The sequence below is a fragment of the Inquilinus sp. Marseille-Q2685 genome, assembly GCF_916619195.1.
Taxonomy (GTDB): Bacteria; Pseudomonadota; Alphaproteobacteria; order DSM-16000; family Inquilinaceae; genus Inquilinus.
Genome location: NZ_CAKAKL010000014.1, coordinates 1 through 55,300, shown reverse-complemented (window position 1 = coordinate 55,300; position 55,300 = coordinate 1). Strand labels below are relative to the sequence as shown.

55 protein-coding genes (1 of these 55 cut by a window edge) are annotated in these 55,300 nt (G+C 70.4%); 31 read left to right on the top strand and 24 right to left on the bottom strand.

What is annotated here, in order from left to right:
- The 6 genes from nagZ to tatC form a co-directional block, all read left to right on the top strand.
- A protein-coding gene (gene nagZ, locus LG391_RS33460; RefSeq protein ID WP_225773326.1) for a beta-N-acetylhexosaminidase crosses the window boundary here: on the top strand, positions 1-705 show its 3' portion. The gene continues 330 nt to the left of window position 1, outside the view; the window shows 705 of its 1,035 coding nt (coding positions 331-1,035); its start codon lies off the left edge, out of view; the stop codon is at positions 703-705.
- 41 nt (positions 706-746) lie between these two features.
- Positions 747-1,550 (top strand): ScpA family protein, encoded by an 804-nt coding sequence (locus LG391_RS33455; RefSeq protein ID WP_225773323.1) that lies wholly within the window; start codon positions 747-749, stop codon positions 1,548-1,550.
- Positions 1,551-1,817: 267 nt separating this feature from the next.
- Entirely contained in the window at positions 1,818-2,423 is a 606-nt protein-coding gene (locus LG391_RS33450) for an SMC-Scp complex subunit ScpB (protein WP_225773321.1), read from the top strand.
- Positions 2,424-2,507: 84 nt separating this feature from the next.
- Complete coding sequence (gene tatA, locus LG391_RS33445) at positions 2,508-2,792, top strand: twin-arginine translocase TatA/TatE family subunit (protein ID WP_374200833.1); 285 nt, start codon at positions 2,508-2,510, stop codon at positions 2,790-2,792.
- A 61-nt stretch (positions 2,793-2,853) separates the two neighbouring features.
- The gene (tatB, locus tag LG391_RS33440) at positions 2,854-3,393 is read left to right on the top strand and encodes a Sec-independent protein translocase protein TatB (RefSeq protein ID WP_225773319.1); all 540 of its coding nucleotides are present in this window, start codon (positions 2,854-2,856) and stop codon (positions 3,391-3,393) included.
- A gap of 3 nt (positions 3,394-3,396) precedes the next feature.
- The gene (gene tatC / locus LG391_RS33435) at positions 3,397-4,224 is read left to right on the top strand and encodes a twin-arginine translocase subunit TatC (RefSeq protein ID WP_225773317.1); all 828 of its coding nucleotides are present in this window, start codon (positions 3,397-3,399) and stop codon (positions 4,222-4,224) included.
- 203 nt (positions 4,225-4,427) lie between these two features.
- Here tatC and LG391_RS33430 read toward each other — a convergent pair whose 3' ends face one another.
- From LG391_RS33430 to LG391_RS33420, 3 genes are all read right to left on the bottom strand, one after another.
- Complete coding sequence (locus LG391_RS33430) at positions 4,428-4,880, bottom strand: GFA family protein (RefSeq protein ID WP_225773315.1); 453 nt, start codon at positions 4,878-4,880, stop codon at positions 4,428-4,430.
- Between the two features lie 131 nt (positions 4,881-5,011).
- Positions 5,012-5,497 (bottom strand): SRPBCC family protein, encoded by a 486-nt coding sequence (locus tag LG391_RS33425; RefSeq protein WP_225773313.1) that lies wholly within the window; start codon positions 5,495-5,497, stop codon positions 5,012-5,014.
- Positions 5,498-5,598: 101 nt separating this feature from the next.
- Positions 5,599-6,069 carry a VOC family protein gene (locus LG391_RS33420; RefSeq protein WP_225773311.1) on the bottom strand — a complete coding sequence of 157 codons (471 nt, stop codon included), beginning with the start codon at positions 6,067-6,069 and terminating at the stop codon, positions 5,599-5,601.
- Between the two features lie 177 nt (positions 6,070-6,246).
- Here LG391_RS33420 and LG391_RS33415 point away from each other — a divergent pair, with 177 nt between their 5' ends.
- Both LG391_RS33415 and LG391_RS33410 read left to right on the top strand, forming a co-directional pair.
- Positions 6,247-6,621 (top strand): hypothetical protein, encoded by a 375-nt coding sequence (locus LG391_RS33415; RefSeq protein WP_225773309.1) that lies wholly within the window; start codon positions 6,247-6,249, stop codon positions 6,619-6,621.
- 177 nt (positions 6,622-6,798) lie between these two features.
- Positions 6,799-7,020, top strand: a complete 222-nt coding sequence (locus LG391_RS33410) for a hypothetical protein (RefSeq protein WP_225773307.1) — start codon at positions 6,799-6,801, stop codon at positions 7,018-7,020.
- Between the two features lie 6 nt (positions 7,021-7,026).
- On the opposite strand, the gene LG391_RS33405 is transcribed toward LG391_RS33410, so the two are convergent.
- Together LG391_RS33405 and LG391_RS33400 are read right to left on the bottom strand one after the other, a co-directional pair.
- Entirely contained in the window at positions 7,027-7,239 is a 213-nt protein-coding gene (locus tag LG391_RS33405; RefSeq protein WP_225773305.1) for a DUF1127 domain-containing protein, read from the bottom strand.
- 478 nt (positions 7,240-7,717) lie between these two features.
- On the bottom strand, positions 7,718-9,391 hold the full coding sequence (locus LG391_RS33400) for an AarF/ABC1/UbiB kinase family protein (protein ID WP_225773303.1): 1,674 nt from the start codon (positions 9,389-9,391) through the stop codon (positions 7,718-7,720).
- Positions 9,392-9,527: 136 nt separating this feature from the next.
- On the opposite strand from LG391_RS33400, the gene LG391_RS33395 reads away from it, so the two are divergent.
- From LG391_RS33395 to LG391_RS33375, 5 genes are all read left to right on the top strand, one after another.
- On the top strand, positions 9,528-10,157 hold the full coding sequence (locus LG391_RS33395; protein ID WP_225773301.1) for a hypothetical protein: 630 nt from the start codon (positions 9,528-9,530) through the stop codon (positions 10,155-10,157).
- 377 nt (positions 10,158-10,534) lie between these two features.
- A complete protein-coding gene (serS, locus tag LG391_RS33390; protein WP_225773299.1) occupies positions 10,535-11,809 on the top strand; it encodes a serine--tRNA ligase in 1,275 nt (424 codons plus the stop codon).
- 2 nt (positions 11,810-11,811) lie between these two features.
- The gene (surE, locus tag LG391_RS33385) at positions 11,812-12,570 is read left to right on the top strand and encodes a 5'/3'-nucleotidase SurE (RefSeq protein WP_225773297.1); all 759 of its coding nucleotides are present in this window, start codon (positions 11,812-11,814) and stop codon (positions 12,568-12,570) included.
- Positions 12,571-12,792: 222 nt separating this feature from the next.
- Entirely contained in the window at positions 12,793-13,458 is a 666-nt protein-coding gene (locus LG391_RS33380) for a protein-L-isoaspartate(D-aspartate) O-methyltransferase (protein ID WP_225773295.1), read from the top strand.
- A gap of 56 nt (positions 13,459-13,514) precedes the next feature.
- Positions 13,515-14,408 carry a M23 family metallopeptidase gene (locus LG391_RS33375; protein ID WP_225773293.1) on the top strand — a complete coding sequence of 298 codons (894 nt, stop codon included), beginning with the start codon at positions 13,515-13,517 and terminating at the stop codon, positions 14,406-14,408.
- A gap of 184 nt (positions 14,409-14,592) precedes the next feature.
- Here LG391_RS33375 and LG391_RS33370 read toward each other — a convergent pair whose 3' ends face one another.
- Positions 14,593-15,495, bottom strand: coding sequence for a LysR family transcriptional regulator (locus LG391_RS33370; protein ID WP_225773291.1), 903 nt, complete (start codon positions 15,493-15,495; stop codon positions 14,593-14,595).
- A gap of 115 nt (positions 15,496-15,610) precedes the next feature.
- On the opposite strand from LG391_RS33370, the gene LG391_RS33365 reads away from it, so the two are divergent.
- Positions 15,611-16,768: a M20 family metallopeptidase gene (locus LG391_RS33365; protein WP_225773289.1), complete on the top strand. Its 1,158-nt coding sequence runs from the start codon at positions 15,611-15,613 to the stop codon at positions 16,766-16,768.
- Between the two features lie 2 nt (positions 16,769-16,770).
- Entirely contained in the window at positions 16,771-18,294 is a 1,524-nt protein-coding gene (locus LG391_RS33360; protein WP_225773287.1) for an AbgT family transporter, read from the top strand.
- Positions 18,295-18,321: 27 nt separating this feature from the next.
- Here the strand turns inward: LG391_RS33360 and LG391_RS33355 are convergent, their stop codons facing one another.
- A complete protein-coding gene (locus tag LG391_RS33355) occupies positions 18,322-19,194 on the bottom strand; it encodes an ATP-binding protein (RefSeq protein ID WP_225773285.1) in 873 nt (290 codons plus the stop codon).
- A 168-nt stretch (positions 19,195-19,362) separates the two neighbouring features.
- On the opposite strand from LG391_RS33355, the gene yajC reads away from it, so the two are divergent.
- Genes yajC through LG391_RS33340 form a run of 3 tightly spaced genes read left to right on the top strand, consistent with a single transcriptional unit; the run spans position 19,363 to position 20,716 of the window.
- Positions 19,363-19,806 (top strand): preprotein translocase subunit YajC, encoded by a 444-nt coding sequence (gene yajC / locus LG391_RS33350; protein WP_225773283.1) that lies wholly within the window; start codon positions 19,363-19,365, stop codon positions 19,804-19,806.
- Positions 19,807-19,833: 27 nt separating this feature from the next.
- The gene (locus tag LG391_RS33345; RefSeq protein ID WP_225773281.1) at positions 19,834-20,208 is read left to right on the top strand and encodes an Mth938-like domain-containing protein; all 375 of its coding nucleotides are present in this window, start codon (positions 19,834-19,836) and stop codon (positions 20,206-20,208) included.
- Positions 20,209-20,266: 58 nt separating this feature from the next.
- The gene (locus LG391_RS33340; protein WP_225773279.1) at positions 20,267-20,716 is read left to right on the top strand and encodes a cupin domain-containing protein; all 450 of its coding nucleotides are present in this window, start codon (positions 20,267-20,269) and stop codon (positions 20,714-20,716) included.
- Here the strand turns inward: LG391_RS33340 and LG391_RS33335 are convergent, their stop codons facing one another.
- Positions 20,717-21,958, bottom strand: coding sequence for a flavin-dependent oxidoreductase (locus LG391_RS33335; RefSeq protein ID WP_225773277.1), 1,242 nt, complete (start codon positions 21,956-21,958; stop codon positions 20,717-20,719).
- Between the two features lie 103 nt (positions 21,959-22,061).
- Between LG391_RS33335 and LG391_RS33330 the strand changes: the two genes are divergently transcribed.
- The 4 genes from LG391_RS33330 (at position 22,062) to LG391_RS33315 (ending at position 29,489) form a co-directional block, all read left to right on the top strand.
- Positions 22,062-22,910 (top strand): phytoene/squalene synthase family protein, encoded by an 849-nt coding sequence (locus LG391_RS33330; RefSeq protein WP_225773275.1) that lies wholly within the window; start codon positions 22,062-22,064, stop codon positions 22,908-22,910.
- Positions 22,911-23,139: 229 nt separating this feature from the next.
- Entirely contained in the window at positions 23,140-23,922 is a 783-nt protein-coding gene (locus LG391_RS33325) for an IclR family transcriptional regulator (protein ID WP_225773273.1), read from the top strand.
- Between the two features lie 14 nt (positions 23,923-23,936).
- Positions 23,937-27,728, top strand: coding sequence for a hydantoinase B/oxoprolinase family protein (locus LG391_RS33320; protein ID WP_225773271.1), 3,792 nt, complete (start codon positions 23,937-23,939; stop codon positions 27,726-27,728).
- A 111-nt stretch (positions 27,729-27,839) separates the two neighbouring features.
- The gene (locus LG391_RS33315) at positions 27,840-29,489 is read left to right on the top strand and encodes an OPT/YSL family transporter (protein WP_225773269.1); all 1,650 of its coding nucleotides are present in this window, start codon (positions 27,840-27,842) and stop codon (positions 29,487-29,489) included.
- Here LG391_RS33315 and LG391_RS33310 read toward each other — a convergent pair.
- Positions 29,473-30,387, bottom strand: a complete 915-nt coding sequence (locus LG391_RS33310) for a LysR family transcriptional regulator (protein ID WP_225773267.1) — start codon at positions 30,385-30,387, stop codon at positions 29,473-29,475. The two genes, LG391_RS33315 and LG391_RS33310, sit on opposite strands and share 17 nt — an antisense overlap.
- A 95-nt stretch (positions 30,388-30,482) precedes the next feature.
- Between LG391_RS33310 and LG391_RS33305 the strand changes: the two genes are divergently transcribed.
- Positions 30,483-31,556: an aldo/keto reductase gene (locus LG391_RS33305; protein ID WP_225773265.1), complete on the top strand. Its 1,074-nt coding sequence runs from the start codon at positions 30,483-30,485 to the stop codon at positions 31,554-31,556.
- A gap of 13 nt (positions 31,557-31,569) precedes the next feature.
- Here LG391_RS33305 and LG391_RS33300 read toward each other — a convergent pair whose 3' ends face one another.
- From LG391_RS33300 to trmFO, 5 genes are all read right to left on the bottom strand, one after another.
- Entirely contained in the window at positions 31,570-31,785 is a 216-nt protein-coding gene (locus LG391_RS33300; RefSeq protein ID WP_225773263.1) for a hypothetical protein, read from the bottom strand.
- A gap of 35 nt (positions 31,786-31,820) precedes the next feature.
- Positions 31,821-32,600 carry a MipA/OmpV family protein gene (locus LG391_RS33295; RefSeq protein ID WP_225773439.1) on the bottom strand — a complete coding sequence of 260 codons (780 nt, stop codon included), beginning with the start codon at positions 32,598-32,600 and terminating at the stop codon, positions 31,821-31,823.
- Positions 32,601-32,747: 147 nt separating this feature from the next.
- Entirely contained in the window at positions 32,748-34,103 is a 1,356-nt protein-coding gene (locus LG391_RS33290; RefSeq protein WP_225773261.1) for an ATP-binding protein, read from the bottom strand.
- Positions 34,103-34,834, bottom strand: coding sequence for a response regulator (locus tag LG391_RS33285; RefSeq protein WP_225773260.1), 732 nt, complete (start codon positions 34,832-34,834; stop codon positions 34,103-34,105). The genes LG391_RS33290 and LG391_RS33285 overlap by 1 nt, the downstream gene beginning before the upstream one ends.
- Before the next feature lie 115 nt (positions 34,835-34,949).
- A complete protein-coding gene (gene trmFO, locus LG391_RS33280) occupies positions 34,950-36,323 on the bottom strand; it encodes a methylenetetrahydrofolate--tRNA-(uracil(54)-C(5))-methyltransferase (FADH(2)-oxidizing) TrmFO (protein ID WP_225773258.1) in 1,374 nt (457 codons plus the stop codon).
- A gap of 146 nt (positions 36,324-36,469) precedes the next feature.
- On the opposite strand from trmFO, the gene LG391_RS33275 reads away from it, so the two are divergent.
- Positions 36,470-37,366, top strand: a complete 897-nt coding sequence (locus LG391_RS33275) for a hypothetical protein (protein ID WP_225773256.1) — start codon at positions 36,470-36,472, stop codon at positions 37,364-37,366.
- 4 nt (positions 37,367-37,370) lie between these two features.
- On the opposite strand, the gene LG391_RS33270 is transcribed toward LG391_RS33275, so the two are convergent.
- Positions 37,371-37,655, bottom strand: a complete 285-nt coding sequence (locus LG391_RS33270; RefSeq protein WP_225773254.1) for a DUF2218 domain-containing protein — start codon at positions 37,653-37,655, stop codon at positions 37,371-37,373.
- A gap of 136 nt (positions 37,656-37,791) precedes the next feature.
- On the opposite strand from LG391_RS33270, the gene LG391_RS33265 reads away from it, so the two are divergent.
- Positions 37,792-38,565: a cyclase family protein gene (locus LG391_RS33265; protein ID WP_225773252.1), complete on the top strand. Its 774-nt coding sequence runs from the start codon at positions 37,792-37,794 to the stop codon at positions 38,563-38,565.
- 19 nt (positions 38,566-38,584) lie between these two features.
- Here the strand turns inward: LG391_RS33265 and LG391_RS33260 are convergent, their stop codons facing one another.
- The gene (locus LG391_RS33260) at positions 38,585-39,490 is read right to left on the bottom strand and encodes a LysR family transcriptional regulator (protein ID WP_225773250.1); all 906 of its coding nucleotides are present in this window, start codon (positions 39,488-39,490) and stop codon (positions 38,585-38,587) included.
- Positions 39,491-39,599: 109 nt separating this feature from the next.
- Here LG391_RS33260 and LG391_RS33255 point away from each other — a divergent pair, with 109 nt between their 5' ends.
- From LG391_RS33255 to LG391_RS34820, 3 genes are read left to right on the top strand one after another with little or no spacing between them, the layout of a single operon-like run.
- Positions 39,600-40,070: an ester cyclase gene (locus tag LG391_RS33255; protein ID WP_225773248.1), complete on the top strand. Its 471-nt coding sequence runs from the start codon at positions 39,600-39,602 to the stop codon at positions 40,068-40,070.
- Positions 40,067-40,789: an NADP-dependent oxidoreductase gene (locus LG391_RS33250; protein WP_255647001.1), complete on the top strand. Its 723-nt coding sequence runs from the start codon at positions 40,067-40,069 to the stop codon at positions 40,787-40,789. Before LG391_RS33255 ends, LG391_RS33250 begins: the two co-directional genes overlap by 4 nt.
- Complete coding sequence (locus LG391_RS34820; RefSeq protein ID WP_255647000.1) at positions 40,773-40,997, top strand: zinc-binding dehydrogenase; 225 nt, start codon at positions 40,773-40,775, stop codon at positions 40,995-40,997. Before LG391_RS33250 ends, LG391_RS34820 begins: the two co-directional genes overlap by 17 nt.
- Positions 40,998-41,015: 18 nt before the next feature.
- Here the strand turns inward: LG391_RS34820 and LG391_RS33245 are convergent, their stop codons facing one another.
- Genes LG391_RS33245 through hutU form a run of 5 tightly spaced genes read right to left on the bottom strand, consistent with a single transcriptional unit; the run spans position 41,016 to position 46,514 of the window.
- Complete coding sequence (locus tag LG391_RS33245) at positions 41,016-41,861, bottom strand: aminoglycoside phosphotransferase family protein (RefSeq protein WP_225773246.1); 846 nt, start codon at positions 41,859-41,861, stop codon at positions 41,016-41,018.
- A complete protein-coding gene (gene hutG, locus LG391_RS33240) occupies positions 41,861-42,652 on the bottom strand; it encodes an N-formylglutamate deformylase (protein ID WP_225773245.1) in 792 nt (263 codons plus the stop codon). The genes LG391_RS33245 and hutG overlap by 1 nt, the downstream gene beginning before the upstream one ends.
- Positions 42,652-44,193, bottom strand: a complete 1,542-nt coding sequence (gene hutH / locus LG391_RS33235) for a histidine ammonia-lyase (protein ID WP_225773243.1) — start codon at positions 44,191-44,193, stop codon at positions 42,652-42,654. The genes hutG and hutH overlap by 1 nt, the downstream gene beginning before the upstream one ends.
- A gap of 1 nt (position 44,194) precedes the next feature.
- Positions 44,195-44,830: a pyridoxamine 5'-phosphate oxidase family protein gene (locus LG391_RS33230; protein ID WP_225773241.1), complete on the bottom strand. Its 636-nt coding sequence runs from the start codon at positions 44,828-44,830 to the stop codon at positions 44,195-44,197.
- Entirely contained in the window at positions 44,823-46,514 is a 1,692-nt protein-coding gene (hutU, locus tag LG391_RS33225) for a urocanate hydratase (RefSeq protein ID WP_225773239.1), read from the bottom strand. The genes LG391_RS33230 and hutU overlap by 8 nt, the downstream gene beginning before the upstream one ends.
- 106 nt (positions 46,515-46,620) lie before the next feature.
- Here hutU and hutC point away from each other — a divergent pair, with 106 nt between their 5' ends.
- Positions 46,621-47,379, top strand: coding sequence for a histidine utilization repressor (gene hutC / locus LG391_RS33220; RefSeq protein ID WP_225773237.1), 759 nt, complete (start codon positions 46,621-46,623; stop codon positions 47,377-47,379).
- On the opposite strand, the gene LG391_RS33215 is transcribed toward hutC, so the two are convergent.
- Both LG391_RS33215 and LG391_RS34815 read right to left on the bottom strand, forming a co-directional pair.
- A complete protein-coding gene (locus LG391_RS33215) occupies positions 47,345-48,868 on the bottom strand; it encodes an aromatic amino acid lyase (protein WP_225773235.1) in 1,524 nt (507 codons plus the stop codon). The genes hutC and LG391_RS33215 overlap by 35 nt on opposite strands.
- A gap of 98 nt (positions 48,869-48,966) precedes the next feature.
- On the bottom strand, positions 48,967-49,368 hold the full coding sequence (locus tag LG391_RS34815) for a cupin domain-containing protein (protein WP_255646998.1): 402 nt from the start codon (positions 49,366-49,368) through the stop codon (positions 48,967-48,969).
- Here LG391_RS34815 and LG391_RS33205 point away from each other — a divergent pair.
- Positions 49,339-50,367, top strand: coding sequence for an MBL fold metallo-hydrolase (locus LG391_RS33205; protein ID WP_225773231.1), 1,029 nt, complete (start codon positions 49,339-49,341; stop codon positions 50,365-50,367). The genes LG391_RS34815 and LG391_RS33205 overlap by 30 nt on opposite strands.
- Before the next feature lie 17 nt (positions 50,368-50,384).
- On the opposite strand, the gene LG391_RS33200 is transcribed toward LG391_RS33205, so the two are convergent.
- Positions 50,385-53,414 carry a calcium-binding protein gene (locus LG391_RS33200; protein ID WP_225773229.1) on the bottom strand — a complete coding sequence of 1,010 codons (3,030 nt, stop codon included), beginning with the start codon at positions 53,412-53,414 and terminating at the stop codon, positions 50,385-50,387.
- A 348-nt stretch (positions 53,415-53,762) separates the two neighbouring features.
- Between LG391_RS33200 and LG391_RS33195 the strand changes: the two genes are divergently transcribed.
- The gene (locus LG391_RS33195) at positions 53,763-55,274 is read left to right on the top strand and encodes a PLP-dependent aminotransferase family protein (RefSeq protein WP_225773227.1); all 1,512 of its coding nucleotides are present in this window, start codon (positions 53,763-53,765) and stop codon (positions 55,272-55,274) included.
- Positions 55,275-55,300: the final 26 nt, after the last annotated feature.

The following is a 55,300-nucleotide window of genomic DNA, read 5'->3' as shown; positions in this document are numbered from 1 at the left end:
ACCGCCATCGCGCTGACCGTCGGCGCCGCCGGCATCGACGTGGTCGCGGCGCCGGTGCTCGACCTCGACCTGCCCGGCGCCGACCGCACCGTGGTCGGCGACCGCGCCTTCTCCGGCGACCCGGCGGTGGTCGCCCGGCTTGGCCGCGCCGTGGCCGAAGGGCTGCTCGACGGCGGCGCGCTGCCGGTGATCAAGCATCTGCCCGGCCATGGCCGGTCGCGGGTCGACAGCCACTTTGCGCTGCCTTTGGTCGAGGCCGACCTCGACGCGCTGGAGCGCACCGATTTCGCGCCGTTCCGCGACCTTGCCGGCCTGCCCTGGGGCATGACCGGCCATCTCGTCTTCACCGCGCTCGACCCCGATCACCCGGTCACCCAGTCGCCGACCGCGATCCGCGACGCGGTGCGCGGCCGCATCGGCTTCGACGGCGTCCTGTGCAGCGACGACCTGTCGATGGGCGCCCTCTCCGGGTCCCTGCCGGACCGGGCGTCGCGGGCCCTGGCCGCCGGCTGCGACCTGGCCCTGCACTGCAACGGCGACCTCAGGGAGATGCAGGCGATCGCGGCGGCGGTGCCGGCGATCGGCCCGGAGACGGCGGCCCGGCTGGCCCGCGGCGAGGCTTGGCGCCGCCCGGCGAGCGAGCGGCCGGTCGAGAGCTATCTCGAGCGGGTGAGGGAGCTGCTCGCCCGCCTGCCCTCCGTGTGATCGAGGTTGCTTCGCCGCGCTCGGGCGGCGAAACTCCGCGCATGCTGGAAGACTGGTCGAAGGTCGATGCACCGCCGGTGACGAGCCGGGAGGACGCCGCCTTCATTCTGAAATTCGAATCCTATGAAGGGCCGATCGACCTGCTGCTCGAACAGGCGCGCGAGCAGAAGGTCGACCTGACCCAGATCTCCATCCTGGCGCTGGCCGACCAGTACCTCGCCTTCGTCGAGCGGGCGCGGCGCCTGTCGCTGGAGCTGGCGGCGCACTACCTGGTGATGGCGGCCTGGCTGGCCTATCTCAAGTCGCGCCTGCTGCTGCCCGCCCCGCCGGGCGACGACGAGCCGAGCGGCGCCGAGCTGGCCGAGGCCCTGGCCTTCCAGCTGCGCCGGCTGAACGCGATGCGCGAGGCCGGGCAGGCGCTGATGGCGCGGCCGCAGCTCGGCCACGACCTGTTCGCCCGCGGCGCCGCGGAGGAGGACGAGGCGGCCCCGACCTCGGTCTGGGCCGTGTCGCTCTACGACCTGCTCAAGGCGTATGCCGAGCACTGGCGCGCCAAGGCCGCGGCCGAGGGCGGCCTGCGCATCGAGGCCTCGGTGCTGTTCTCGCCGGAGCAGGCGCTGGAGCGGATGGAGGCCATGCTCGGCCGGTTCCCGAGCTGGACCACGCTCGCCGCCTTCCTGCCGCCGATGACCGGCAGTCCGCTGGTGCGGCGCTCGGCGCTCGCCGCCACCTTCGTCGCCACGCTCGAGCTGGCCAAGGCCGGCCGGCTCGCGATCCGCCAGGACGGACCCTTCGGCCCGATCTGGCTCAAGGCCCAGGCTTCCCAGAGCACCACCGAAGAATGACCGAACAAAGCCTGCATATCCCACCCTCACTGCGTCCTGCGCCGGTTCAACATGCCGACAGGGCAGGAGGACGGCGCAGCGCGATGTGGTGCATCGCGCAAGCCGTTCGACGCACCATGTCGGCATGTTCAACCGGCCCGGAGGGTCGCCTTGCGGCGGCCGCCTGCGGGCGCGGGCCGCTCGATCGTATGGCCCGATACGCTCTTCGCGGCCCGAGCCCTCATTCGACTCACCGCAAGGCGACGCAGGATGCAGTGAGGGTGGGATATGCAGGCTGATCAAGCCCTGCGCCTGGTCGAAGCCATGCTGTTCGCCTCGCCGACGCCGCTGACCGAGGCGGCGATCGCCGAGCGCCTGCCCGACGGCGCCGACGTGCCGGAGCTGATCGACACGCTGGTCGAGCAGTACCGCAACCGCGGCGTCACCCTGATGCCGGTCGCCGGCGGCTGGGCCTTCCGCACCGCGCTCGACCTGGCGCCGCTATTGCGCGACGCCGGCCATGTCGTCCGCCGCCTGACCCGGGCGGCCCTGGAGACGCTGGCGATCATCGCCTATCACCAGCCGGTGACGCGGCCGGAGATCGAGGCGGTGCGCGGCGTCGCCGTGGCCAAGGGCACGCTCGACACGCTGCTGGAGGCCGGCTGGATCGCCCCGGGCCGCCGCCGGCAGCAGCCCGGCCGGCCGCTGACCTGGATCACCACCCCGGCCTTCCTCGACCATTTCGGCCTCGGCGGGCTTGAGGACCTGCCGAGCGTCGACGAGCTCAAGGCCTCGGGCCTGCTCGACACCCGCCCGGCCATGGCCGTGCTGCCCGGCGGCACATTGTCCGGCGAGGACGGGCCGGAGCCGCCGGAGGACGAGGACCGCGACTAGCGGAACGGGCCGCGCCGGGCGGTTTTCGCCGCCGCCGAAACCCCAGGATTTCTGCGCTGATTCGCGCCGTCCGCCGGCATTGCGGTGGCGTGGGGTTTCTGCGATGATCCGGCCGCCTTGGGGCTGGAGGATGAGTTTATGGGTGGTTTGAGTATTTGGCACTGGTTGATCGTCCTGGTCGTCGTGCTCCTGATCTTCGGGAACCGGCTGCCGCGGGCGATGGGCGACCTGGCCAAGGGGATCAAGAACTTCAAGACCGGGCTGTCGGACGATCCCAAGAGCGACGGGTCGGATGATCGTCCGGCCGTGCCGCCGCCCGCGGGCACCGAAGCCGGCAGTCCGAACCGGACGACCGTCGACCGCCAATAGTCCCCTCGGGGAACCGGAACCGCGCCCCGTCTCCGGAGGCGGGGCGTGATGGACGAATGTGATGTTCGGTTTCGACTGGTCGGAGTTGATGATCATCGTGGTCGTGGCACTCATCGTGCTCGGCCCGAAGGATCTGCCGCGCGCCCTCTATCAGCTCGGCAAATGGACGCGGCACGCCCGCCGCATCACCAGCGAGTTCCAGCGCCATGTCGACGACATCGTGCGCCAGGCCGAGCTGGAGGAGGTGCGCAAGACCGTCCAGGACGCAGCCAAGACGATGGATGTCCGCGGCCAGGTGGCCGAGCACGTCAACACCGTGCTCGACCCGGTCCGCGACATCAAGCAGGCCTTCGACAAGGCGGCGCCCGGCGCCACGCCGCGGGCGGAGCCCGACAGGGCCGCGCCCAACGGGGCGGCGGCGCCCCCCGCGGCGGAGCCGCGAAGGGTTGAGGGCCCGCAGCCGGTCGAGGGTCCGAAGCCCGCCGAGCCGGAGGCTCCGGCCGAACCCGCGCCGGCCGCCGTTCCCGCGTCGCCGGCCGCCGTTCCTGTTGCCGCGCCGGCCCCGGCCGCCGCCCCGACCCCGACCGACCGCGCGAGCTGATCCATGGCGCCCTCCGACAAGGAGATCGACGACAAGCAGATGCCGCTGATGGACCATCTGCTGGAGCTGCGCACCCGGCTGATCTATTCCGTGGTCGCGATCCTGGTCGGGTTCTTCATCTGCTACCACTTCGCGGAAGCGATCTACCTGTTCCTGACCCAGCCGCTGGCGGATGCGCTGCCGCCGGGCCAGCCCCGGTCGATGATCTACACGGCGCTGACCGAGGTGTTCTTCACCTACATCAAGATCGGTTTCTGGGGCGGCTTCTGCCTGGCCTTCCCGGTGGTGGCCAGCCAGATCTGGATGTTCGTGGCGCCCGGCCTGTACCGCAACGAGCGCAACGCCTTCCTGCCGTTCCTGCTGTTCAGCCCGGTGATGTTCATCATCGGCGCGGCCTTCGTGTACTACTTCGTGTTCCCGCTGGCCTGGAAGTTCTTCCTGTCCTTCCAGGTGCTGGGCCCGGATGTCGGCAGCGGCCTCGAGATCAAGCTCGACGCCAAGGTGTCGGACTATCTCGACCTGGTGATGCGCCTGCTGCTGGCCTTCGGCATCGCCTTCCAGCTGCCGGTGCTGCTGACGCTTCTGGTCCGCGTCGGCATCCTCAGCGTCGCCACGCTGAAGAGCAAGCGCCGCTACGCCATCGTCATCGTCTTCGTCGTCGCCGCCGTGCTGACCCCGCCGGACGCGATCAGCCAGATCGCGCTCGCCGTGCCGATGCTGCTGCTCTACGAGATCGCGATCTTCATCGGCGGCCTGATCGAGCGCGACCGCGCCAAGCGCGAGGCGGAGGCCGAGGCGGAAGACGCCCGCCCCGACGACGGCCCGGCCTGACCTTCACTCTTCACTGTCATGCCCGGGCTTGACCCACGGCTGTCCGGTTGAGGGTTTTCGGGGTGCGGACGAGGAGTAGGGCTCGATTTATATTGTCATCGCCGGGCTTGACCCGGCGATCCAGGGGCCGCCCAGAGCGGCATCGACATTCCTGGATGCCCGGGTCAAGCCCGGCAATGACAGAAAACTGAGACTTCCATGCCTCACGGCCGCGCCGCGTACTCCTCGACCAGCGGACCGTAGGCCTCCACCGGCGGATAGGCTTCGTAGCTGTGCACCGCCGGCGTGGTTGCCCAGGCGAGTTTCTCCGCGGTGCAGGTTTCGATGAACGGCACCGACCAGGCCGGGTCGTCCAGCATGGTCGACCGGACGTTGACGAACTGGTCCAGCCCCTCCGGCCGGGTGAACAGCCAGCTCAGGCAGTGCGGGCAGAAATAATGCCGCGACGGGCCGTGCAGCCCGCCGATCACCGGCTCGCCCTGGATCACGGCGAAGCCCTCGCTCGGGATCGCCGCGGACAGGGAGAAGGCGCTGCCGGTCATCCGCTGGCAGCCGGTGCAGTGGCAGGCGATGGTGACCAGCGGCCGGGCGGTGATGCGGAAGCGCACCTGGCCGCACCGGCAGTGGCCTTCCTGCGGCACGCTCAACCGGGTCATGGCGTCCTCCTGACGGTTGTCCTGTTCTGAGGCCTGTTGAGATCCATCTGGAGTTTATGACAGCAGCGGCGAGAAGGATGCCAGCTCTGAAGGAGAGGTCGGTTTGGCGGCCGACCGCGAGATCGGCGACGTCACGACCGTCCCACGCTCGCGCCCAGGGTGACGAGAAGCTCGTCCAGTTGCTCGAACTGCTCGGGCATTCCACCCTCCGTCCCGGCGATGGCATCGTCGAGGGCTTCCTTCGAGGGATAGAGTTCGTGCAGGACCAGCAGCGTCTTGCCTCCCTTTTCCTCGAAGGTCACCGTGGTCACGGCACCGTTATCGCTTTCGTCATTGGTCCAGACGAGGCGGGCGTGCGGCGTCACTTCGAGGTACCTGCCGAAGAACGCCACGGTCTTTGAGGCATCGTGGCCGAATTCCAGACGGTACCCGCCCCCGACACGGACATCCATCTCGCAGGAAAGCAGGGGTACGTCCATCGACTTCGGGACCCACCACCGCTCGAACAGCTCGGGCTTGGTCCACGCCTCGAACACGATGCGGGCCGGGCCGTCGAAGGTTCGCGCAACGACCAGCTCACGCTCGGACTTCCGTTCCACCGCCGTGCGGTTCTTCATGGGTCTGGGCTCACTCTCTCGTCCTTCGTCCATCGACCTTCTCCTTCTGTTTCAGTTCCTCTCGACACGGCCTGGAGCGACGGAGGGCGCCGGACCAGGGCTCAGCCCTTCGCCGCCGCCTCCAGCCCGGCGACGTCGATCTTCACCATCTGCAGCATCGCCTCGGTGACCCGCTTGACCTTGGCCGGGTCGGGGTCGGTCATCAGCTCGCCCAGCCGCTTCGGCAGGATCTGCCAGGACAGGCCCCAGCGGTCGCGCAGCCAGCCGCATTGCTCGACCGTGCCGCCTTCCTTCAGCGCGTCCCACAGCCGGTCGACCTCGGCCTGGGTGTCGCACTCCACCATGATCGAGAAGGCGTGGTTGAACGGGTTCAGCGGCCCGGCCTCGATCGCCTGATAGCGCTGATCGCCCAGGGTGAAGCCGGCGAGCCGCACGCTGCCGGCCGGGCCGCTCGGGGTGTCGGCGGGCAGGGGCGTGACCCAGTGGACCGCCGAGCCGGGGATCAGCGCGGTGTAGAAGCCGATCGCGGCCTCCATGTCGCGCTCGAACCAGAGATGCTGGGTGACCTTCATCGCGACGTTCCTTCCTTCCATCGGACGGGCGGAGCCGGCGGCCCGGGCCGCTCCTGGTCCAAGGACGGAGAAGAAGGTCCGTCCCCGACAGCACGGCAAATTTTTTTCCGAGTGTGCGGAGGATTCCGGTGGCGCATTCTTGGTCTGACCGCAATCGGCAGGGAGGGCGGGGTGGGAGTGGTCCTGATCGACAACGGCGATGCCGATCACGACTTCTCCATCAACTGGTGGCACTGGAGGGCCATCGTCGAAGCGGTGCGCCGGACAAAGGTGCTGCCCTCCGGCCGTGTGGACGGTCTCCACCAGGCCTGCGTCGGCGAACTGGACGCAGCGGAGGCCTGCGCTGTCGGCCATGCCATTCGGACCCTGCTGTGTCCGACGCTGGGTGAGGGCGAACGGCTGCTGCTCGACGGCGCGGTCTCCATCGTTCCGCCAGATGGGGTGTTTCATCGGGAGCCCGGGGAGATGCACAAGAACTACGGCACCGACCGCGCGACGCTGGAGGCTTTCGCCGCCTTCTGCGAACGCTGCGCAGGTTTTCGCGTGCTTTAGCCCTGCGGCCGCACGGGGCTTTGCCCGCTAATCCCTTGATTGCCCCACAAGGCGATGCCCGGCGGGGCATCCGGTCCCGACATCGCCGTGGAAATTTGAGGGCTGAGACGATCGTCCGTGGTCTCCGGCCCGGCAGGGGCCTAGGATGCCGCGTGCGGGCGGTGTCGGGAGGCGGCGATGGCCGGGCATGTCGGGAAGGCGGATGTCGCCGTTCTGGAGCGGTTCCTCGCCGAGTCCGCGACCGCCGCGCCCTCGCAATACGCCTTCGTCCGCCGCGGCAAGGTGATGTGCTTCTACGCCGATGCCGGCGTGGCGCTCGAGGTCGGGGCCCGCTGCTTCCCCGACCGCGAGTTCTCCGTCATCGACGTCCACGCCCGGAAGGTGGTGCTGGCGCACTGATCGGCATCAGTCGCGCCAGAACGGCTTGCGACTCTCCCCGTCGACATCGCATCGGCTCAGGCCGCAATCGGCCAGGAAGGAATCCGGCAGGCTTGCCAGGCAGCGGCGCTGCTGCACGCGTTCATGCCAGGTCAGCAGCAGGTCCACCAGGGATGTGATCGACTCTCTGCGAACCGCGGCGCGCCGGGCGGCGGTGGACGGACGTTCACTGGTCGACACGGGACAACTCTCCTTGCGCCGCGACAGGCGCCTCGCCGGGAAAAGCCGAGTTTCCCGCGGATGCCGCGCAGCGGTTTTGCTTCGATGTCGGAGAAGATGGCTATCGACAGCAAATATGATTGTACGAAAGTGCTTTTTTGAGAAGTTTGATTTTTCTTAATCAAGAATTAATTGAACAAATGAAGTTTTGTTTGATCGGTATTAACAAATCGTAATGATGTCTGGAGTATTTTCCGATCTGGTTGTCCCTGGTCCGGGCTTGCCGTGAATGTTCCGGGCCGGTACGGCGCCGCCGGGCTTTCCGGAGGCGAAGCGAGACGGGACTTCCCGTTCCTGAGAGACCGTTTGGAAATGCGCTGGCGTGAGTCGGCTGGCGGTGGTTTCGAGAACCGGAGCGCAGCGCACGTTTGGTGCGTGAGCACCGGAAGCGGAGAAACCGCCGTCAGACGGCCGCGCCAGTAGCATTTCCAAACGGTCTCTAATCCCTGCCTCTGCCCGGCAGCAGCAGCCAGGCGATGCCGGCCAGGGCGGCGAGGCAGCCGAGCAGGGCGAAGGCGGGGATGCCGAACAGCCGCGGCCCGGTCTCGGCCAGGATCGGCGCCAGCCCGACCACGAATGCGGCGGTGACGATGGCGACGGCGATGCGCGCGGCGCCGCGCTCGATCGAGCCGCCGAACCTGTCCATCCGGCCGATCTCGACCTCCAGCTTCACCCGGCCCTTCTCCAGCCGCCGCAGCACCCGGCGCAGGATGCCGGGCGCGTCCCCGGCCAGGGCCTGCAGCTCCAGCAGGGCCGATCCGGCCCGGCTCAACATCGCCTCGGGGGCATAGCGCGCGGTCAAAGCGCGGCGCACCACCGGTTCCACCTCGCGCACCACGTCCAGCTCCGGGTCCAGGCGGCGGACCACGCCTTCGGAGGTCATCAGCGCCTTCAGCACCAGCGCCAGGTCGGGCGGCAGGGCCAGGTCGTGGTCGCGCATCAGGGCGACGAAATCGGCCAGCGCCTGGCCCAGCTTCAGCCGGCCCAGCGCGCCGCGGGTGTGGCGGGCCAGGAAGGCCTCCGCCGCCTCCTCCAGCGGGCGGGCGTCGATGTCGGGCTGGCCGGCCCAGTCCAGCAGCACCTCGCGCACCCCGGCGGCGCTGCCGCCCGTGATCGCCGCCATCAACGTCACCAGCTGGTCGCGCCGCCGCGCCGACAGCCGGCCGATCGTGCCGAAATCGAGATAGGCGATGCGGTCGCCCGGCAGGCACAGCATGTTGCCGGGATGCGGGTCGGCATGGAACACGCCGTCGATCAGCATCATCTGCAGGAAGGCGTTGGAGCTGCGCGCCGCCAGCACCCGCCGGTCCAGCCCGGCCTTTTCCAGCGCCGCCTCGTCGCTGGGCCGGACGCCCGCGACGAAGTCCTGCACCAGCACCTCCTCGCTGGTCCAGGCCCAGTGGATGCCCGGCACGACGACCTCCGGCCGGCCCTCGAACTGGGCGGCGATCAGCTCGGCGTTGCGGCCTTCATTGGCCAGGTCCAGCTCCTCGCCGATCGCGGCCGCCAAGTTGCGGGTGATCGCCTCGGGATGATAGCGGCGCAGCTCCGGCAGCTCGGTCTCGGCGAGCTTGGCGGCATGGGCCAGCAGGCGCAGGTCGGCCTCGACCAGCGGCCGCAGCCCGGGCCGGCGGATCTTCACCACCACCTCGGTGCCGTCCGCCAGCGCCGCGCGATGCACCTGGGCGATCGAGGCCGAGGCCAGCGGCTCGCGGTCGAAGCGGGCGAAGATGGCGTCAGGCGGGCTGCCCAGCGCCGCCTCGACCACCGGCGCCAGCGCCTCATAGGGCAGGGGCGGAACGCGGTCGTGCAGCTTCTCCAGCTCGGCGATCCACTCCGCCGGCAGCAGGTCGCTGCGGGTCGCCAGGATCTGGCCCAGCTTCACGAAGGTCGGCCCCAGCGCCTCGATCGCCAGCCGCAGCCGGGCCGGCATGTCCTGGCCGGGCGCGGCCGTCCCGGTGTCGCCGGGGGCCAGCCCGGCCTGCTTCAGCAGCCGGTGCAGCCCCAGCCGGCGCACCAGGTCGCCGAAGCCGAAGCGCAGCAGCACGGTGACGATCTGCTGCAGCCGTTTCAGGTCGCGGGCGACGACGAAAGCGGTGGGAAGGACCTGCATGCTGGACCTGGGCAAGGGACGGCGGGACCGGACTGCAACGTCGGTGCCGCCGCGGGGTTCCGCCAGCGGGCGAATGGCCGCGGCGGGGATGCGATCGCAGTGGTATTACCGGCCGCTCTCGTTCATGGTATGTTCCATGGACGAGATGCGCCCCGATTGCGAGATGGAGGACCGGCCGGTCGACAGGGACCTGGCCTGGACGCAATGGGCGCTGGGCTCGCTGGCCGAGCTGGTCGACATTCATCTCCGCACGGCGCGGATGATGGCGACGGAGCAGTTGGCGACGCCGATCCTGCAGGCCAGGCCGGATTTCGCGCTGGCGCAGGTGCGCCTGGCCCGCTCGGTGCGGCTGTCGATCGCGATGAGCCAGCGGATCCGCGAGGGCTATCAGGAGCGCAAGGCCGGGACGCCGGAGCGCACGCCGGCGGAGGAGGCGGCCGAGGCCGCCCCGGCCGAGGCCGCGCCGGCCGCCGGGCCGAAGGACGGCGAGCCCCGGGCGGAACCGCGCGAGTCGCTGGTCGAGAGCGAATGCCTGGAGGACGAGCTCGAACCGGACGAGGCGGCGGAGGAGCGGCGCGACCTGGACGCGGCCCTGCTGTCGCGAGACCGGGACGGCGCCGCCGCGGTCGAGATCCCCGATCGCCTGCCTGACCGCCCTGCCGACGCCGTCCCCGTGGCCGCTCGGCCTGAGCCCAACTGGCCTCCTTTGGACGAGCCCGACACGGGCCGGCCCGTGCCGGCTCTGCCGAAGCCGGACAGCAGCTGAGCGCCGGCGTCGCATCCCCGCACCGTCATTGCGAGGAGGCGAAGCCGACGAATCCATCCAGGGCCCGTTCGCACGGCCCTGGATCGCTTCGCTGCGCTCGCGATGACGCTGTGGGGCGGAGAGTCAGTGTCCAGAGCCGATGGTTTTGCCTCTCCCGTTTACGGGAGAGGTCGGAGGCGCTTGCGCCTCCGGGTGAGGGAAGGGCGTCGAGGCTTGAACCCGTCCCCACCCGGTCTCGCTGCGCGGGCCCGGGCCTCTCCCACCGGGCGGAAAAGGCGGCACAAACACCGCCCCGAACCCGCCGGCCCGTTTGCGTCCGGCCGGCCCACCTCCTATAACCACCGCACGATTCCCCGATCCGGCAGAGTTCGAGCGCGATGCACGACATCCGATTCATCCGAGAGCATCCCGAGGCCTTCGACAAGGGGATGGCTCGGCGGGGTCTGTCGCCCGTCGCCGCCGACCTGCTGGCGCTGGACGAGCGCCGGCGCCAGATCACCACCGAGCTGCAGGGGCTGCAGACCCGCCGCAACGCCGCCTCCAAGGAGATCGGCGCCGTCAAGTCCAAGGGCGGCGACGCCCAGGCGCTGATGGACGAGGTCGCCTCGATCAAGGCGAAGATGGGCGAACTGGAGCAGGCCGACCGCGACGCCGAGGCGGCGCTGGCGGCCCGGCTGGCCGAGCTGCCGAACCTGCCCGACGAGGACGTGCCCGACGGGCCGGACGAGAGCGCCAATGTCGAGGTCCGGCGCACCGGCGAGCCGCGGCGGCTGAACTCGGCCCGCGACCATGTCGATCTCGGCGAGGGCCTCGGGCTGATGGACTTCGCCGCGGCCTCCAAGCTGTCCGGCGCAAGGTTCGTTGTCTTGCGCGGCGCGCTGGCCCGGCTGGAACGAGCCATCGGCCAGTTCATGATCGACCTGCATGTCGACGAGCACGGCTACACCGAGATCGCGCCGCCCTTCATGGTGCGCGACGAGGCCGTGTTCGGCACCGGGCAGCTGCCGAAATTCGCCGAGGACCTGTTCCGCACCAACACCGGCCACTGGCTGATCCCGACCGCCGAGGTGCCGCTGACCAACCTCGCCGCCGGCGAGATCCTGGAGCAGGAGAGGCTGCCGCTGCGCTTCACCGCGCTGACGCCGAGCTTCCGTTCCGAGGCCGGCTCGGCCGGGCGCGATACCCGCGGCATGATCCGCCAGCACCAGTTCAGCAAGGTCGAGCTGGTCAGCATCACCACGCCGGAGCAGTCGGCCGCCGAGCACGAGCGGATGACGGAATGCGCCGAGACCGTGCTGAAGCGGCTGGGCCTGGCCTTCCGCACCATCGTGCTGTGCACCGGCGACATGGGCTTCTCCGCCCGCAAGACCTACGACATCGAGGTCTGGCTGCCGGGGCAGGGGCGGTATCGCGAGATCTCCTCCTGCTCCAACTGCGGCGACTTCCAGGCCCGGCGGATGCAGGGCCGGTTCCGGCCGGCGGGCGAGAAGGGCACCCGCTTCCTGCACACTCTCAACGGCTCCGGCGTCGCCGTCGGCCGCGCCCTGATCGCGGTCATGGAGACCTATCAGCGGCAGGACGGCGCGATCGAGGTGCCGGAGGTGCTGCGGCCCTATATGGGCGGGCTCGAGATCCTGGAAGCGAAGGGCTGACGATGCGCATCCTCCTGGCCAATGACGACGGCATTAACTCGACCGGATTCTCGGTGCTCGAGCGCATCGCCCGCGAGCTTTCGGACGACGTCTGGGTCTGCGCGCCCGAGAGCGAGCAGTCGGCCGCCAGCCATTCCCTGACCATCCACCGCCCGCTGCGCCTGCGGAAGATCGAGGAGAAGCGCTTCGCCGTCGACGGCACGCCGACCGACTGCGTGTTGCTGGCGATCAACCACGTGATGAAGGACCGGCGGCCGGATCTCGTCCTGTCAGGGGTCAATCACGGCCGCAACATCGCCGAGGACGTGACCTATTCCGGCACCATCGCCGCGGCGATGGAAGCGACGCTGCTCGGCATCCGCGCCATCGCCTTCAGCCAGCAATTCGCCGACGGAAGGCGGCCGGACTGGGAGACGGCAGGGCGCTGGGGCGCCGAGGTCGCGCGCAAGGCGATCGCCACGGACTGGCCGGACCAGGTGCTGGTCAACGTCAACTTCCCGGCGGTGGATCCGGACGCGGTGACGGGCATCGCCGTGGTGCCGCACGGCCTGCGCAAGATCGGCGACGTGCTGGAGGAGCGCCTCGATCCGCGCGGCCGCACCTATTTCTGGATCGGCACCAGCCGGACCGAGGAGGCGCTGCAGGGCGAGGAGACCGATGTGTCCGCCCTCCGGGATGGCCGGATCACGGTGACGCCGCTGCATCTCGACCTGAACCACGCCGCCGCGATCCAGTCCCTGCGGCGGACCTTCGCCGAGTAGGAGTGCAGGGGTGGGGAGCCGCGGACCGAGTGCAATGGGCGGGGCCGGAGCCACCCCCTCACCCGGAATCGCTCCGCGATTCCGACCTCTCCCCAGGGAGAGGTGGTGGATTGCGCTCCGTTCCCCTCTCCTAGGGGAGAGGGAGGGGCCCGCCGCTTGCGGCGGGAGGGGGAGGGGGATCGCTCCGCCCTCGCCCCCGCGCCTGACGACCGGACCCCGCCCATGATCGCCGAGCCGCGGCTGATCCGCCTCCTGATGCATCTCCGCCGGTCGGGGATCACGGATCATCGCGTCCTCGGCGCGATCGAGCGGGTGCCGCGCGAGGCCTTCGTGCCCGACGCCTTCCTCGACCAGGCCTATGAGGACATCGCGCTGCCGATCGGCCACGGCCAGACCATCAGCCAGCCGATGGTGGTCGGGCTGATGACCCAGGCGCTGGAGGTCGGCGACCGCCACAAGGTGCTGGAGATCGGCACCGGCTCCGGCTACCAGGCGGCCGTGCTCGCGAAGATCTGCCGCCGGCTCTACACGGTCGAGCGGCACAAGCCGCTGCTCGACCTGGCGCTGGGCCGGATCGAGGGGCTGCGCATCAGCAACATCACCGCGCGCTGGGGCGACGGCATGAAGGGCTGGCCGGAGCAGGCGCCGTTCGAGCGCATCATCGTCACCGCCGCCCATCGCGGCGACCTGCCGCCCCTCGCGCTGACGGACCAGCTTGCGATCGGTGGTATAATCGTGATTCCCATGGGGGACGAGAAGCGGAACCAGCGCGTGGTCCGCTTCACGCGCACCGAGACCGGATTGGAGCGGGAGGATCTGTGGCCAGTTCGCTTCGTGCCCTTGCTGCCGGACCTTCCCGACGGGGAGGATGGCGGTCCATCCTACTGACGACCCTCGCCGCCGCGGGCCTCGCGGCCTGCAACGTCCCTCCGGGCGCCGACGAGATGGCGCAGCGGCCAGCGACCGTCCAGGTCCAGCCCGGCGACGACGTGCTCGCCATCGTCCGCCGCTACGACGTGTCGATGCCGTCGCTGATCGCGCTGAACGGGCTGCAGCCGCCCTATGCGCTGCAGCCCGGCCAGACCCTGCGCCTGCCGGGCGCGCCGGGATCGGCGCCGGGGCCGGCGCCGACCATCACGCTGCCGGGGGCCGTGGCGACGGCGCCGGGCGCGACCGCGCCGATGGGCGGCACGCCGCTCAACACCGTGCCGTCGACCGGCGGCGGCCTCTCGGTCCAGCGCCTGCCGCCGCCCGGCGGCGCCGCCGGGCCCGTGGCGCCCGGCACCGTGCCTCCGGCCGTGCCCGGCGCGGTCCCGCCCGCGGGCGCCGCGACCGGCCAGACCCCGGTGGCGCCGACCACCGGCGCCCCGACCTCGATCGTGCCGAAGCCCCCGCCCGCCACGGTGCCGCCGGTCGCCAGCGCCACGGTGCCGCCGCCGGCTGCGACCCAGGCTCCCCGCGCCTCCAGCCGCTTCGCCTGGCCGGTGACCGGCTCGGTGATCGCCGGCTTCAACGCGCCGCTCGGCGGCAAGCCGAACCAGGGCATCAACATCTCCGCCCCGGCCGGCACGCCGATCAAGGCGGCCGGCCCCGGCACCGTCGCCTATGCCGGCAACGAGCTGCGCGGCTACGGCAACCTGGTGCTGATCCAGCACGGCGACGGGCTGGTCACCGCCTATGCCCATGCCGCGTCGCTGTCGGTGAAGAAGGGCGACCAGGTCACCGCCGGCCAGAGCATCGGCACGGTCGGCCAGACCGGCGCCGTCGACGCGCCGCAGCTGCATTTCGAGGTGCGCAAGAACAGCGCCCCGGTGGACCCGAAGCAGTACCTGCCGTGAGGTGGCCTGCAGGGAAGAATTCGTCGAGGGGTTAGTGCTCTAGACAGGGATGCTTTCTCTATTTTGTCATTGCCGGGCTTGACCCGGCAATCCAGGGGCCACCCAGAGCGGCATCGACATTCCCTGGATGCCCGTGTCAAGCCCGGGCATGACAGTTTTGGGGTTAGTTCTTTCTTCCGGTAGCCTATGACCTTTCCACCGGCGCCAGCTCGGCCAGCAGCGCGTCGCGGAAGGCGCGCACCGCGGCCGGCAGGGTGCGGCCGGCCATGGTCAGGATGTGCAGCGTGCTGTCGGTCATGCTCTCGTCGGCGACTGGCACGGCGACGAACTCGCCCAGCTCCACCCGTCCGGGGTCGCGGATGGCGCTGGTGAAGTGGATGCAGCCTTCGATGTCGCTGAAGCGGCGCAGCGCGGCCATCGAGTTGGTCGACAGCACCGGCTCCAGCGCCAGCCCCTGCAGGTTGCAGCAGGCGTCGATCAGCTGCCGCTGGGTCCGGTCAGGGTCCGGCAGGGCGACGGGATAGGGCTGGATCTCGGCCAGGGTCAGGCCCTCCCGCCCGGCCAGCGGATGGTGCCGCGGCATCAGCGCGTGCATCGGCCGGCGGATCATCCGCTCCACCGCCGTGCCGTGCGGCGGCGCCAGGTTGAAGGTGACGCCGATGTCGGTCTCGCCGTCCCGCACCCGCTCGGCGATCTCGATCGAGGTGCCGATCCAGAGATGGAAGGTCACGCCCGGATGATCGCGCCGGAACGCCGCCACCACCCCAGTCAGGACGTCCAGGCCGAAGCCCTCGAAGCTGGCCAGCCGGACATGGCCGCGATGCGGGCCCTGCAGCTCGCGGATCTCCGCCGCCGCGCGCTCGCCGTCCAGCATCGACCGGCGGGCATGGGCGGCCAGGATCTCGCCGGCGGCGCTCGGCACCATGCCGCGGGGGCGGCGCTCGAACAGCTCCGCCCCCAGCTCGCGCTCCAGCTTGGCGATCTGGCGGCTGATGGCCGAGGTGGCGACGTTCAGCCGCTTCGATGCATCCGCGATCGAGCCGGACCGGGCGACTTCCAGGAAGTACCGGAGGGCGGTGCTCTGCATGACGCTTCTTTCGTCCGTTGCCGCAGCGGCAACGCGTTGTGCGAATTATAGCGCTTGTGGCATGCGGGGGGCCTTCCTACCAGGGGTGACGAACGAAACCTGGACAGGGATGGCGATGGACAGCTTTTCGCCCGAGGCGATCGCGGAGGCCGTGGAGACCCGCCGGCATCTGCACGCGAACCCCGAGCTGAAATATGAGGAGCGCGGCACCGCCGACTTGGTGGCCTCGCGGCTGCGCAGCCTCGGCTACGCGGTCGAGACCGGGCTGGCCGAAACCGGCGTGGTCGGGCTGCTCGACACCGGCCGGCCGGGGCCGACCATCGCCTTCCGCGCCGACATGGACGCCCTGCCGATCCTGGAGGATACGGGCCTGCCTTATGCCTCGAAGACCCCGGGCAAGATGCACGCCTGCGGCCATGACGGGCACACCGCCTCGCTGCTGCTGGCCGCCCGCGGCCTCGCCGGCATGACCGATCGCCTGTCCGGCCGGATCAAGCTCCTGTTCCAGCCGGCGGAGGAGGGCGGGCTGGGCGCCGCCCGGATGATCAAGGCCGGCGCGCTGGACGGCGTCGAGAGGGTCTACGGCTATCACAACCGCCCGGCCTATCCGCTCGGCCGGGTCTTCGCCAAGGCCGGTCCGACCATGGGCGGCAGCTCGCTCTATGAGGTCACGATCTCCGGCAAGGGCGGCCACGCCTCCCGGCCGGACCTCGCGGTGGACCCGATCTTCGTCGGCACCGCCGTGGTGCAGGGGCTGCAGAGCGTGGTGTCGCGCCGCCTGTCGCCGCTGGAATCCGGGGTGGTCACCGTCACCCAGTTCCATGGTGGCAACAGCCACAACATCATCCCGATGGCGGCGACGCTGTCGATCAACACCCGCGACGGGTCGCCCGCCGCCTACGAGCGGATCGACCAGGAACTGCGCTGGGTCATCGCCCAGATCTGCGAGGCGCACGGCGCCACCGCGGCGGTCGAGCAGACCATGCGCATCCCCTCCGTCGTGAACGACGCCGCCGAGACCGACTTCGTGCTGGCGACCGCGCTCGACATGGTCGGCCCCGACCGCTCGGGCCGGATGGATGCGCTGCCGACAATGGGGGCGGAGGACTTCGCCTTCTATCTGGAGAAGGTGCCGGGCTGCTTCTTCTTCGTCGGCAACGGCGAGGACAGCGCCTATTTGCATCATCCCCGGTACGACTACCGCGACGAGATCCTGCCGGTCGCCGCCGGGATGTTCCTGGCCATCGCAGAACGCCGCCTGGGGGTGGGCTGACCATGACCGCCTCGACCGTCGAAAGCCGCTCCGCGATGCAGCGCTTCCTCGCCCTGATCGAACGCGCCGGCAACCGCCTGCCGCACCCGTTCCTCTTGTTCCTCATCCTCTGCGGCGTCGTCGCCGTGCTGTCCTGGCTGATGGCGATGGGCGGCGCCTCCGGCATCAACCCGAAGACCGGCAAGGAGATCGCGGTCCAGAGCCTGATCTCCGGCGACGGGCTGGTCTTCGCCCTGACCTCGATCGCCAAGAACTACGTCACCTTCCCGCCGCTCGGCGTGATCCTGGTGATCATGCTGGCGATCGGGGTGGCCGATAAGGTCGGGATGATCGCCAGCCTGATGCAGGTCAGCGTGATCAAGGCGCCGCGGGTTCTGACCACCTTCGTCATCTTCCTGGTCGGCATGTGCAGCCATCTGGCCTCCGACGCCGCCTATATCGTGCTGATCCCGCTCTCGGCCATGATCTTCCAGGCGGTCGGGCGCAACCCGCTGGTCGGCGCCGTCACCGGCTATGTCGCGGTCGGCGCCGGCTACGACGCCAGCCTGTTCATCACCCCGGTCGACATCATCCTGTCCGGCATCACCACCGGCGCCGCGCATGCGATCGACCCGAACGCCTATGTCTCGCCGCTCGACAATTACTACTTCATCGCCTGCTCGGCGGTGCTGCTGTCGCTGGTCGGCACGCTGGTGATCGAACGGATCGTCGAACCGCTGGCCGGGAAGTACACCGGCGACGTGGTGCTGAAGCTGGAGCCGATCGGTGCGGCCGAGGCCCGGGCGCTGAAGCGGGTCGGCTGGGTGGCGCTGGCCTTCCTCGCCGTGGTGCTGGCCGCGGTGCTGCCGGCCGGGTCGCCGCTGCGCAACGAGCAGGGCGGGCTGGTGCCGTCGCCCTTCCTCGAAGGCATCGTCGCGATCCTGGCGGTGTTCTTCCTGCTGCTCGGCTGGGTCTATGGCGCTGCGGTCGGCAAGGTGAAGAGCGCCCGCGACGTCGCCGGCTTCATGGCCGAGGCGGTGAAGGAGCTGGCGCCGACCCTGGTGCTGTTCTTCGCCATCTCGCAGTTCCTGGCCTGGTTCCGCTGGACCAATCTCGGCGAGTGGATCGCGATCCACGGCTCGCATCTGCTCGACACCGGCGGGCTGGGCGGCACGCCGCTGGTGCTGGCCTTCGTGCTGCTGGCGATGGTGATGAGCGTCTTCATCACCTCCGGCTCGGCGCAATGGTCGCTGATGGCGCCGGTCTTCGTGCCGATGATGATGCTGGTGGGGCTGGAGCCGGCGCTGGTCCAGGCCGCCTTCCGCATCTCGGACTCGGTCACCAACGTGATCTCGCCGATGAGCCCGTATTTCGCCGTCTGCCTGGCCTTCCTGCAGCGTTACCAGAAGGATGCCGGCATCGGCACGCTGGCGGCGATGACGCTGCCGATCTCGATCGGCTTCCTGGTCGCCTGGACCGCCTTCCTGGTGCTGTGGATCGAGATCGGCCTGCCGCTGGCCCCCGGCGTCGGGCTGTTCCTGAACTGACGGGGAGGTGCGGCGCAGGCCGCCCCTTTACGTCGCGGCCTCCAGCCGCTTGCCCAGGCGGCCGGCCAGGTCCTGGATGTACTGCCAGGCGACGCGGCCGGAGCGGGAGCCGCGGGTGATGGTCCATTCCAGCGCCTCGGCCCGCAGCGTCTCGGGCGCGATCTCGAGGCCGAAGGCCTTGGCGTAGCCTTCCACCATCTCCAGATAGGTGTCCTGGTTGCAGCCATGGAAGCCGAGCCACAGGCCGAAGCGGTCGGACAGCGACACCTTCTCCTCCACCGCCTCGCCGGCGATGATCGCGGTCGACCGCTCGTTCTCGATCATCTCGCGCGCCAGGATGTGGCGGCGATTCGAGGTGGCGTAGAACACCACGTTCTCCGGCCGGCCCTCGATGCCGCCCTCCAGGATCGCCTTCAGCGACTTGTAGCTGGCGTCCTGGCCGTCGAAGGACAGGTCGTCGCAGAACAGGATGAAGCGGCGGTCCGAGGCGCGCAGCAGATGCAGCAGCCGGGGCAGGGAGGAGATGTCCTCGCGATGGATCTCGACCAGCGCCAGGATGCCGTCGGCCTCGCCGTTCACCGCCGCATGCACCGACTTGACCAGCGAGCTCTTGCCCATGCCGCGCGAGCCCCACAGCAGGGCGTTGTTGGCCGGCAGGCCCCGGGCGAAGCGGCGGGTGTTCTCCAGCAACAGGTCGCGCTGCAACTGGATGCCCTGCAGCAGGTCGAGATCGACCTTGCTGACCGCCGGGACGGGTTGCAGCCGGCAGTGCTCGGCGTCCCAGGTGAAGGCGTCGGCGCTGGCCAGATCCGTCGGCGCCGGCGGTGGCGGGGCCAGCCGTTCCAGCGCATCGGCGATGCGGGTCAGCAGTTGCAATTGTGTCAGGTCCAGGTCGGCCACCGGACGGTCTCCTTCGCTTTCGGCCCGCCGACGCTAATGATCGTGCCGCATGGGTGTCGAGATCAACCGCCGCAAGCCTCCCCTGCGCCATTGCAGGCGGACCGGATTCCGTTGCAACCGCGGCCCCGGCCGCTATAGTCGCGCGCGACTGCAAAGGTGGAGCGAAGAATGCTGATTTCCGAGGCTTATGCCCAGACGGCTGATGCCGGTGCGGCCGGCGGTGCTGGCCTGCTGATGCAATTCGCGCCGCTGATCCTGATCTTCGTGGTGTTCTACTTCCTGCTCATCCGGCCGCAGCAGAAGCGAGCGAAGGAGCATCGCGACATGCTGGGCGCGCTGCGCCGCGGCGACCGCATCGTCACCGGCGGCGGCATCGTCGGCACCGTGCAGAAGGTGGCCGATGACGAGCTGACGGTGGAAATCGCCGAGAACGTCCGGGTCAAGGTGATCCGCAGCACCGTCACCACCGTCCTGGCCCGCACCGAGCCGGCCAAGAACGGCGGATCGGGCAATGGCGACAAGGACGAGGAGGCCGTGCCGCCGGCCGCCGCCAACGCGCCGGCCGAGGCCGAGAAGCCGAAGGGGCTGGGCCGCTTCCTATCGCGGAAGTGATCTGAACGGGGCGGAGCGGGATCGGGCATGGAAATCTCCTCCGTCATCCCGCCCGGCCGGCGGATGATCGACGGCTATCCGCCGGGCGGGTTCCGCGTCGCCGGCGCCCTGTACCAGGGACCGATGCTGATCTGGCCGGAAGGCGAGGCGCCCTGGTCGCTGGATCGGATCGAGGATCTCGCCTTGGCTCACCTCGACCCGGTGCGACGGATCGACCCGCCGGTCGAGGTGCTGCTGATCGGCTGCGGCCCGCGCATGGTGCTGCTGCCCTCGGCGCTGCGGCGGCAGATCCGCGAGGCCGGCATCGGCATGGACGCGATGGACACCGGCGCCGCCTGCCGCACCTACAACGTCCTGATCTCGGAAGGCCGGCGCGCCGCCGCGGCGCTGATTCCGGTCTGACATCGCTTTAACCCGGCCGCTTGTCTAAACTCAAGGCGAGCAGCAGGGGAGGCGCGACATGAAGCCGATGACGGCGGGCATCACCGGGGCCGCGGAGGGGATCGACAACATCGCCTGGTCGATCCTGGGCCAGACCTATGTGCCGAAGCAGATCTCGGCGGACAGCTTCGCCTGGCACGCCACCTTCGGCATCGGCACCTTCGTGCCGCCTCACATCCACCCGCTGCAGGACGAGTTCCTCTATATCCTCGAGGGCCAGCTCGACTTCCTGCTCGACGGGAAGAACGCCTCGGCCTCGGTCGGCGATCTCGTGCGCCTGCCCAAGGGCATCCCGCACGGCATCTTCAACAACAGCGGCGCGATCGCGAAGTCGCTGTTCTGGGTGGCGCCGACCGGCCGGCTGGTCGAGCTGTTCCAGGCCCTGCACGACCTGCCGGAGCAGACGCCGGAGGCGGTGGTGGCGCTGGCGGCGAAGCACGACGTCGACTTCCTGCCGCCGCCCGCCTAATCAGCCCGGCCGGCGCAGCTGGGCCGGGGTGAAGCCGGCGACCGTCGCATAGCCGCGGACGATCGCCTGCCTCTCCGCATGCGACAGGACGGCCTCGATGTCCTCGAAGCCGTCCGGCGCCAGCTGCTCGATCACGTCGATCACGCCCTCCGGCCCGCCGCTCCGGTTCAGCTTGACGATCTCAGCGGTCTTCGGCCGCCGGTCCGCCTCGTAGCGTTCCAGCGCCGCGACGGCGTCCGGCGCGTCCGCCAGGGCATCGGCCAAGGCCCGGGCGTCGAGGATCGCCTGGGACGCGCCGTTCGACCCCACCGGGTACATCGGATGCGCCGCGTCGCCCAGCAGCGTCACCCGGCCGTGCCGCCAGCGCGGCAGCGGATCGCGGTCGCACATCGGGTATTCCCAGAACTCCGGCGTCGCCTGGACGATCTCGCCGATGTCGGCCTCGGGCAGCGCGAAACGGCGGGCGTGCGGCAATACCTCGTCCATCCGTCCGGGCCGCGACCAGTCCTCGCGCCGGGGTGGGGGCGTGCTGCCGTCGCCGATGCGGGCGCAAACCGCCCAGTTGGTCAGCCGCCGGTCCGGCGCAGTGCCCGGCGCGATCGGGTACAGCACGACCTTCGCCTGCATGCCGCCGGCCACGATCATCGTCCGCCCGTCCATATAGGCGGGCCAATCGATCGCGCCGCGCCAGATCATCACGCCGTTCCAGGAGGGCGGCCCCTGGTTGGGGTACAGCGTGTCCCGCACGATCGAATGGATGCCGTCCGCGGCGATGAGAACATCACCCCGCGCGGTGCCGGCCGGCGCGCCGTGGCGGTCGACGAAATGGGCGATGACCTCGGTCTCGGTCTGCTCGAAGCCGGCCAGGCGCCGACCGTGGTGGATCTCGCCGCCCAGGCGCTCCCGCGCCGCCTTGTGCAGCACGCCGTGCAGCCGGCCGCGATGGATCGAGAACTGCGGCACCGGGAAGCCGGCATCCAGGCCGCGCGGCTCGCGCCACACGATCTGGCCGAAGCGGTTGGTGTACAGCAGCTCCCGGGTGCGGATGGCGACGGCGTCGAGCCGGTCGAGCAGGCCGAGCCCGGCGAGCTCCTGGATTGCATGCGGCAGGGTGTTGATGCCGACGCCGACCTCCCGCGGCTCGGTCGCCTGCTCGAACACGGCGCAGCCGATGCCGCGCGCCTGCAGCATCGGCGCCGCGGTCAGCCCGCCGATGCCGCCACCGACGATGATCGCCTTCATCGGTCGCCTCCCCTGATGTTTTCGGACCCAAGTCTTCAGCCTGAAGCCGCCGCTGGCAAGCTCCGGTGGCGATCGGGGCCGCGAGCGGGCATATAGGGGCGCCATGCCGACCATCGATCCCTTGGGCCCGAACGGCGATCAGGTTCGCCGCCTCGACCACGACCGCTACCTGACCTGCCTATTCGCCCCGGCGCCGCGCCGGCCGGCGCTGTTCGCGCTTTACGCCTTCAACATCGAGGTGGCGAAGACGCGCGAGATGGTCAGCCAGCCGCTGCTCGGCCAGATCCGGCTGCAATGGTGGCGCGACGCGATCGGCGAGATCTATGACGGCCGGCCGCGGCGGCACGAGGTGCTGGACGCGCTGGCTCCTGCGGTCTGGGCGCATGACCTGAGCCGCGCCCATTTCGACACCGTCATCGACACCCGCGAGCGCGACCTGGAGGACGAGCCGCCGGCGACCCTCGCCGATCTCGAGCGCTACGCCGCCGACACCGCCGGGCCGCTGTTGCGCCTGCATCTCGAGGTGCTGGGCGTGCGCGACGACGCGGCGCATCGGGCGGCGACGGCGGTCGGGACCGCCTGGGCGCTGGTCGGGCTGATGCGCGCCGTGCCGTTCCACGCCCGGCAGAAGCGCCTGTACCTACCCCAGGAGCTCCTCGCGACCGAAGCCGCCGACCGCGGCCTGCTGTTCGAGATGAAGCCACATGAGGGGCTGCGCCGGGCGGTGGCGCGCGTCGCGACTGTCGCCGCCGAGCGGCTGGCCGAGGCACGGCGGCTGCGCCGTGACGTGCCACGATCGGCCGTGCCGGCCCTGCTCTCCGCGCGACTGGCCGACGGCTACCTGCGCCGGCTGAGCCGGGCGGGGCATGACGTCTTTTCCGCCTTGGTCCAGGAGCCGCCGCCGCTGCGCCAAGCCGATCTGGTGCTGGGGGCCATGCTCGGGCGGTTCTGATCGGCCACAGCAGTATCCAAGCCTGACGGTTCTGCGATGAACACCTTGTTCATTGCGATCACTGCTAAATGATGTTCATGATATGTTCCGTCGCTCCGCCAGAGTGACTGACAGGAAGGATGCTTCCGGCATCTCGACCGCAGGCGAGGCTTGCCGAGATCCTGCGGTCGTTGCTAGGGTTCCAATAGTTAGAAATCAAGTTCCATAAAATGGAACTCTGGATGGCTTCATGACCACGCTTGAAAGCGCCGCCGCTGTCCTGCGCTGCTTCTCCACCAGCCGCACCGAGATCACGGTGACGGAAGCGGCGGCGCTGCTGTCGCTGCCGAAGAGCAATATCTCCCGCCTGCTGCGGGCGATGCGCGACGCGGGGCTGCTGGAGACGATCGGCGACACCAAGCGCTACCGCCCGGGGCCGCTGATCCTCGGCGTCGCGCATCTGTACAGCTCGACCTCGTCGCTGGTCGGCCGGGCGGATGCGGTGGTGGCCCGGATCGTCGCCGCGGTCGGCCACACCGGCTATGTCTCGATCCGCGATGGCGGCGAGGTCATGGGCCTGACCTACCATCCCGGCACCAATGTGCTGCGCGTCGCCACGCCGGTCGGCCGGCCGCTGGCGGCCCATTCCAGCGCCACGGGCCGGTCGCTGCTGGCCCGGCTGCCGGACGAGCAGGTGCGGGCGCTGTTTCCTCAGCCCTGGCCGCCGGTCTCGCCGACTGCGCCGCAGAGTCTCGACGAGCTGCTGGAGCGGCTGGGCAAAGTGCGCCGCCTGGGCTTCGCCGAATCCCATGACGAGGCCAATCGCGGCGTCGGCGCCCTGGCCGCTGCCGTCGGGTCGCCCGAGACGGGCGAGGCGGTCAGCCTCTGCATCGCGTACCCGGTCTCGACCGTCACGGCGGAGGAGCGGGAGGACATCATCGCCCGGCTGCTGGCCGGGGCACGGGAGGTCGCGGCCCTGGCCGGCGACCCGCAATGGACGAACCAGGCCGGGCTCTCGGCCTCCGCAGCGTAACCAAGGACCAGATCATGCAGGCGACGCGCTGGCGCATCGGCTTCGACATCGGCGGCACCTTCACCGATTTCATCCTCTATGACGGCGAGGGGCGGACGGTGAAGCTGCACAAGCGGCTGACCACGCCGCACGACCCGTCCGAGGCGGCGCTGGCCGGGATCGAGGAACTGGTGGCGATGGCCGGCATCCAGGTGGCGGATGTGGGCGAGATGGTGCACGGCACCACCTTGGTCACCAACGCGGTGATCGAGCGCAAGGGCGCGAAGCTGGGCCTGATCACCACCCGAGGCTTCCGCGACGTGCTGGAGATGGGCACGGAGCAGCGCTACGACATCTACGACCTGTTCCTGCAGTTCCCGGAGCCGCTGGTGGCCCGCCGGTTGCGGCTGGAGGTGCCCGAGCGGGTGGATCGCGACGGCACGGGGGTCGAGGCATTGGACCGCGAGGCTGTCCGCAGCGCGCTGCGGAAGCTGGTGGGGGAGGGCGTCGAGGCGGTCGCCGTCTGCTTCCTGCATTCCTACCGCAACCCGGAGCATGAGCGGATCGTCAGCGAGATCGCCCGGGCCGAGTTCCCGCAGCTGGCGGTGTCGCTGTCCTCCGAGGTGGTGGCAGAGCTGTGGGAGTACCAGCGCTGCGTCACGACCTGCGCCAACGCCTATGTCCAGCCGCTGATGGACCGCTACCTGCAGCGGCTGGAGCGGGAATTGGCGGCGCGCGGCTTCAGCGGCACGCTGCGACTGATGCATTCGGCCGGCGGGCTGGTGGCGCCGGAGACGGCGCGCGCCTTCCCGATCCGCCTGCTCGAATCCGGCCCGGCCGGCGGCGGCCTAGCGACGGCGCTGTTCGGCGCGCTGGCCGGCAAGCCGGACGTCATCTCCTTCGACATGGGCGGCACCACCGCCAAGGCCTGCATGATCGAGGACGGCCGCGCCGAGATCGCGCCGATGATGGAGGCGGGGCGCGTCCATCGCTTCAAGAAGGGCTCGGGCCTGCCGATCAAGGCGCCGGTGATCGACATGATCGAGATCGGCGCCGGCGGCGGGTCGATCGCCTCGATCGACGAGGTCGGGCTGCTGCGCGTCGGGCCGCATTCCGCCGGCTCCGACCCGGGCCCGGCCTGCTACGGCAAGGGCGGGGTCGAGCCGACGGTGACCGACGCCAATCTGGTGCTGGGCTATTACGACCCCGGCTTCTTCCTGGGCGGCCGCATGGCGCTGGACAAGGCGGCGGCCGAGGCCGCGGTGGCGCGCGTCGCGGAGCCGCTGGGCCTATCGGTCGAGGAGGCGGCCTGGGGCATCCACAAGGTGGTGACCGAGAGCATGGCCGCCGCCGCCCGCGTCCATCTGGTCGAGAAGGGCAAGGACCCGCGCCGCTATGCCATGGTCGGCTTCGGCGGCGCCGGCCCGGCCCATGCCGCCGGCGTGGCGCGCACCCTGGGCGTGGCGGAGGTGATCATCCCGCCGGCCTCCGGCGCCGCCTCGGCGCTGGGCTTCCTGGCGGCGCCGCTGTCCTTCGAGCTGGTGCGCTCGCACCCGGTGCGCTTCTCCGGTGACTTCGATGCCGCTGCCGTCAACGGCGTGCTGGCGGAGCTGGAGGCCGAGGGCCGGCGGCGCCTGGCCGAGGCGGGCGTCGATGATGCCGAGGTGACGGTCGAGCGCAGCGCCGACATGCGGCTGACCGGGCAGATGCACGAGATCGCCGTGCCGCTGCCGGCCGGCGCGATCGACGCCGGCAGCCTGGAGGTGGTCCGCGCCGCCTTCGCCGAGGTCTACACCGCCCGCTACACCTCGCTGTATGGCAGGGCCGAGATCGAGGCGATCAACTTCCGGGTCCGCTGCCTGGGCCCGACCCCGACGCTGTCGCTGACCGGCGCGGCCGGCGGCGGCGACGCCGCGGCCAAGCGCAAGGGTGTGCGCCAGGCCCGCTTCGCCGAGGGGCTGGTCGAGGCCGTGATCTATGACCGCTACGCCCTGGTGCCGGGCGACCGGATCGAGGGGCCGGCGATCATCGAGGAGCGGGAATCCACCACCATCGTGCCGCCGGGCGACATCGTCCGGGTCGACGACACGCTGAACCTGCGCATCGCCATCGGCGTCGCCGCGCCGGTCCAGGCGCTGGTGACGGCCGAGATGCCGCTGCCCGAGGCGATCGCCCGGATCGAGGCCGATCCGATCGCGCTGGAGATCATGTGGAGCCGCCTGGTCACCGTGGTCGAGGAGATGTGGCTGACGGTCTGCCGCACCGCCTTCTCGCTGGTGATCTCCGAGGCCCAGGACTTCGCCTGCGAGCTCTTGGACCCCGAGGGGGAGACCCTGGCCCATTCGCCGCGGGCGATGCCGGTGTTCAACCTGACCCTGCCGCGGGCGGTGAAGGCGCTGCTGCAGGAGTACCCGGCCGAGACGCTGCGGCCGGGCGATGTGCTGGTCACCAACGACCCCTGGCTGTGCGCCGGCCACCTGTTCGACATCGCCGTGGTCACGCCGGTGTTCCATGACGGAAGGCTGGTCGGGCTGATGGGCACGGTCGGCCACGTCTCCGACATCGGCGGCACCAAGGACAGCCTGCGGGCGCGCGAGATCTACGAGGAAGGCTTCCAGATCCCGCCGATGAAGCTGGTGGAGGAGGGGCGGCCGAACGCGACGCTGTTCCGCCTGCTGGCCGAGAATGTGCGCAACCCGGGCCAGGTGACCGGCGACATCCATTCCTTCGTCGCCGCGAACGCGCTCGGCGCCGACCGGCTGGTCGCCTTCATGCGGGAATACGGCATGCAGGACCTGCGGGCCCTGGCCGCGGTGGTGCAGGGCCGGTCCGAGAAGGCGATGCGCGAGGCGATCGCGGCGCTGCCGGACGGCACCTACCGGTCGGAGATCGAGAACAACCCGCTGGGCCAGACGCTGCGCTATCCGCTGGCGCTGACCATCGCCGGCGACCGCATCACCCTCGACTTCGACGGCGCGCCGGCGCAGCTGCCGCAAGGCGGGCTGAACTGCACGCTGAACTACACCGCGGCGCATGCGACCTATCCGCTGAAATGCATGCTGACGCCGAATGTCCGCGGCAATGCCGGCTGCTACCGGCCGTTCGAGGTGAAGGCGCCGGAAGGGTCGATCCTGAACGCGACCAAGCCGATGGCGGTGAACCTGCGCACCCGTACCGGCTGGTACATCGCGCCGAACATCTTCCGTGCCTTGGCCGAGGCGGCGCCGGACAAGGTGCAGGCCTTCACCGGCCTGCCGGTGGCCGCCACCATCTATGGCCGCGACGGGGCGGGGGCCACCTATTCCGACATGCTGTTCATGGGCGGCGGGCAGGGCGCCTCGTCGCATGGCGACGGCAAGTCGGGGCTGCTGTGGCCGACTTCGGCCGCCAACACCTCGGTCGAGCTGTTCGAGACCCGGGTGCCGGTGCTGGTGCTGGAGAAGACCTATGTCCAGGACTCCGGCGGCCCGGGCCGGCATCGCGGCGGGCTTGGCCAGCGCGTGTCGCTGCGCAAGCTGGCCGATGACGGGCTGACCACCTTCGTCGCGGTCTATCCGGAGGGGGTGAAGTCCAGCAACCCCGGCCTGTTCGGCGGCGCGCCGGGTGGGGCCGCCCGTGGCGTCGTGCGTGACGCCCAGGGCCAGATCCTGCGCGACTGCGGCACCGGCGAGTTGGTGCAACTGACCAAGCCTTGCGAGATCGTCGAGATCGTCCTGGCCGGCGGCGCCGGCTACGGCGACCCGGCGGAACGGCCGCGCACCGCGCTGGACCGCGACGTCGATGACGAGCTGGTCTCGGTGCCGGCCGACAAGGCCAAGGCCGCATGAGCTTCGGGGCCGCGCATCCCAGGGGTGCGCGGCCCTTCTTCCGTCAGGGCACGCCCAAGACCCGCATCACGAGATCAAGGCCGCGCCCAAGCGGCCCTTCCAGGAGGTTTCATGCAGCACGACCTGACCGCGGATCCGACCGCGGCACCCTCGGTCCCGGCGGCGACCGGCCGCCGGCATCCCAGCGTGTTCGAGCCCGCGACCCTCGCCCTGATCATCCTGCTCTGCGTCTTCGGCGCCATCATCGGCATGCAGATCCTGGTCAGCCTCGGCGTGTCGGCGAACACCTCGCTGATCGGCGCGCTGGCCGCCATGGTGCTGGCGCGCATCCCGCTGGGCCTGTTCGCCCGCTACCGCTCGATCCATGTCCAGAACCTGGCGCAGAGCGCGATCTCCGGCGCCACCTTCGGCGCCGCCAACAGCCTGCTGCTGCCGATCGGCATCCCCTATGCGCTGGGACGGCCGGACCTGGTGCTGCCGATGTTCGCCGGCGTCGCCCTGGCGATGCTGCTGGACGCCTATCTTCTGTACCGGATGTTCGACACCAAGGTGTTCCCGGCCACCGGCGCCTGGCCGCCCGGCGTGGCGGCGGCGGAGGCGATCAAGGCCGGCGACGAGGGCGGCCGCAAGGCGGTGCTGCTGGGCGTCGGCGTCGCCATCGGGGCGATCGGCGCTCGCATCGGAATCCCCATGTCGGCCTTCGGCATCGCCTTCATCGGCAACATCTGGGCGCTCGCCATGTTCGGAATCGGCCTGCTGTTGCGCGGCTATTCTCCCCAGATCTTCGGCGGCGAGGCCTTCGCCGGCATCATCCCCGGCGGCGACATGATGAAGGCCTATATCCCGCATGGCGTGATGATCGGCGCCGGGCTGGTGGCGCTGCTGCAGGTCGCCTCGACCCTGCTGCGCCGCGACGCCGATAGCGGCAGCCGCACCCGGTCCGACGCGGCGCTGCGGCGGGCGCTGGGGCTCGGCACCGCCGGCTACATCGCGCTGGCCATGCTGATCGCGGCGACCGGCGGGCTGTGGGCCGAGCTGTCCTGGGGCATGCTGGTCGCCTTCGTGGTCTACGCCGCCTTCGCCGCCTTCGTGCATGAGCTGATCGTCGGCCTCGCGGCGATGCATTCCGGCTGGTTCCCGGCCTTCGCCGTGGCGCTGATCACCCTGATCATCGGCATGCTGGTCGGCTTCCCGCCGACGGCCCTGGCGCTGCTGGTCGCCTTCTCGGCCGCCACCGGCCCGGCCTTCGCCGATATGGGCTACGACCTGAAGGCCGGCCACATCCTGCGCGGCCACGGCGCAGACCCGGAGTTCGAGCGCGACGGCCGGCGGCAGCAGCTGCTGGCCGCCATGGTCGCCTTCCTGGTAGCGATCGTCGTCGTCTACTTCTCCTGGGAAGCCTATTTCGCGCAGGACATGCTGCCGCCGGTCGATCGGGTCTACGCGGCCACGATCGGGGCCGGGGTGGCGCCGGAGGTGGCGCGGTCGCTCGCGCTGTGGGCGATCCCCGGAGCGATCGTCCAGTGGCTCGGCGGATCGAAGCGGCAGATGGGCATCCTGTTCGCCACCGGCCTACTGCTGAACTCGCCTCTGGCGGGCTGGGCGGTGCTGGCCGGCATCGTCATCCGGTTCCTGTGGACCCGCTGGCGCGGCGAAGCTGGGCGCAGTGAGATGGAGGTGGTCGCGGCCGGGGTGATCGCCGGCGACGCCCTGTTCAGCTTCTTCGACTCCGTCACCAAGCCGTTCACCGGCCGCCGTTAGACGCAGTCTGCCGCCGTTGCACGAAATCGAGGAAGGCGCGCAGCGGCGGCGGCATCTGCCGGCGGCTGGGGTAATAGAGGTAGAAGCCGGGGAAGGGCGGGGTCCAGTCCGCGAGCAGCCGCACCATACGGCCTGACTCGACCAGCGGCCGGATCTGCAGGTCGAAGAGATAGCCGATGCCGACGCCGTCCAGCACCGCCCGGATCGCGACCTCGGGCTCGGTGACGGTGAGCGGGCCTTCCACTGCCACCTCCAGCTTCTCCGTGCCGCGCTCGAACTCCCAGCGGTAGAGGCTGCCGTCGGTCGGCCAGCGGAAATTGATGCAGCGATGGTGCCGCAGGTCGCGCGGCGTCTCGGGCGCGCCGAAGCGCTCGAGATAGGAGGGGGCGGCCACCACCATCAGCTCGAGCTCGCCGCCCAGCTTCACCGCGACCATGTCGCGCTCGACCATCTCGCCGAGCCGGAGGCCGGCGTCGAAGCGTTCGGCGACGATGTCGACCAGCCGGTCCTCGGCCACGATATCGAGGGCGATGTCCGGATAGGCCGCGTGGAACGGGCCGATCAGCGGCGCCAGGCGATGGATCGCGGCGATGCGCGAGGCGTTGATCCGCAGCACGCCGGCAGGCGTGTCGCGCAGCGCCCGGACATTGGCGACCGCGGCGTCGAGGTCGGCCAGAGCCGGCAGGAGCCCGGCCAGCAGCCGCGCCCCGGCCTCGGTCGGCGCCACGCTGCGGGTGGTCCGGTTCAGCAGCCGAAGGCCCAGCCGCTCCTCCAGCCCGCGGATGGTCTGGCTCAGCGCCGAGCGTGACAGGCCCAGCTGCGCCGCCGCACGGGCGAAGCTGCCGTGCTCGGCGATCGCAGCGAAGGCCCGCAGCTCGGCATAGTCGCTGCCACGCATTGTGCATCGTTCCCTTAACAGCCCATGCGGATAATGCCGCCTTCATGGACGAATGTCAGCGCGCCATCTTCCGGTCAGCACTGCAGGAGACGACCATGAGCGACACGCTGTCCCTCGATCACTATCGGCTGCTCGGCCGGTCCGGCCTCCGGGTCTCGCCGCTTGCGCTCGGCGCCATGACCTTTGGCACCGACTGGGGCTGGGGCGCCGACGAGCCGGAGGCGCGGCGGATCTTCGACACCTATGTCGACCGCGGCGGCAACTTCATCGACACCGCCAACCAGTACACCGACGGCAGCTCCGAACGCCTGGTCGGCAAGTTCGCGGCCGACCGGCGCGATCGGCTAGTGATCGCCACCAAATACACGCTGCCGCTGCGCGCCGGCGACCCGAATGCCGGCGGCAACCACCGCAAGAGCCTGGTCCGCTCGGTCGAGAGCAGCCTGCAGCGGATGCAGACGGACTACATCGACCTGCTCTATCTGCACGCCTGGGATTTCACCACCCCGGTCGAGGAGATCCTGCGCGCCATGGACGACGTCGTCCGCGCCGGCAAGGTGCTGTATGTCGCGATCTCCGACGCGCCGGCCTGGCAGGTGGCACGGATGCAGACCATCGCCGACCTGCGCGGCTGGTCGCCGCTGATCGCACTGCAGATCGAATACAGCCTGATCGAACGAACGGTGGAGCGCGACCTGATCCCGATGGCGCGCGAGCTGGGCCTCGGGGTGATCCCCTGGTCGCCGCTGGCCAGCGGCGTGCTGACCGGCAAGTACAGCCGGGCCGATCTGGGCATCGGCGGCGGCAATGCGGAGGCCGCGGGGACGCGCAAGAACGTTGCCGCCGCCAATGGCGCCCTGACCGAGCGGGGTCTGACTATCGCCGAGGAGGTGAAGGCGGTAGCGGCCGAGATCGGCCGGACCCCGGCCCAGGTGGCCCTGGCCTGGACCCTGCTGAACCCCACCGTGACCGCGCCGATCATCGGCGCGCGGACAGTGGCGCAGCTGGAGGACAATCTCGGCGCCCTCGACGTCGTGCTCTCGGACGGGCAGCGGGCGCGGCTGGAAGCGGCGAGCGCCGTCGACCTCGGCTTCCCGCACGAGTTCCTGGCCCGGCCGATGACCCGCAACGTCATGTTCGGCGACGTCAGGATCGCGCTGCGGCGCTAGGCCGAAGCTTGCGTCACGGAGCCTTGTCCTCGGTCACGGAAGCCGCGAGCCGCAATGGCGGCTCGCGGCGCACCGGGGTCGTCCGCGCCGCGTCGCGGGCGGCGCGGTACAGCGCCCACAGGTAGGGCGTGGCACAGAGCACGATCCCACCCAGCCACAGGAGCGTGAAGATCATGATACGCTCCTTCAGGGCTGCCATGAGACCGAGCAGGGCCATGGTTTCCGTCATCGATGATCATCCCAGGCCGCAGCCGATGAGCGGCCTCAGAAGCGATAGCCGACCGCCAGCCCGACCGAGGGTTGCACCTCGCTCTCGGTGATCGGGCTGTCCGCCGCGTCGCCGAGGAGGACGCCCACGCCCACATTCGCCATGGCGAACCAGTTCTCGGAGAACGCCCATCTGAGGCCGATCTGGAAGTCGACGCTCTTGAACCCGGATCCGGCGTCGAAGTGCTCCAGCCCCGATTTCCGGGACTGCGCCGGCGAGACGCCGAAGAAGGTCTGCATGTAGTCGTCGTCGGCCCAGGTGGCAGAGATGCCGGACGACAACGTCCAGGTGTCGGACAGCGGCATCTTCACCGACACGCCGGGCCGAATCTGCAGACCTTCGCTGCCGCCGAAATCCTTGGCGACGTCGATGCCGACCTGCCACATGCCGAAGGAATAGGATCCGAAGAGATGGCCGCGCGCAGCCGCGTCGATGTCGCCCAGGCCCCTCAGATGATCCTCGTCATCTTCGTCCCGGCCCGGGGCGAAACCGACCGACAGGCCCAGCCGGAGTGCGTCGGTGCGCACGATGTTGACGCCGATCCCCCGCTCCATGTCGAGGAAGACCCGGTCCCGCCAGTTGATCGCGACGAAGGGCCCCGGCGTGACCGAGAACTTGTCCGAACCTTCGTAGCTGGGCCCGACCCGCGCGCCGGCGCCGAGCACGAAGGTCCAATCCCCATCGGGACGGACGGCTTCCGGCGCGGGAGTGTTCTCCTCCGGCACGATGATCGCGTCCTGGGCCTCCGCGCGCCCGCTGGTCGCTGCAAGGACCATGCCGGCCAAGGCGAGCGGCGCCCAAGTCCTGGCCTGGCGGGTACCGTGTCGCGATGAAAGGGCGACAGTCGACAATGACGATGGCATTCGATTCATCCCGTGACTCGATTGAGCCGCGAGAGTAAAGGCCGGCGGAAGAGGCTGGTTTTAAGTTATGTTAAGAGATATTGCCGGCCCCGGAGGCAGCGACATCCGGACGAGGAGGCCACGCGGCACGTGATCGAGCAGTTCGATGCTGCCGCCGTGGCCACGGACGACGTCGCGGGCGATCGAAAGGCCCAGCCCGAAGCCCCGGCCCGAAGCCACAGAGCGGGTGTCGTCGCCCTTGAAGAACGGATCGAAGACCTTCTCGCGCAGCGGCGGCGGAATGCCTGGACCATCGTCCGCCACCTCGATCTCCGCCGCGCCGCCCTCGCCGGCCCGCAGGCTGACCCGCACCGCCGACCCATGCTGAACGGCGTTGTTCACCACATTGCTGACGGCACGGGTCAGCGCGTTGGGCCGGCAGACCCAGGCCAGGCGCGGCGGCCCGGCATAGGCGACGCCGTGGCCGACATCGCCGAATTCGGTGCAGACCGTCTGCAGCAGGCTCGACAGGTCGACCCGAGACATGCGCTCTTCGCGGATGCCGGGCCGCAGATACTCCAGCGTCTCGTCGAGCATGTCGCTGATCCGCACGACCTCATGCAGGATACCCTCCCGCAGCCCCGGGTCGTCGACCCGCTCGGCGCGAAGCCGCAGGCGGGTCAGCGGCGTCCGCAGGTCGTGGCTGATCGCGGCGAGCATGCGGGTGCGGTCGTCGATCAGAGCCCGGATGCGGGTGCGCATGTCGTTGAGGGCACCGGCGAGCTGGCCAATCTCCCGCGGTCCTCGGCGGTCGACCAGGCGGTCTTCGTCGGGCGAGCGCCCGAAGGATTCGGCCGCCGCCCCCAGCGCCGACAGCGGCGCGATGATCCAGCGCACCGCATACATCGACAGGAACAGCACGAACACGATCATCGTGACGATGATCAGGACCGTGGGCTTGAGGATGAATCTCCACAGGCCGGCCCAGGTCGGCGTCGGGAACAGCAGGACGAACCGATCGTCGACCCGCACGACGAGACCATGGCCGGCACCGGAAGGAAGGTTGGCACCGCGTGCCTCGATGCCCCAAAGGGTCTTCAGCTGATAGGCGATCAGCTCCGACAGGATCGACGTCGGCCCGTCTTCAGACTGGGCGGCGAATTCCCCTGACGGCATTCGGATGACATCGGCGCCGGCACGCCGGGCGACATCGAGGATCCCGTTGGCCTCGTCCGGGGTGTCGGCGCTCTGGACGATCTGGGTGATCTTGGCGATTGCAGCTGCCGAAAGAATGACCCCGTCCCGCGCATCGGGCTCCCTGAAGAACAGGAACAGGACCGTGCCGGTCAGCCCGATGCCGAGCAGCATCGAGATCGCGACGAGTCCGGTGATCTGGCTGACGATGCTGCGCGGGATCAGGCGAGAGAGGAAGCGCATCAGGCCGGCTCGACCCGCTCGGTGAACATGTAGCCGCCGAGGCGCACCGTCTTGATGAAGCGCGGGTTGTCGGGATCGGGCTCGATCTTCTGCCGGATGCGGCTGACATGGACGTCGATGCTGCGCTGGACCGGGCTGGCCAGGCCGCTATGCGTCAGCTCGATCAGCTGGTCGCGCGACAGCACCTGGCCGGGGTGCCGGCACAAGGCCGCCAGCAGGTCGAACTCGACGCTGGTCATGGCGACCTTGACCCCGTCGGGGTCGTGCAACTGCCGCGACGCCGGGTCGATCCGCCATCCGGCGAAGCGCAGCGGGCGCATGCGGCCGCCGTTCCCGCCCTGCGCGCGCCGCAGCAGCGCCCGGATGCGCGCCACCAGCTCGCGGGAATCGAACGGCTTGGGCAGGTAGTCGTCGGCCCCGATCTCCAGCCCGACGATGCGGTCGACTGCGTCGCCGCGGGCCGTCACCATGATGATCGGGATGGTCGAAGCGGCCCGCAGCCGGCGGCAGATGCTGAGCCCGTCCTCGCCCGGCAGCATGATGTCGAGCACCACGAGGTCGATCTCGGTCTGGCCTAGCACCGCGTCCATCTCGGCCGCGGCGGTTGCGGTGGAGACGATGAAGCCGCTGTCCGAAAGGACGCCCTGCAGCATCCGGGAGATCTCGAGATCGTCCTCCACGAGCAGCACATGCGGCTGTGCCTCCGGACGTGCCGCTGCGGAGGTCGACATGGTCTTCCTGGATCCTGCCATGCCCTATTGTCTCAGTGGGCCGACACGCGATCATCCGTCGAAATGTTATTTTTTGTAAACGCCGGCCGTCGGACGGGACGGCTTCCTCGGCGGTTCAGGCCGCCGCGCGCCGGCCGAGCCAGAGGTCGAGATCGGCCAGGGCGCGCTCGCTGTACAGGCTCTTGCGGTCGCGGCCCTTCACCTTCTTCTGGCCGGGCTGTCGCTCGGGAATCTCCGGCGGCGGGAACAGGCCGAAATTGACGTTCATCGGCTGGAAGGTCTCGACCTCGCCGCCGCCGGTGATGTGGTTCAGCAGCGCGCCCAGCGCCGTGGTCACGGGCGGCGGCACGATGGCCAGGCCCAGCCGCTCCGCCGCCGCCATCCGGCCGGCCAGCAGGCCGATCGCGGCGCTCTCGACATAGCCCTCGACGCCGGTGACCTGGCCGGCGAAGCGCAGCCGCGGCATCGCCTTCAGCCGCAGCGCCGGGTCCAGCACCCGCGGGCTGTTGATGAAGGTGTTGCGGTGCAGCCCGCCCAGCCGTGCGAACTCGGCATCCTGCAGGCCCGGGATCATGCGGAACACCCGCACCTGCTCGGCATATTTCATCTTGGTCTGGAAGCCGACCATGTTGAACAGCGTGCCCAGCGCATTGTCCTGGCGCAGCTGGACCACGGCCCAGGGCCGGCGGTCGCTGTGCGGGTTGGTCAGGCCGACCGGCTTCATCGGGCCCCAGCGCAGCGTATCCGGGCCCCGCTCGGCCATCACCTCGATCGGCAGGCAGCCGTCGAAATAGGGCGTGTCCTTCTCCCAGTCCTTGAACTCGGTCTTCGGCGCGGCCAGCAGCTCGCGGATGAAGGCCTCGTACTCCTCCTTCGACATCGGGCAGTTGATGTAGTCCTTGCCGGTGCCGCCCGGGCCGGGCTTGTCGTAGCGCGACTGGAACCAGGCCGTGCCGAAGTCGATGCTGTCGCGGTGGACGATCGGCGCGATGGCGTCGAAGAAGGCCAGCTCGGCCTCGCCGGTCAGGCCGCGCACCGCCTCGGCCAGGGCCGGGGAGGTGAGGGGGCCGGTGGCGACGATCACGCTGTCCCACGCCTCCGGCGGCAGGCCGGCGATCTCGCCGCGCTTCACCGTGACCAGCGGATGGTTCGTGAGATCGGCGGTGACGCCGGCGGAGAAGCCGTCGCGGTCGACCGCCAGCGCGCCGCCGGCCGGCACCTTGTGGGCGTCGGCATGGCGCATGATCAGCGATCCGCAGCGCCGCATCTCCTCGTGCAGCAGGCCGACCGCATTGTACATCGCGTCGTCGGAGCGGAAGGAGTTGGAGCAGACCAGCTCGGCGAAGCCGTCGGTCTGGTGCGCCTCGGTGCCGCGTACCGGCCGCATCTCGTGCAGCACCACCGGCACCCCGGCCGAGACCAGCTGCCAGGCCGCTTCGCTGCCGGCCAAGCCGGCGCCGATGACATGGACGGGGGCGGGCGTGCTCATCGTACCGATCTCCTGCGAAGGGCGTGACTGATACGCCGATCGTTCCGTCCAGGCAACGGCCATTACCCGGATCGGGCCGCCTTTGTCATGCCATGCTCCTGCATGTATCTAGGAGCTCAGCTGCGTGCGGGGGAAGGGGACATCGCATGGCGTCGAGATGGGCCTGGATGCTGGCGGCGACGGTACTGGCATTTCCTCTCGCCGCCGCAGCGCAGGACGTGCCTGCGGGCGGCACCAACAACTCCTGCATCTTCGCCCATGACGGCGAATGCGATGAGGCCAACGGCACCTGCGCCGCCGGCACCGACAGCGCCGATTGCCGGCCGGATGCCGCGGCCGACCCGGCGAATTCCTGCCGCTTCGCCTTCGACCAGCGCTGCGACGAGCCCGGGAAGGGCACAGGCCTCTGCGCCGCCGGCAGCGACACCGCCGACTGCGCCGCGGCCGCCCCCGCCCAGGTCCCGAACGCGCCGGCCCAGGCCGTGCCGCCGCAGGGGCCGGGCGACGACAGCTGTCCCTTCGCGCGCGACACCGAGTGCGACGAGCCGGGTGTCGGCTCGGGTGCCTGCGCCGCCGGCACCGACACCAGCGACTGCAAGGCCAAGAGCGGGGGCCTGCCGGCCCCGGACGCGCCCGCGGCGCCGGCGTTGCAAGGCGAAGACAGCTGCCCCTTCGCCCGCGACGGCGAGTGCGACGAACCCGGCGTCGGCTCCGGCGCCTGCGCCGCGGGGACGGACACGGCCGACTGCAAGGCGAGACAGGGGGGCGGCCAGCCTCCTGCGATGCCGGCGCCATCGGCCGGGGGCGACGACAGCTGCCAGTTCGCCCAGGACGGCGAATGCGACGAGCCGGGCCGCGGCACCGGCCTCTGCTCCACCGGAACGGATGTCACCGACTGCGCCGCCGCGGGCGAAGGCTCCGGCGCCCCCAGCACCGCAGTCCCGGCCTGTCCCTTCACCGGGGACGGCGAATGCGACGAACCGGACAAGGGGTCAGGCCTGTGCGCCGCCGGCACTGATGCGGAGGATTGCCGGGCGAAATGACCGGCTACACCGGTCGCCAGTCGATCCTGAGCTCCTCGCGGAAGGCGAAGCGGACGAGATGCGAGGCGACGACCTCCTGCAGCCGGGCCAGCCCGGCGGCGTCCGGCGACTCGTTGCGCAGCAACAGCAGATGCGGCTCGGCCGCCAGGGTCGTGGTGCCCATCTCGAAGGTGAGGTGCCCCTTTTCGGCGTCGAAGGTCGCCGGGATCCTGTGGCCGAAATGCTTGCACAGCTGCTGCAGGTACTTGCTGGCGTGCTCGGTGGGAACGCGGGCTTCGGAGCTCGGCATGATGTCCTCGTCGATCGGATGATCCCCAGATGGGTTCGTTGCGAGCGGTTCGCAACAGGCTGCGGCCTTCTGGCGGTGGCGATCGGACGGCCGTCACGGCAGAGTGCCGGCGCCACACCTGAATCGGGACGCATCCATGCCCAAGCTCATCGACATCTCGATCCCGCTCGAGAACGACGTTCCGGCCGACCCACCGTTCCAGAAGGTCTCGATCACCTATCGCGCCCATGACGAGACGGCGCGTGAGATCGGCTTCGTATTCCCGGGCCTGCGGCCGGACCAGCTGCCGGAGGGCAAGGGCTGGGCGGAGGAACGGGTCGCCATCTCCACCCACAACGGCACCCATCTCGACGCCCCCTGGCACTACCATCCGACGATGGACGGCGGGAAGCGCGCCATCACCATCGACGAGGTGCCGCTGGACTGGTGCTTCCAGCCGGGCGTGAAGCTGGACTTCCGGCACCTGCCCGACGGCCACATCGTGACGCCGGACGAGATCGACGCGGAGCTGGAACGGATCGGCCACACGCTGAAGCCGCTGGAGATCGTGCTGGTCAACACCAGCGCCGGCGCCCGCTACGGCCAAGCCGACTATGTCGACCGGGGCTGCGGCATGGGCCGAGACGCGACGCTGCACCTGCTGCGCCAGGGTGTGCGCGTGACCGGCACCGACGGCTGGAGCTGGGACGCGCCGTTCAGCCACACGGCGCGGCGGTTCAAGGAGACGGGCGACGCCTCGCTGATCTGGGAGGGCCACAAGGCCGGCCGCGACATTGGCTACTGCCATCTGGAGAAGCTGCACAACCTGGAGGCGCTGCCCGCCACCGGCTTCACCGTCAGCTGCTTCCCGGTGAAGATACGCGCTGCTTCGGCGGGCTGGACGCGGGCGGTGGCGATCCTGCCGGACTAGGCAGGATCGGTTTGGGTCGTCAGGCCCCCGCCTGTGCCGCCACGAAATCGCGGAACCAGTGCTGGGCCGGATGGGCGTCGTTGCGGCGGTGCCAGGACAGCACGAAGGGCACCGGCGGAAGGTCGAGCGGCGGGTCCAGCAGGCAGAGGGCGTCGGCATGGCCGGAGGACGCGACCACGCCCCGCATCAATGTCGCGATCAGATCGGACCGGGCCACCACGGCCGGGGCGGCATACATCTGCGGCAAGGTCAAGCCGAGCCGGCGCTTGAGCTTCTTCTTCGCCAGCTCGGCATCCACCATGCCGAACTGATCATTCTCGGGCGACACCAGCAGGTGCGACAGCGCCAGGAAACGGTCGAGGTCGAGCGGCCGGCCGGCCGCGGGATGGCCGCGGCGCAGCACGCAGACGAACCGCTCCTCGAACAGCGGGCGGGACAGGATGCGGCCGGCCGGTGCCGCCGGCACGCCGATCGTCGCATCGGCTTCACCGGCATCCAGCATGCCGATCGCATCGTCCCGTGCCGTGAAGCTGCGCACCCGCAGCGTGATGCCGGGCGCAGTCTCTTGCAGCACCGGTGCCAGGCGCGGCAGCAGCGAGAAGGCCGGGTGGTCCGACAGGCCGAGGGTGAAGGTCGCCGCGGATGAGGCCGGATCGAATTCCTGAGTGAAGTCCAGCGTCTGCTGGATCTGCGCCAGGGCATCGGACAAAGGCTGCGCAAGATCGAGCGCGCGGGGCGTCGGTTGCAGGCCATACGGACCGCGCACGAACAGCTCGTCCCGCAACAGAGCGCGAAGCCGTGCCAGGGCGGCGCTCATCGCCGGCTGGGTCCGGCCGATCCGGGCGCCGGCGCGGGTGACGCTGCGCTCCGCCATCAAGGCGTCGAAAGCGACCAGAAGGTTCAGGTCGATACCATGAAGATCCATGAGGTGGATGATCTCATATATAGATCATCGATTTCAAATATGATGGCGCATCTCTCAATTCTTGCTCGTCGGGACTATCCGGCCAACCCAGAGCGAGAACGGATGCAAGATGAACCAATCCCAGAGCAGCCTGGCCGCCGGGCTGACGACGTCGGAGCAGCACGCGGTCGAGACCTTCTATCGCGCCTTCGCTCATCATGACCCCGACCTGCTGGACCAAGCCGTCACCCCGGACTGGCTGGACATTCCGCCGGCGCCGGGCCAGGGGCCTGGGCCGGAGGGGCTGAAGCCGATGATCCGGGCCTTCCTGCAGGCCTTTCCCGATCTCGACGTCACGATCGAGGATATCTTCGGTCATGATGGCCGGGTCGGTGTGCGGGCGCTGATCACCGGCACTCATCGCGGCAAGTGGTTCGGTATCGCCCCGACCGGCCGGCCGGTGAGGCTGGCGCTGCATGAGTTCCACCATCTCAGGAACGGCAAGATCAGCCACACCTGGCATCTCGAGGACTGGTTCGGGATGCTGCAGCAGGTCGGCGCCTGGCCGCCGGCCCTGGCTGCGGCGGAGGCCGGGCGATGAAGGCGGCACGTATCCGGGCCTATGGTGATCTCGGCGGCGCCGTGGTCGAGGACGTGCCGGTGCCGGAGGTCGGCCCCCATGAGGTGCTGATCCGGGTGGTGGCGGCCAGCATCAACCCGCTGGACATCAAGCTGATCGGCGGCGGCCTCGACGCCTACTTCCCGTTGGCCTTCCCCTATTCGCTGGGAACCGATCTCGCCGGTACGGTCGAACGGGCCGGCGCGCTGGCGGCCCGCTGGCGACCGGGCGACACGGTCATCGCCCGGGCGGACCCGGTGCGCGGCGGCGCCTTCGCCGAATTCGCCGTCGTGCCGGCAACCCGTGTCGCGGCGGCGCCGGCCGGCCTGCCGCTCGCCGTGGCGGCGGGCTTGCCCACGGCGGCGGGCACCGCCTGGCAGGCGCTGTTCGAAACCGCCTGCCTGTCGGCGGGGCAGACCGTTCTGATCCATGCCGCCGCCGGCGGCGTCGGCAGTGCCGCTGTACAGCTGGCGCGGTGTGCCGGCGCCAGGGTCGTCGCCACCGCATCTGCCGCCAATGCCGACCTCGTCCGCCGGCTCGGTGCGAGCCATGTCATCGATTACCGGACCGAGGATTTCACGGCGATGGTCCGCGATGTCGATGTCGTGCTCGACATTATCGGCGGTGACACCCAGCAGCACTCTTTACGCCGTGCTGCGGCCAGGCGGGAGGCTGGTCAGCATCGTGTCGCCGCCGGATGAGGCGCTGGCGACGGCGCATGGCGTCTCGGCCGGGTTCGTGTTCCACCACACCGATGCCACCCGCCTCGGCCTGATCGCCGGGCTGTGCGATGCCGAAATACTGACGGTGGTTGTGGATCGCGAATTGTCGTTGGGAGAGCTGGAGGCGGCGCTCGGGCATGTCGCGTCCGGCCATGCCCGCGGAAAGGTCCTGCTCCGCCTGGCCTGATCTGCGGGCGGTGCCTGCTCAGACCGCCAGCAGGGTGTGCATCGCCGTGGCGGTCGTGATCGCCGCCGCGACAGCCTCGTCGCCGTCCCCGTCCTCGACGTGCCAGAGGGCGGAGAGGACGGACTGGGCGAAGGACCAGCGCAGGATGCGCTGCTCCGGCAGGCCCAGCGTCTCGGCGATGATCCGCACCCGGCGGGCGATGCGGCGGGGATCGTTGTACAGCTCCTCGGCGTCGCCCGGATTGCGCAGGCCGGCGCCGGTCTCGTAGGTCAGCTCGCCGATCACGCCCTTGGGATCGATCACCAGCCAGCCGCGGTCGCCGCCGTCCAGCACGTTCTCATGGTGCAGGTCGCCATGCAGCAGGTAGCGCCGGCCCTGGCTGGCGCAGAGATCCCGATACTCGGCCTCGGCTCGGTCGAGCAGGTCGGCCGGTATCTCCGGATGCGGCTCGCCGGCCCGATAGCGGGCGAAGGCGCGGCCCCAATCCTCCACCGTCGGCCAGCGGCCGGGCGGCGGGTCGTCCTGGTGCAGGTCGGCCATCACGCCGCACAGGATGCGGACGGCTTCGTCGTCGCGGCCGGCCAGCACGATCTCGGTCAGCTCCGTCCCCGGCAGCGCCCGCTCCAGCAGTACGGCGTTCTGCTCATGCCCCAGCACACGGACGGCGCTACGGCCCCGGTAATGCGCCAGCATCATCGGGCCCAGCATCTCGTCGCTATTCGGCTTGAGCACCTTCAGCACCATCCGGGTGTCGCCGCGGCGGACGAAGGCGACATGGGCGCCGTTGCGCTCGATCGCGTCGCCGTCGGGCTCCAGCTCCCAGCGGTCGAGCCACAGCTCGATCGGCGACAGCGCGCTGCTCATCAGGCGGGCTTCCACTCCAGCATCGCTTCCAGCACCCGGCGCAGCACCGCCTGCAGCGGCCTGGCCCGCTCCCCCTGGTACGCGAAGGGCGGATCCTCATCCATGTAGTGGCGCTGGGCCAGCTCCATCTGCAGCGCGTGCACGTTCCGCTCCGGCTGTCCGTAGTGGCGGGTGATGTAGCCGCCCTTGAATCGGCCGTCGACGACATGGGTGAAGCCCTCGGCCGTGCGGCAGATCTCCGCGATCCGCTCCTTCAAGGCCGGCGCCGCCGTGGCGCCGGCGTTGCTGCCGAGATTCAGGTCGGGCAGGAGGCCGTCGAACAGTCGTGGCACCTGCGAGCGGATCGAATGCGCGTCGTAGAGCAGGGCGTAGCCGTGCTGCGCCTTGATGCGCTCCAGCTCCGACTCCAAAGCGGCGTGGTACGGCTTCCACACCGTGTTCACCCGGCCGGCGATCTCCGCCGCATCCGGCTCCTCGCCCGGTCGGTATAGCGGCCGGCCGTCGAAATCGATGGTCGAGCACAAGCCGGTGGTGGCCTGGCCGGGATACAGGCTCTGGTCGTCCGTGGGGCGGTTCAGGTCGATGACGTAGCGCGACTGCACCGCCTGGATGATGCTGACGCCGAGGCCCTCGGCGTAGTCGTAGAGCCGGTCGAGATGCCAGTCGGTGTCGCGCAGCAGCTGCCCTTCCGGCGTGAGCCTGGCCCAGATCGCCTCCGGCACGCCGGTGCCGACATGCGGGATGCTCAGCAACAGCGGCGCGGTGCCGCGATGCAGGCGGAAGGCGTCCATCACGCGGCCTCCAAGGTGCTCGGCAGCAGGCCGGGCGCATAGGGCAGGAAGCTGCCGGCCCGGACCAGGGCCTTGGCGGCCTCAATGTCCGGGGCGAAGTAGCGATCGGAATCCCAGGCCTTCACCCGGGCCCGGACCGCCGTCATCGCCGCCTCGATCCGCTCGGCGCTGCGCAGGGGGCGGAGGAAGTCGATGCCCTGGGCCGCGGCCAGCAGCTCGACGCCGACAATCGCCGCGGTGTTCTCGGCCATCTCGGCCAAGCGGCGCCCGGCATGGGTCGCCATCGACACATGATCCTCCTGGTTGGCCGAGGTCGGCAGGCTGTCGACCGAGCTGGGATGCGCCAGGCTCTTGTTCTCGCTGGCCAGGGCGGCCGCGGTGACATGGGCGATCATGAAGCCGGAGTTGACGCCCGGATCGGCCACCAGGAAGGGCGGCAGGCCGGAGAGGTTGGAGTCGGTGAGGAGGGCGATGCGCCGCTCCGAGATCGCCCCGATCTCGGCGATCGCCAGCGCCAGGTTGTCGGCGGCGAAGGCCACCGGCTCGGCATGGAAGTTGCCGCCGGAGATGACGTCGCCCGACTCCGGGAACACCAGCGGGTTGTCGGAGACGGCGTTGGCCTCGATCTCCAGGATCCGCGCCGCGTGGCGGATCTGGTCGAGGCAGGCGCCCATGACCTGCGGCTGGCAGCGAAGGGAGTAGGGGTCCTGCACCCGGTCGTCGTTCTCGATATGCGAGGCGCGAATGGCGCTGCCCGCCAGCAGGCCGCGCAGCACCGCCGCCACCTCGATCTGGCCCGGCTGACCGCGCCATTCGTGAATGCGGGCGTCGAAGGGCGCATCGGAGGCGCGGGCGGCGTCGACCGACATGGCGCCCGCGACGAGGCCGGCGGCGAACACCTCCTCCGCCGCGAACAGGCCCATGAGGGCCAGGGCGGTGGAGACCTGGGTGCCGTTCAGCAGCGCCAGGCCCTCCTTCGGCGCCAGGGTCAGCGGCGACAGGCCGATCTGGCGCAGCGCGTCGGCGGCCGGCCAGCGCTTGCCGCGCAGCCGGATCTCGCCCTCGCCGAGCAGTGCGGCCGAGAGATGGGCGAGGGGGGCGAGGTCGCCCGAGGCGCCGACCGAGCCTTTGGCCGGGATGCAGGGATAGGCGCGGGCGTCGATCAGGGCCTGAAGCGCCTCGATCACCACCCAGCGCACGCCGGAGCGGCCGCGGGCCAGGCCGTTGAGCTTGAGCGCCAGGATCAGCCGGACCACGGCATCGTCCAGCAGCGGGCCGGTGCCGGTGGCGTGCGACAGCACCAGGTTGGTCTGCAACTGCTGCAGCCGGTCGGTCGGGATCCGGGTCTGGGCCAGCTTGCCGAAGCCGGTGTTGACGCCGTAGGCGGTGCGGTTCTCGTCGACGATCGCGGCGACGGCGGCGGCCCCGGCCTCGATCTCCGGCCGGCAGGCGGGGGCGAGCCGAACGGCGGCGTCGGTGCGGGTGATGGCGCGGAGCTGCGGCAGCGCCAGGCGGCCGGCGGTGAAGGTGATGTCGGCCATGTCAGTAGAGATGGTTCCGGTAGGAGTTTTCGAGCCGGGCATCGGCCTCGGCGGTGTCGACGCCCTTGATCTGGTCGGCCAGGATCTTGCCCAGCGTCGGGAAGCTGCCGCGTTCGATCTGCGCCGCCGGATCCCACAGGCGGGACCGGATCAGCGCCTTGCCGCAATGGAAGTAGATCTGGTCGACCGTGACTCGCAGCGCCGATGTCGGGACCTTGCCGTCGACCGCCATCGGTTGCAGCACCGCTGGGTCGGTGGTGATCTCGGCGCCGCCATTGACCCGCAGCGTCTCGTTGACGCCCGGGACGAAGAAGACGAGGCCGACCTTCGGGTTCTCGACCACGTTCGACAGGCTGTCGCACAGATTGTTGCCGCGCCGGTCGGGGATCAGCAGGGTCTTCTCATCGGCCACGGTGACGAAGCCGGGCGCGTCGCCGCGGGGCGAGGCATCGGTGCTGCCGTCGGCCCCCGCCGTCGCGATCACCAGGAAGGGCGACAGGCCGATGAAGGCGCGGGCGTGCCGGTCGATCCGGTCCAGGACTTTGTTGCGGACCAGCTCGCTCGGCTCGGCGTAGCGGCTGCGCAGATCGGCCTGGTCCCGGACGATCCCTTCGGCGTGAACGATCCCGTCATCCATGATCATCCTCCAGCATCGGCAGCTTCAGGCCCTGCTCGCGGGCGCAGTCGCGGGCGATGTCGTAGCCCGCATCGGCATGACGCATGACGCCGGTTCCGGGGTCGTTGGTCAACACCCGCTCCAGTCGCCGCGCCGCCTCCGGCGTGCCGTCGGCGACGATCACCATGCCGGCATGCTGGCTGTAGCCCATGCCGACGCCGCCGCCATGATGCAGGCTGACCCAGGTGGCGCCCGAGGCGGTGTTGAGGAGGGCGTTCAGCAGCGGCCAGTCGGACACGGCATCCGACCCGTCCTGCATCGCCTCGGTCTCGCGGTTCGGGCTGGCGACCGAGCCGCTGTCGAGATGGTCGCGGCCGATCACGATCGGCGCCTTCAACTCGCCCCTGGCCACCATCTCGTTGAAGGCCAGGCCCAGGCGGTGCCGCTGGCCGAGGCCGACCCAGCAGATCCGTGCCGGCAGGCCCTGGAAGGCGATGCGCTCGCGCGCCATGTCCAGCCAGTTGTGCAGGTGCGGGTCGTCGGGGATCAGCTCCTTCACCCGCTGGTCGGTCCGGTAGATGTCCTCCGGGTCGCCGGACAGGGCGGCCCAGCGGAACGGGCCGATGCCGCGGCAGAACAGCGGGCGGATATAGGCCGGGACGAAGCCGGGGAAGTCGAAGGCGTTCTCGACGCCGACATCCTGCGCCATCTGGCGGATGTTGTTGCCGTAGTCGAGCGTCGGGATGCCCATGGCGTGGAAGTCCAGCATCGCCCGGACATGAGCGGCCATGCTCTCCTTCGCTGCGCGGACCACGCCCTCGGGGTCGGTCTGGCGGCGGGTCTCGGCCTCGGCCCATGTCCAGCCCGCCGGCAGGTAGCCGTTCAGCGGGTCGTGCGCCGAGGTCTGGTCGGTCACCGCATCCGGGCGCCAGGCCGGGTCGTTTTTCGCCCGGCGCACGATCTCCGGGAAGATTTCGGCGGCGTTGCCGAGCAGGCCGACCGAGATGGCCTTGCCCTGGGCCTTGGCCTCGCGGACGATCGCCATCGCCTCGTCCAGCGTCTCGGCCTTGCGGTCGACATAGCGGGTGGCGAGGCGGCGCTCGATCCGGCTGGCCTGGCATTCGACCGCGATCATCGAGGCGCCGGCCATGGTCGCGGCCAGCGGCTGGGCGCCGCCCATACCGCCGAGGCCGCCGGTCAGGATCCAGCGGCCCTTCAGGTCGCCGTTGTAGTGCTGGCGGCCGACCTCGGCGAAGGTCTCGTAAGTGCCCTGCACGATGCCCTGGCTGCCGATATAGATCCAGGAGCCGGCCGTCATCTGGCCGTACATCATCAGCCCCTTGGCCTCGAGCGCGCGGAAATGCTCCCAGGTCGCCCAGTGCGGCACCAGGTTGGAGTTGGCGATCAGCACCCGCGGCGCGTCGGTGTGGGTGCGGAAGACGCCGACCGGCTTGCCGGACTGCACCAGCAGCGTCTCGTCCGGCGCCAAGTCCTTCAGGGTGCGGACGATGGTGTCGAAGGACTGCCAGTTGCGGGCCGCTTTGCCGATGCCGCCATAGACCACCAGCTCGTCCGGGTTCTCGGCCACGTCGGGGTCGAGATTGTTCATCAGCATCCGCATCGCGGCTTCGGTCTGCCAGGTGCGGCAGCTCTTCTCCGGCCCGTGCGGCGCCCGGATGACGCGGCGGTTGGTGGCGGTCGTCACGGCAAGCCTCCTCGCATAATTTGGTCTTGGGCTGAATTGGTATAGGGTTGTATATACAAGCTGTGAGAGGTCGACAAGGGCCGGAGAGGACGCTCGCGGAATCGTGATGGATCCCCAGCCACTGACACTGACGCTCGGCGAACCGCTGCCGCTGTACCGCCGCGTGAAGGCGATGATCCTGCGCTTCATCGAGACCGGAGAGTGGCCGGAGAACGGGCGGGTGCCGTCGGAGAACGAGCTGGTGCGTTCGCTCGGCATCAGCCGGATGACGATTCACCGGGCGCTGCGCGAGCTGACCGAGGCTGGGGTGCTGGTGCGGGTGCAGGGTGTCGGCACCTTCGTCGCCGGGGCCAAGCCCGAGGCGCCGCTGATGGAGATCCGCAGCATCGCCGACGACGTGCGGGCCCGCGGCCACGCCCACAGCGCCACGGTGGTGCTGGTGCGGCCGGAGGCGGCGACGGCGGAGGCGGCAACGCGGCTGGAGGTGGCGGAGGGCACGACCATCGCCCATTCGGTGCTGATCCATCATGAGGATCGCGTGCCGATCCTGCTGGAGGACCGGCTGGTGCGGCTGGACGCGGCGCCGCACTACCTGGCGCAGGACTTCACCCGGATCACGCCGCACGACTACCTGATGCAGGCGGCACCGATGCCGGATGGCGAGCATGTGGTCGAGGCGGTGCTGGCCGAGCCGTGGGAGCGCGAGCATCTGAGGATCGGCCGGCACGAGCCCTGCCTGCTGGTGCATCGCCGCACCTGGTCGGCGGGCCGCCTGGTCAGCGTCGCTCGCCTCTTGTTCCCGGGCTCGCGCTACCGCATCGGCGGCCGGTTCACCAGCCGGCCGGCGCCGCTTCCCACGCCCTGAGCCAGGTCTCGACCGGGCCGAGGTCGAAGGCGACCTCACCCTCGCGGCCGATCGGCAGCAGCGGCCGGATCGCCTGCCAGGGCGCGCGCAGGCCCCGGCCCAGCCCCTCGACCGGCAGATCGCGGCGGGCGATCGCCCAGACGGCGACTGCGGCCTCCACCGCCGCCGCGGTCCAGGCGGCGTCGAGCTGGCGCTCGGTCTCCTCGACCGCGAAGGGCGCCATGCCTCCGACATCCTCGACCCCGTCGCAGATCTGGCCGCGATACTGCAGCGACACCGGCTGGGCGGCGATGCGGGCGGCGGCGACCTTGGCCGCGGCGATGTGGCCGAGATTGAGGAACTGCACCCCGCCGGCCGCCCCGGCCTCGGCCGCCAGCCCGGCGGGCAGGCCGCTGAAGGACGGCCATTGCAGCTTGTGCACCCGCTCGCCCGAGGCCTCGACCGCTTTGCCGATCGCGAGGCGCAGCGCGTCGAGCGCGACGGCGAGCAGCGTCGTCTCCATGCTGCCATGCGAGACCGCGGCGCCGGTGGCGCGGTCGATCAGCGGGTTGTCGGCGACCGCGTTCAGCGCCGCCTCCCATGCCTCCCACGCCCAGGCCAGGGCGGTGCGGGCGGCGCCGTGGATCTGCGGCGCGCAGCGGAGGCTCAGCGGGTCCTGCAGCAGGCGCGCCGTGCCGGGCTGCCACAGCGCGCTATTCTCCAGCAGGCGGCGCAGAGCCCGGCCGGCGGCGGCATGGCCGGCCTGGGGGTGGGCGCGCTCCACCGGTTCCGACCAGGCGCCGGGATTGCCGCGGAAGCCCTCCAGCGACAGCGCGGCGGCGAGGTCGAGCGCGTCGAGCAGCCGCTTGGCCTCGGCCAGGGCCAGGGCGCCGGCGGCGAGGGTGAGGGCGTTGCTGTTCAGCAGCGACATCGCCTCCTTCGCCGCCAGCCCGTCGAGCGGCGGCACGGCGGAGGCGAGGCCGTCGGCGCCCGGCCCGTCCGCGGCGCGGCCGACCAGCGGCAGGGCCAGCTGCGACATCGCCACGATGTCCGATGCGCCGATCGAGCTGCCGGTGCGCACATCGGGCGCCACCCCGGCATTGGCGCGGGCCAGTTGCGCCGCGCATAGGGCCGGGCGCACGCCGGACCAGCCGCGAGCCCAGCCGTTCAGCTGGATCGCCAGCGCGGCACGGATCACGGCGGCGGGCGCGCGGCGGCCCGGGGCGCGGGTGGCATGGCCGGTCAGGACGGCGAGATTGAAGGCGGCGTCGCGGCGCGGGTCGACGGCGAAGTCCTTCTGCGAGCCGAAGCCGGTGGTGATGCCATAGGCCGGCACCCCGGCCTCGACGATGCGGTCGACGATGCCGCGCGCCTCGGCGATGCGGTCCCAGGCGGCGTCGGACAGGGCGAGCCGGGTGGCGCCGGCGGCGAAGCGGACCAGTGCTGTGATGCCGAGGCTGTCGCCGTCGAGGGTCAGGACGGCCGTGTCGGCCGCGGGCATGTGGCTCATGATTCGGGGAGGCTCGCTTCGTCTCGCCCGATCCGTAAGGCAGGGCGGCCCGCCGCGCCGCCAGCCGAACGCCGCCCGCTGTTCCGCCAGCGACAGCGCTAGATCCACACGTCGTTCTGCGCCGTCCTGTCCCCGCCTTCGTGGCCGGTGTTGAGGATGCCGCGAGGCTCGATCAGCACCAGCTTCACCTCGCCTTCCGCGCAGGGCTTGTGATCGACGCCCTTCGGCACGACGAACATTTCGCCCGGGCCCAGCGTCACGGCGCCGTCGCGGAAGTCGATGCGCAGGCGCCCCTCCAGCACCAGGAAGGCCTCGTCCGTCTCCGGATGGTGGTGCCACATCTCCTTCCGAGTGGGACCCAGATGTGACCCGGCCTGCGCCGCGGATCTTGTACCGGCGTGCGCGGCGGCAGCCCTCCCCTGAGCAACAATCGCTTGGCGGCGCCGCCCGACATCGCGAGGATGCGCGCCATGGATGCACCGACCCTGACCTATCCCCATCCCACGGCGCCCGAGCCCGGCGTGCCGGTGGAGGTGGCGCCCGGCCTCTTGTGGCTGCGTTTCCCGCTGCCGATGGCGCTGAACCACGTCAATCTGTGGCTGCTCGAAGACGACGACGGCTGGACCCTGGTCGACACCGGCATCGGCAACGCCGCCTCGCGCGAGATCTGGGAAACCCTCCTGGCCGGGCCGCTGAAGCACCGGCCGATCGGCCGGGTGCTGGTCACCCACATGCATCCGGACCATATCGGCCTGGGCGGCTGGCTGTGCGAACGCTTCCGGGCGCCGCTCGTCATGACGCTGTCCGAATACGCCTCGGCCCGGGCCACCTGGTCGGACGACCGGCCCGAGGTGGCGGCCGCGCATGCCGCCTTCTACCGCGCTTCCGGCCTGCCGCCAGAGGCGGCGGAGATGGTGGAGGCGCGCGGCAACGTCTATCGCCGCGGCGTCTCGCCCCTGCCGGTGGCCGCCCGCCGCATCCGCGACGGCGACACGCTCGCGGTCGGCGGCCGGCCGTGGCGGGTGATCGTGGGCGAGGGCCATTCCAGCGAGATGGCCTGCCTTTACGATGCCGAGCGCGGGATCCTGATCTCGGCCGACCAGGTGCTGCCGAAGATCAGCCCGAACGTCTCGGTCTGGCCGTCGGAGCCCGAGGCCGACCCTCTGGCGGATTTCCTGCGCAGCCTGGCAGTGTTGCGGCAACTGCCGGCGGAGACGCTGGTGCTGCCCTCCCATGGCCTGCCCTTCTTCGGCCTGGCCGAGCGGATCGACTGGCTGAAGGCGCATCACGAGGAACGGCTGGCCCTGGCCCGCGAGGTCTGCCGCACCCCGGCGACGGTCGCCGAGCTGATGGCGGCGATGTTCCACCGTGCGCTGGACCGGCAGCAGATGATGTTCGCGGTGGGCGAGGCGACCGCGCATCTGAACCGCCTGGTCGCCGCCGGCGAGCTGGTGCGCGACACCGGCGGCGACGGGATCTGGCGGTACTCGAGACGCTGACCGGTCGCCCGCCCGAACTACAGCACGAAATCCGCGGCCGTGAGGGCGTGGTCGGAGGTGACGGTGATGATCGCGTCCTCGACCCTGTTGCCGGTGGTCTCGAGATAGACGCCGTAGCGGTTGTCGGCGAATGCCAGCACCCGGATCTGCCCGATGCCCGTGAAGACGCCGCCGGTGCCGAAGGTGAAGGCGGTGTCGCCGTTGGCCGCGTTGCCGTCGGCGTCGATCATCGACAGGTCGATCCTGTCGCCGGTGGTGAAGTCGAGAATCGCATCCTTGCCGGCGGCGGCGACGGTGCTGTCGGTCACGGCGGCGTAGACGAAGCGGTCGTTGCCGGCGCCGCCTCTCAGCATGTCGGCGCCGCTGCCGCCCGCGAGGACGTCGTTGCCGGCCATGCCCCACAGGGTGTTGGCGCCGGAGTCGCCGGTCAGCGTGTCGGCGAAGCCCGAGCCGATCACCTGCTCGATGCCGCTGAAGGTATCGCCCGCGGCGTCGCCGCCCGAAGCCGCGCCGGTGGCCAGATTGACCGACACCCCGGCGGCGGAGCCGGCATAGCTGGCCGTGTCGATGCCGGCGCCGCCGGCCAGCGTGTCGGCCCCGGCCGCGCCTTCGAGCGTGTCGCTGCCGTCGCCGCCGTCGAGCTGGTCGTTGCCGGCGCCGCCCAGGATGGTGTCGTTGCCGGCCTCGCCGAAGACCTGGTCGGCCTCGCTGCCGGCATCGACCGAGTCGTTGCCGATGCCGCCGCGGATGGTGTCGATGCCGGCGCCGCCGACCAGCCGGTCGGCGCCGTCACCGCCGTCGAGCGTATCGTCGCCCGCCTCACCGGACAGGCTGTCATCGCCGCCAAGGCCGGCGAGGGTGTCGTTGCCGAGCTCGCCGCCGATGATGTTGCGGGCGTCGTTGCCGGTCAGCTGGGCGGCGAAGCTCGACCCGTACAGGTTCTCGATGCTGCTCAGCGTGTCGCCTGCGGCGTCGCCGCCGGAGACGGCGCCCGTCAGCAGGTTGACCACGACGGCCGCCGCGGAGCCCTGGTAGTTGGCGAAGTCCGAGCCGGCGCCGCCGTTGAGAGTGTCGGCTCCCGCCCCGCCGCGGAGCTGGTCGTCGCCGCCGCCGCCGCTCAGCGCATTGGCGCTGCCGTCGCCGTACAGCCGGTCGGCGAAGCCCGAGCCGATCAGGTTCTCGACGCCCGACAGCGTGTCGCCCTGGGCATCGCCGCCCGCGCCGGCGCCGGTGGCCAGGTTGACCATCACCCCGACGGTCGACGCGTCGTAATAGACCGTGTCGATGCCCGCGCCGCCATTGATGGCGTCGGCGCCGTCATAGGCGTTGATCTGGTCGTTGCCATTGCCGCCGCTGACGACGTCGTTCCCCGCGCCGGAGCGGATCGTGTCGTCGCCGTCGCCGCCGATGAGCGCATTGGCGCTGGCGTCGCCGATCAGGGTGTCGGCGAAGGCTGAGCCGACGACGTTCTCGACATTCTGGAACGTGTCGCCCTGGGCGTCGCCGCCGAAGCCCTGGCCGGTGGCCAGGTTCACGATCACCGCCGCGTTGTCGTAGTAGACCGTGTCGATGCCGGCGCCGCCGTTGATGGTATCGGCACCGCCATAGGCGGCGATCTGGTCGTTGCCGCCGCCGCCGTCGATGGCATTGGCGCCGACGTCGCCGCGCAGGGTGTCGTCGAAGGCCGAGCCGACCAGGTTCTCGATGTTCTGCAGCACGTCGCCCTGGGCATAGCCGCCCGAATTCCCGCCGAAGGTCAGGTCGGCCAGGACCCCGGCGTTGGACAGGGCATAGCTCGCGGTGTCGATGCCGGTGCCGCCCTGCAGCGTGTCGGCCCCGGCGCCGCCGTCGAGCACGTCGTTGCCATTGCCGCCGTCCAGCACGTTGGCCGCGGTGCTGCCGACCAGGATGTCGTTCGAGCCCGAGCCGGTGACGTTCTCGATATTGACCAGCGTGTCGCCCTGGGCGTCGCCGCCGGTGTTGGCGTTGGTGGCCAGGTTGACGCTCACCGCGGCGGCGGACGCAGCAAAGGTCGCCGTGTCGGTGCCGTCGCCGCCGTCCAGCGTGTCGGCCCCGGCGCTGCCGTGGAGCAGGTCGTCGCCGTTCCAGCCGTAGAGGGTGTTGGTCGCGGTGCTGCCGATCAGCACGTCGTTGAAGCCGGAGCCATTGACGTTCTCGATGTCGGTCAGCATGTCGCCGTCGGCCTCGCCGCCGGATGCGGCCCCGGTCGCCAGGTTGATGGTCACCGCGGCGCCGGAGCCATAGTAGATGGTGGTGTCGCTGCCGATGCCGCCGTTCAGCACGTCGCCGAACTGGCCGCCTTCGAGAGAGTCGTTGCCGGCCCCGCCGTTCAGCGTGTCGGTGCCGCCGGCGACGATGATGCCGGCATAGTTGTCGCCGACCAGGCCGTCGTCGCCATTGGCGCCGTTGAGGATGTCGTCGCCGTTGAACCCGACCAGGCCGGTGCCGAGGTCCAGGTTGGCGGTCTGGATGTCGTTGAAGTTGGTGCCCAGGACCAGCTCGAAGCCGGAGAAGGTGCAGCCCGCCACCCCGAGCTGCCCGGCCCCGGTGGTCAGGTTGACGTCGATGGCCGTGCCGTAGACACGGCCGTCGAGGAGATCGTAGCCGTCGCCGGCGATCATGGTGTCGGCGCCGCCGCTGAGCTGGATGTAGTCGTTGCCGGCGCCGGTATCGATATAGTTGGCGCCGCCGTCGCCGGCGATCTGGTCGTTGAAGGCGGTGCCGATCACGGCCTCGAAGCCGATCATGGTATCGCCCACGACCTCGCCCGCAACGCCGAAGGCGTTCAGGGCCAGCCCGACGCCCGCGGTGGCGTTGGCGAAGCTGAGCGTGTCGAAGCCGTCGCCGCCGTTCATATAGTCGGCGCCCAGGCCGCCCTGGATGGTGTCGTTGCCGCCGAGGCCGAGCAGCGTGTCGTCGCCCGCGCCGCCGTTGATGATGTCGATGCCGTCGGGGTTGGCCGCATTGCCCGGATCGGTGCCGGTGAGGCTGTCGTTGCCGATGGTGCCGTTGAGGGTCTGGGTCACGGAAGGTCCTCCACTGTCGGGTCGGCGCCGCCCTTCTTGCGGGAGCGGCCGAGCGTCGAATTGCGCCCGGCCGGGCCGGGCTGACTCGCAATGGACGGGATCTAGCAGGCGGCCTGCATATCCGATTAGGTCCAGATCGGGTAAACCCGTGGTGCCAGATGCGGCTTTCATGGATCCAGATCGCCCCGATCGATGGGTCCAGATCGAGCGCGGGCAGCAATCGGCCGGTCGCCGCCCCAGGGAGGCTGCGTGATGAGTCCAGATCGCCCCAATCGATGAGTCCAGATTGCGCACAGGGTCGAAATAAGATCTTATTCAGGCCAACGGGTCGGGGGCGTGGAGAGGGGCGTGGCGGCCGACGACATCCTGTGGCGGCAACTGCTGACGCTGTCGCGCCGGCCCGACCTGACGCTGCAGGCCCAGCTGCGCGGCGCCATCGCCCAGGCGGTGCTGGACCGGCGGCTGCCGCCGGGGACCGAACTGCCTTCGTCGCGCCGGCTGGCCGAGATCCTGGGCATCAGCCGGAACACCGTGATCCTGGCCTATGACCAGCTGACCCAGGAGGGCTTCGTCGCGGCGCGCAGCCGGTCGCGCCACATGGTCGACCCGGCGGCGCTGGAGAATGCGGCGCGGGCGGCCGGGGTGCGGCCCGACGCGCCGGCGCGGCGGCCGGACTGGGCCGCGCGGCTGACCGGCCGGCCGTCCCGCACCCGGCACGTGACCAAGCCGGTCGACTGGTTCAATTACCGCTTCCCCTTCGTCTACGGCCAGCCGGACCCGACCCTGTTCCCGATCGCCGAGTGGCGCGAGGTGGTGCAGCTGTCGCTGCGCTCGGTCGCCATCCGCGACTGGGCCGGCGACCATGTCGACGCCGACGACCCGCTGCTGGTCGAGCAACTGCAGAAGCGGGTGCTGCCGCGCCGCGGCATCTGGGTGTCGCCGGAGCAGATCCTGGTCACGCTGGGGGCGCAGCAGGCGCTGTACCTGGCCGCGTCGCTTCTGCTGGGGCCGGAGAAGACGGCCGCGATCGAGCAGCCCGGCTATCCCGATATCCGCAACCTGTGCCGGCTGTTCGGCGCGCGCGTCCAGCACCTGCCGATGGACCATCACGGGCTGCGCCCGGGCGCCGGCCTGGCCGGCTGCGACCTGCTGTTCGTGCAGCCGAGCCACCAGAATCCGACCACCGTGACCATGCCGCTGGCGCGTCGGCAGGAGCTGCTGGAGGCGGCGTCGGCGCATGACGTGGTCATCGTCGAGGACGATTACGACAGCGAGCTGACCTTCGTCGGCGAGGCCACCCCGGCGCTCAAGGCGCTCGACCGCGACGACCGGGTGATCTATGTCGGCAGCGTCTCGAAGACCCTGGCGCCGGGCCTGCGGCTGGGCTTCGTGGTGGCGGCGCCGGAGTTCATCGCCGAGGCCCGGGCGATGCGGCGGCTGACGGCGCGGCACCCGCCGGCGAACAACCAGCGCGCCGTGGCGCTGTTCCTGCAACTGGGCCATCACGACGCCGCGATCAAGCGGCTGATCGCCGCCTATCGCGAGCGCGCCGCGGCGATCGGCGAGGGGCTGCGCACCTATCTGCCCGAATTCGACTTCCGGCTGCCGGCCGGCGGCTCGGCGCTGTGGGCCGAGGGGCCGGCCGACGTGTCGATGAACGTGGTCGCCGCCGCGGCCGCGCCGCAGGGCCTGCTATTCGACCCCGGCGCGGTGTTCTTCGACCGGCCGGTGCCGCCGGAGAACGTCGTCCGCCTGGGCTATTCCGCCATCCCGGCCGACCGCATCGAGCCCGGCATCCAGCTGATGGCCCGGCTGGTCCGCGCCTCCCGCCACGGCGGCCGCCAGGCCGGGGTGGGGTGAGGGGAGCGGCTGATGGCGGAGGGGCT

Bases quoted from the DNA above. Each gene is read 5' to 3' on its own strand.
- LG391_RS33400 (WP_225773303.1), bottom strand. From the start codon at position 9,391: ATGCAGGTCCTTCCCACCGCTTTCGTCGTCGCCCGCGACCTGAAACGG.
- LG391_RS33315 (WP_225773269.1), top strand. From the start codon at position 27,840: ATGCAGCACGACCTGACCGCGGATCCGACCGCGGCACCCTCGGTCCCG.
- LG391_RS33335 (WP_225773277.1), bottom strand. From the start codon at position 21,958: ATGAAGGCGATCATCGTCGGTGGCGGCATCGGCGGGCTGACCGCGGCG.
- LG391_RS33295 (WP_225773439.1), bottom strand. From the start codon at position 32,600: ATGGTCCTTGCAGCGACCAGCGGGCGCGCGGAGGCCCAGGACGCGATC.
- LG391_RS33270 (WP_225773254.1), bottom strand. From the start codon at position 37,655: ATGCCGAGCTCCGAAGCCCGCGTTCCCACCGAGCACGCCAGCAAGTAC.
- hutG (WP_225773245.1), bottom strand. From the start codon at position 42,652: ATGGACGCCTTCCGCCTGCATCGCGGCACCGCGCCGCTGTTGCTGAGC.
- LG391_RS33230 (WP_225773241.1), bottom strand. From the start codon at position 44,830: ATGGATGACGGGATCGTTCACGCCGAAGGGATCGTCCGGGACCAGGCC.
- LG391_RS33300 (WP_225773263.1), bottom strand. From the start codon at position 31,785: ATGACGGAAACCATGGCCCTGCTCGGTCTCATGGCAGCCCTGAAGGAG.
- surE (WP_225773297.1), top strand. From the start codon at position 11,812: ATGCGCATCCTCCTGGCCAATGACGACGGCATTAACTCGACCGGATTC.
- LG391_RS33370 (WP_225773291.1), bottom strand. From the start codon at position 15,495: ATGCAGAGCACCGCCCTCCGGTACTTCCTGGAAGTCGCCCGGTCCGGC.
- LG391_RS33215 (WP_225773235.1), bottom strand. From the start codon at position 48,868: ATGAGCCACATGCCCGCGGCCGACACGGCCGTCCTGACCCTCGACGGC.
- LG391_RS33360 (WP_225773287.1), top strand. From the start codon at position 16,771: ATGACCGCCTCGACCGTCGAAAGCCGCTCCGCGATGCAGCGCTTCCTC.
- yajC (WP_225773283.1), top strand. From the start codon at position 19,363: ATGCTGATTTCCGAGGCTTATGCCCAGACGGCTGATGCCGGTGCGGCC.
- LG391_RS33255 (WP_225773248.1), top strand. From the start codon at position 39,600: ATGAACCAATCCCAGAGCAGCCTGGCCGCCGGGCTGACGACGTCGGAG.
- LG391_RS33340 (WP_225773279.1), top strand. From the start codon at position 20,267: ATGAAGCCGATGACGGCGGGCATCACCGGGGCCGCGGAGGGGATCGAC.
- LG391_RS33205 (WP_225773231.1), top strand. From the start codon at position 49,339: ATGGATGCACCGACCCTGACCTATCCCCATCCCACGGCGCCCGAGCCC.
- tatC (WP_225773317.1), top strand. From the start codon at position 3,397: ATGGCGCCCTCCGACAAGGAGATCGACGACAAGCAGATGCCGCTGATG.
- LG391_RS33260 (WP_225773250.1), bottom strand. From the start codon at position 39,490: ATGGATCTTCATGGTATCGACCTGAACCTTCTGGTCGCTTTCGACGCC.
- LG391_RS34815 (WP_255646998.1), bottom strand. From the start codon at position 49,368: ATGGGGATAGGTCAGGGTCGGTGCATCCATGGCGCGCATCCTCGCGAT.
- LG391_RS33430 (WP_225773315.1), bottom strand. From the start codon at position 4,880: ATGACCCGGTTGAGCGTGCCGCAGGAAGGCCACTGCCGGTGCGGCCAG.
- LG391_RS33285 (WP_225773260.1), bottom strand. From the start codon at position 34,834: ATGTCGACCTCCGCAGCGGCACGTCCGGAGGCACAGCCGCATGTGCTG.
- trmFO (WP_225773258.1), bottom strand. From the start codon at position 36,323: ATGAGCACGCCCGCCCCCGTCCATGTCATCGGCGCCGGCTTGGCCGGC.
- LG391_RS33365 (WP_225773289.1), top strand. From the start codon at position 15,611: ATGGACAGCTTTTCGCCCGAGGCGATCGCGGAGGCCGTGGAGACCCGC.
- LG391_RS33375 (WP_225773293.1), top strand. From the start codon at position 13,515: ATGGCGCAGCGGCCAGCGACCGTCCAGGTCCAGCCCGGCGACGACGTG.
- hutH (WP_225773243.1), bottom strand. From the start codon at position 44,193: ATGGCCGACATCACCTTCACCGCCGGCCGCCTGGCGCTGCCGCAGCTC.
- LG391_RS33410 (WP_225773307.1), top strand. From the start codon at position 6,799: ATGGCCGGGCATGTCGGGAAGGCGGATGTCGCCGTTCTGGAGCGGTTC.
- LG391_RS33420 (WP_225773311.1), bottom strand. From the start codon at position 6,069: ATGAAGGTCACCCAGCATCTCTGGTTCGAGCGCGACATGGAGGCCGCG.
- LG391_RS33380 (WP_225773295.1), top strand. From the start codon at position 12,793: ATGATCGCCGAGCCGCGGCTGATCCGCCTCCTGATGCATCTCCGCCGG.
- LG391_RS33455 (WP_225773323.1), top strand. From the start codon at position 747: ATGCTGGAAGACTGGTCGAAGGTCGATGCACCGCCGGTGACGAGCCGG.
- LG391_RS33290 (WP_225773261.1), bottom strand. From the start codon at position 34,103: ATGCGCTTCCTCTCTCGCCTGATCCCGCGCAGCATCGTCAGCCAGATC.
- LG391_RS33250 (WP_255647001.1), top strand. From the start codon at position 40,067: ATGAAGGCGGCACGTATCCGGGCCTATGGTGATCTCGGCGGCGCCGTG.
- LG391_RS33310 (WP_225773267.1), bottom strand. From the start codon at position 30,387: ATGCGTGGCAGCGACTATGCCGAGCTGCGGGCCTTCGCTGCGATCGCC.
- tatB (WP_225773319.1), top strand. From the start codon at position 2,854: ATGTTCGGTTTCGACTGGTCGGAGTTGATGATCATCGTGGTCGTGGCA.
- LG391_RS33395 (WP_225773301.1), top strand. From the start codon at position 9,528: ATGGACGAGATGCGCCCCGATTGCGAGATGGAGGACCGGCCGGTCGAC.
- LG391_RS33305 (WP_225773265.1), top strand. From the start codon at position 30,483: ATGAGCGACACGCTGTCCCTCGATCACTATCGGCTGCTCGGCCGGTCC.
- LG391_RS33275 (WP_225773256.1), top strand. From the start codon at position 36,470: ATGGCGTCGAGATGGGCCTGGATGCTGGCGGCGACGGTACTGGCATTT.
- LG391_RS33450 (WP_225773321.1), top strand. From the start codon at position 1,818: ATGCAGGCTGATCAAGCCCTGCGCCTGGTCGAAGCCATGCTGTTCGCC.
- serS (WP_225773299.1), top strand. From the start codon at position 10,535: ATGCACGACATCCGATTCATCCGAGAGCATCCCGAGGCCTTCGACAAG.
- LG391_RS33345 (WP_225773281.1), top strand. From the start codon at position 19,834: ATGGAAATCTCCTCCGTCATCCCGCCCGGCCGGCGGATGATCGACGGC.
- LG391_RS33320 (WP_225773271.1), top strand. From the start codon at position 23,937: ATGCAGGCGACGCGCTGGCGCATCGGCTTCGACATCGGCGGCACCTTC.
- hutC (WP_225773237.1), top strand. From the start codon at position 46,621: ATGGATCCCCAGCCACTGACACTGACGCTCGGCGAACCGCTGCCGCTG.
- LG391_RS33330 (WP_225773275.1), top strand. From the start codon at position 22,062: ATGCCGACCATCGATCCCTTGGGCCCGAACGGCGATCAGGTTCGCCGC.
- LG391_RS33425 (WP_225773313.1), bottom strand. From the start codon at position 5,497: ATGAAGAACCGCACGGCGGTGGAACGGAAGTCCGAGCGTGAGCTGGTC.
- LG391_RS33325 (WP_225773273.1), top strand. From the start codon at position 23,140: ATGACCACGCTTGAAAGCGCCGCCGCTGTCCTGCGCTGCTTCTCCACC.
- LG391_RS33265 (WP_225773252.1), top strand. From the start codon at position 37,792: ATGCCCAAGCTCATCGACATCTCGATCCCGCTCGAGAACGACGTTCCG.
- LG391_RS33245 (WP_225773246.1), bottom strand. From the start codon at position 41,861: ATGAGCAGCGCGCTGTCGCCGATCGAGCTGTGGCTCGACCGCTGGGAG.